This is a genomic window from Cognatiyoonia sp. IB215182, from assembly GCF_033963905.1.
In the GTDB taxonomy this organism is placed as follows: domain Bacteria; phylum Pseudomonadota; class Alphaproteobacteria; order Rhodobacterales; family Rhodobacteraceae; genus Yoonia.
On the sequence record NZ_JAXBMB010000013.1, the window covers coordinates 1 to 55177 of the forward strand.

Annotated in this window: 57 protein-coding genes (1 of these 57 cut by a window edge); 41 read left to right on the forward strand and 16 right to left on the reverse strand. The window is 59.7% G+C overall.

The window, feature by feature from the left end; genetic code table 11:
* Positions 1-125: 125 nt before the first annotated feature.
* The gene (locus SLH47_RS21455; protein ID WP_320242507.1) at positions 126-632 is read right to left on the reverse strand and encodes a hydrolase; all 507 of its coding nucleotides are present in this window, start codon (positions 630-632) and stop codon (positions 126-128) included.
* A 106-nt stretch (positions 633-738) separates the two neighbouring features.
* Here SLH47_RS21455 and acsA point away from each other — a divergent pair, with 106 nt between their 5' ends.
* The 7 genes from acsA to SLH47_RS21490 all read left to right on the forward strand — a co-directional run bounded on the left by acsA (position 739) and on the right by SLH47_RS21490 (position 8914).
* Complete coding sequence (gene acsA, locus SLH47_RS21460) at positions 739-2547, forward strand: acetate--CoA ligase (RefSeq protein ID WP_320242509.1); 1809 nt, start codon at positions 739-741, stop codon at positions 2545-2547.
* Positions 2544-4547, forward strand: coding sequence for a pyruvate dehydrogenase (acetyl-transferring) E1 component subunit alpha (gene pdhA, locus SLH47_RS21465; RefSeq protein ID WP_320242511.1), 2004 nt, complete (start codon positions 2544-2546; stop codon positions 4545-4547). Before acsA ends, pdhA begins: the two co-directional genes overlap by 4 nt.
* Positions 4544-5743, forward strand: a complete 1200-nt coding sequence (locus tag SLH47_RS21470; protein ID WP_320242513.1) for a dihydrolipoamide acetyltransferase family protein — start codon at positions 4544-4546, stop codon at positions 5741-5743. The genes pdhA and SLH47_RS21470 overlap by 4 nt, the downstream gene beginning before the upstream one ends.
* The gene (locus tag SLH47_RS21475; RefSeq protein WP_320242515.1) at positions 5740-6000 is read left to right on the forward strand and encodes an acyl carrier protein; all 261 of its coding nucleotides are present in this window, start codon (positions 5740-5742) and stop codon (positions 5998-6000) included. The genes SLH47_RS21470 and SLH47_RS21475 overlap by 4 nt, the downstream gene beginning before the upstream one ends.
* 69 nt (positions 6001-6069) lie before the next feature.
* Complete coding sequence (locus SLH47_RS21480) at positions 6070-6597, forward strand: universal stress protein (RefSeq protein WP_320242517.1); 528 nt, start codon at positions 6070-6072, stop codon at positions 6595-6597.
* A complete protein-coding gene (locus SLH47_RS21485; RefSeq protein WP_320242519.1) occupies positions 6594-7634 on the forward strand; it encodes an ABC transporter ATP-binding protein in 1041 nt (346 codons plus the stop codon). Before SLH47_RS21480 ends, SLH47_RS21485 begins: the two co-directional genes overlap by 4 nt.
* A 140-nt stretch (positions 7635-7774) precedes the next feature.
* Entirely contained in the window at positions 7775-8914 is a 1140-nt protein-coding gene (locus tag SLH47_RS21490; protein ID WP_320242520.1) for a site-2 protease family protein, read from the forward strand.
* A gap of 2 nt (positions 8915-8916) precedes the next feature.
* Here the strand turns inward: SLH47_RS21490 and SLH47_RS21495 are convergent, their stop codons facing one another.
* Positions 8917-10077, reverse strand: a complete 1161-nt coding sequence (locus SLH47_RS21495; protein ID WP_320242521.1) for a cation:proton antiporter — start codon at positions 10075-10077, stop codon at positions 8917-8919.
* Between the two features lie 5 nt (positions 10078-10082).
* Positions 10083-10229, reverse strand: coding sequence for a hypothetical protein (locus SLH47_RS21500; protein ID WP_320242522.1), 147 nt, complete (start codon positions 10227-10229; stop codon positions 10083-10085).
* Positions 10230-10414: 185 nt separating this feature from the next.
* Here SLH47_RS21500 and SLH47_RS21505 point away from each other — a divergent pair, with 185 nt between their 5' ends.
* Genes SLH47_RS21505 through SLH47_RS21520 form a run of 4 tightly spaced genes read left to right on the forward strand, consistent with a single transcriptional unit; the run spans position 10415 to position 14082 of the window.
* Positions 10415-11494, forward strand: coding sequence for an MlaE family lipid ABC transporter permease subunit (locus SLH47_RS21505; RefSeq protein WP_413785667.1), 1080 nt, complete (start codon positions 10415-10417; stop codon positions 11492-11494).
* Entirely contained in the window at positions 11494-12270 is a 777-nt protein-coding gene (locus SLH47_RS21510) for an ABC transporter ATP-binding protein (protein ID WP_320242674.1), read from the forward strand. The genes SLH47_RS21505 and SLH47_RS21510 overlap by 1 nt, the downstream gene beginning before the upstream one ends.
* Positions 12270-13469: an MlaD family protein gene (locus SLH47_RS21515; RefSeq protein ID WP_320242525.1), complete on the forward strand. Its 1200-nt coding sequence runs from the start codon at positions 12270-12272 to the stop codon at positions 13467-13469. The genes SLH47_RS21510 and SLH47_RS21515 overlap by 1 nt, the downstream gene beginning before the upstream one ends.
* A gap of 4 nt (positions 13470-13473) precedes the next feature.
* Positions 13474-14082, forward strand: a complete 609-nt coding sequence (locus tag SLH47_RS21520; protein ID WP_320242527.1) for an ABC-type transport auxiliary lipoprotein family protein — start codon at positions 13474-13476, stop codon at positions 14080-14082.
* Here the strand turns inward: SLH47_RS21520 and SLH47_RS21525 are convergent.
* Positions 14079-14432: a DUF1801 domain-containing protein gene (locus tag SLH47_RS21525; protein ID WP_320242529.1), complete on the reverse strand. Its 354-nt coding sequence runs from the start codon at positions 14430-14432 to the stop codon at positions 14079-14081. The two genes, SLH47_RS21520 and SLH47_RS21525, sit on opposite strands and share 4 nt — an antisense overlap.
* Before the next feature lie 28 nt (positions 14433-14460).
* Positions 14461-14889, reverse strand: a complete 429-nt coding sequence (locus tag SLH47_RS21530; protein WP_320242531.1) for a DUF2267 domain-containing protein — start codon at positions 14887-14889, stop codon at positions 14461-14463.
* A gap of 133 nt (positions 14890-15022) precedes the next feature.
* Between SLH47_RS21530 and SLH47_RS21535 the strand changes: the two genes are divergently transcribed.
* Complete coding sequence (locus tag SLH47_RS21535; RefSeq protein WP_320242533.1) at positions 15023-15382, forward strand: hypothetical protein; 360 nt, start codon at positions 15023-15025, stop codon at positions 15380-15382.
* Position 15383: 1 nt separating this feature from the next.
* Positions 15384-16340 (forward strand): 1-phosphofructokinase family hexose kinase, encoded by a 957-nt coding sequence (locus tag SLH47_RS21540; RefSeq protein ID WP_320242535.1) that lies wholly within the window; start codon positions 15384-15386, stop codon positions 16338-16340.
* Positions 16341-16385: 45 nt separating this feature from the next.
* On the opposite strand, the gene SLH47_RS21545 is transcribed toward SLH47_RS21540, so the two are convergent.
* A complete protein-coding gene (locus SLH47_RS21545; RefSeq protein WP_320242537.1) occupies positions 16386-16661 on the reverse strand; it encodes a 2TM domain-containing protein in 276 nt (91 codons plus the stop codon).
* Between the two features lie 85 nt (positions 16662-16746).
* Positions 16747-19119 carry a phosphoenolpyruvate synthase gene (gene ppsA, locus SLH47_RS21550; protein ID WP_320242539.1) on the reverse strand — a complete coding sequence of 791 codons (2373 nt, stop codon included), beginning with the start codon at positions 19117-19119 and terminating at the stop codon, positions 16747-16749.
* A 129-nt stretch (positions 19120-19248) separates the two neighbouring features.
* Between ppsA and SLH47_RS21555 the strand changes: the two genes are divergently transcribed.
* The 3 genes from SLH47_RS21555 to SLH47_RS21565 all read left to right on the forward strand — a co-directional run bounded on the left by SLH47_RS21555 (position 19249) and on the right by SLH47_RS21565 (position 22619).
* Positions 19249-19569 carry a TraR/DksA family transcriptional regulator gene (locus SLH47_RS21555; RefSeq protein WP_320242542.1) on the forward strand — a complete coding sequence of 107 codons (321 nt, stop codon included), beginning with the start codon at positions 19249-19251 and terminating at the stop codon, positions 19567-19569.
* A gap of 63 nt (positions 19570-19632) precedes the next feature.
* Positions 19633-20847, forward strand: coding sequence for a cyclopropane-fatty-acyl-phospholipid synthase family protein (locus SLH47_RS21560; RefSeq protein WP_320242544.1), 1215 nt, complete (start codon positions 19633-19635; stop codon positions 20845-20847).
* Positions 20844-22619, forward strand: coding sequence for an SLC13 family permease (locus SLH47_RS21565; RefSeq protein WP_320242545.1), 1776 nt, complete (start codon positions 20844-20846; stop codon positions 22617-22619). The genes SLH47_RS21560 and SLH47_RS21565 overlap by 4 nt, the downstream gene beginning before the upstream one ends.
* On the opposite strand, the gene SLH47_RS21570 is transcribed toward SLH47_RS21565, so the two are convergent.
* Complete coding sequence (locus SLH47_RS21570) at positions 22557-24143, reverse strand: AAA family ATPase (protein ID WP_320242546.1); 1587 nt, start codon at positions 24141-24143, stop codon at positions 22557-22559. The genes SLH47_RS21565 and SLH47_RS21570 overlap by 63 nt on opposite strands.
* 138 nt (positions 24144-24281) lie before the next feature.
* Here SLH47_RS21570 and SLH47_RS21575 point away from each other — a divergent pair, with 138 nt between their 5' ends.
* From SLH47_RS21575 to SLH47_RS21625, 12 genes are read left to right on the forward strand one after another with little or no spacing between them, the layout of a single operon-like run.
* Positions 24282-26126, forward strand: a complete 1845-nt coding sequence (locus tag SLH47_RS21575; RefSeq protein ID WP_320242547.1) for an NAD(P)H-dependent oxidoreductase subunit E — start codon at positions 24282-24284, stop codon at positions 26124-26126.
* Positions 26123-26836: a 2Fe-2S iron-sulfur cluster-binding protein gene (locus SLH47_RS21580; RefSeq protein WP_320242549.1), complete on the forward strand. Its 714-nt coding sequence runs from the start codon at positions 26123-26125 to the stop codon at positions 26834-26836. Before SLH47_RS21575 ends, SLH47_RS21580 begins: the two co-directional genes overlap by 4 nt.
* Positions 26829-27398: an NADP oxidoreductase gene (locus tag SLH47_RS21585; protein WP_320242551.1), complete on the forward strand. Its 570-nt coding sequence runs from the start codon at positions 26829-26831 to the stop codon at positions 27396-27398. The genes SLH47_RS21580 and SLH47_RS21585 overlap by 8 nt, the downstream gene beginning before the upstream one ends.
* Before the next feature lie 11 nt (positions 27399-27409).
* Complete coding sequence (locus SLH47_RS21590) at positions 27410-28852, forward strand: Ni/Fe hydrogenase subunit alpha (protein WP_320242552.1); 1443 nt, start codon at positions 27410-27412, stop codon at positions 28850-28852.
* Positions 28849-29298, forward strand: coding sequence for a hydrogenase maturation protease (locus SLH47_RS21595; protein WP_320242553.1), 450 nt, complete (start codon positions 28849-28851; stop codon positions 29296-29298). Before SLH47_RS21590 ends, SLH47_RS21595 begins: the two co-directional genes overlap by 4 nt.
* Complete coding sequence (hypA, locus tag SLH47_RS21600; protein ID WP_320242559.1) at positions 29291-29632, forward strand: hydrogenase maturation nickel metallochaperone HypA; 342 nt, start codon at positions 29291-29293, stop codon at positions 29630-29632. Before SLH47_RS21595 ends, hypA begins: the two co-directional genes overlap by 8 nt.
* Positions 29632-30369 carry a hydrogenase nickel incorporation protein HypB gene (gene hypB / locus SLH47_RS21605; RefSeq protein WP_320242560.1) on the forward strand — a complete coding sequence of 246 codons (738 nt, stop codon included), beginning with the start codon at positions 29632-29634 and terminating at the stop codon, positions 30367-30369. The genes hypA and hypB overlap by 1 nt, the downstream gene beginning before the upstream one ends.
* The gene (locus SLH47_RS21610) at positions 30369-30620 is read left to right on the forward strand and encodes a HypC/HybG/HupF family hydrogenase formation chaperone (RefSeq protein WP_320242562.1); all 252 of its coding nucleotides are present in this window, start codon (positions 30369-30371) and stop codon (positions 30618-30620) included. Before hypB ends, SLH47_RS21610 begins: the two co-directional genes overlap by 1 nt.
* Entirely contained in the window at positions 30620-31756 is a 1137-nt protein-coding gene (gene hypD, locus SLH47_RS21615; protein ID WP_320242563.1) for a hydrogenase formation protein HypD, read from the forward strand. Before SLH47_RS21610 ends, hypD begins: the two co-directional genes overlap by 1 nt.
* Positions 31753-32763 carry a hydrogenase expression/formation protein HypE gene (gene hypE / locus SLH47_RS21620; protein ID WP_320242564.1) on the forward strand — a complete coding sequence of 337 codons (1011 nt, stop codon included), beginning with the start codon at positions 31753-31755 and terminating at the stop codon, positions 32761-32763. The genes hypD and hypE overlap by 4 nt, the downstream gene beginning before the upstream one ends.
* Positions 32763-32933, forward strand: coding sequence for an acylphosphatase (locus tag SLH47_RS26420; protein ID WP_413785666.1), 171 nt, complete (start codon positions 32763-32765; stop codon positions 32931-32933). The genes hypE and SLH47_RS26420 overlap by 1 nt, the downstream gene beginning before the upstream one ends.
* Entirely contained in the window at positions 32855-33229 is a 375-nt protein-coding gene (locus SLH47_RS21625; RefSeq protein WP_320242566.1) for a Sua5/YciO/YrdC/YwlC family protein, read from the forward strand. The genes SLH47_RS26420 and SLH47_RS21625 overlap by 79 nt, the downstream gene beginning before the upstream one ends.
* Positions 33230-33248: 19 nt before the next feature.
* Here SLH47_RS21625 and SLH47_RS21630 read toward each other — a convergent pair whose 3' ends face one another.
* From SLH47_RS21630 to SLH47_RS21640, 3 genes are read right to left on the reverse strand one after another with little or no spacing between them, the layout of a single operon-like run.
* Positions 33249-34460 (reverse strand): ABC transporter permease, encoded by a 1212-nt coding sequence (locus SLH47_RS21630; protein ID WP_320242568.1) that lies wholly within the window; start codon positions 34458-34460, stop codon positions 33249-33251.
* 3 nt (positions 34461-34463) lie between these two features.
* Complete coding sequence (locus tag SLH47_RS21635; protein WP_320242570.1) at positions 34464-35183, reverse strand: ABC transporter ATP-binding protein; 720 nt, start codon at positions 35181-35183, stop codon at positions 34464-34466.
* A complete protein-coding gene (locus SLH47_RS21640) occupies positions 35176-36465 on the reverse strand; it encodes an efflux RND transporter periplasmic adaptor subunit (RefSeq protein WP_320242572.1) in 1290 nt (429 codons plus the stop codon). Before SLH47_RS21640 ends, SLH47_RS21635 begins: the two co-directional genes overlap by 8 nt.
* A gap of 86 nt (positions 36466-36551) precedes the next feature.
* Here SLH47_RS21640 and SLH47_RS21645 point away from each other — a divergent pair, with 86 nt between their 5' ends.
* From SLH47_RS21645 to SLH47_RS21665, 5 genes are read left to right on the forward strand one after another with little or no spacing between them, the layout of a single operon-like run.
* A complete protein-coding gene (locus tag SLH47_RS21645; protein WP_320242573.1) occupies positions 36552-37574 on the forward strand; it encodes a BMP family ABC transporter substrate-binding protein in 1023 nt (340 codons plus the stop codon).
* 21 nt (positions 37575-37595) lie between these two features.
* Positions 37596-39113, forward strand: coding sequence for an ABC transporter ATP-binding protein (locus tag SLH47_RS21650; protein ID WP_320242574.1), 1518 nt, complete (start codon positions 37596-37598; stop codon positions 39111-39113).
* Positions 39110-40231, forward strand: coding sequence for an ABC transporter permease (locus tag SLH47_RS21655; RefSeq protein ID WP_320242576.1), 1122 nt, complete (start codon positions 39110-39112; stop codon positions 40229-40231). Before SLH47_RS21650 ends, SLH47_RS21655 begins: the two co-directional genes overlap by 4 nt.
* A complete protein-coding gene (locus tag SLH47_RS21660) occupies positions 40228-41472 on the forward strand; it encodes an ABC transporter permease (RefSeq protein ID WP_320242578.1) in 1245 nt (414 codons plus the stop codon). Before SLH47_RS21655 ends, SLH47_RS21660 begins: the two co-directional genes overlap by 4 nt.
* Before the next feature lie 17 nt (positions 41473-41489).
* Positions 41490-42011 carry a hypothetical protein gene (locus SLH47_RS21665; protein ID WP_320242580.1) on the forward strand — a complete coding sequence of 174 codons (522 nt, stop codon included), beginning with the start codon at positions 41490-41492 and terminating at the stop codon, positions 42009-42011.
* Between the two features lie 28 nt (positions 42012-42039).
* On the opposite strand, the gene SLH47_RS21670 is transcribed toward SLH47_RS21665, so the two are convergent.
* On the reverse strand, positions 42040-42402 hold the full coding sequence (locus SLH47_RS21670; RefSeq protein ID WP_320242582.1) for a phasin family protein: 363 nt from the start codon (positions 42400-42402) through the stop codon (positions 42040-42042).
* A gap of 108 nt (positions 42403-42510) precedes the next feature.
* Here SLH47_RS21670 and SLH47_RS21675 point away from each other — a divergent pair, with 108 nt between their 5' ends.
* Entirely contained in the window at positions 42511-45084 is a 2574-nt protein-coding gene (locus SLH47_RS21675) for a cation-transporting P-type ATPase (protein WP_320242584.1), read from the forward strand.
* Positions 45074-45787 carry a VIT1/CCC1 transporter family protein gene (locus SLH47_RS21680; protein ID WP_320242586.1) on the forward strand — a complete coding sequence of 238 codons (714 nt, stop codon included), beginning with the start codon at positions 45074-45076 and terminating at the stop codon, positions 45785-45787. Before SLH47_RS21675 ends, SLH47_RS21680 begins: the two co-directional genes overlap by 11 nt.
* Here the strand turns inward: SLH47_RS21680 and SLH47_RS21685 are convergent, their stop codons facing one another.
* Complete coding sequence (locus tag SLH47_RS21685) at positions 45788-46225, reverse strand: host attachment protein (RefSeq protein WP_320242588.1); 438 nt, start codon at positions 46223-46225, stop codon at positions 45788-45790.
* A gap of 118 nt (positions 46226-46343) precedes the next feature.
* On the opposite strand from SLH47_RS21685, the gene SLH47_RS21690 reads away from it, so the two are divergent.
* Positions 46344-47873, forward strand: coding sequence for a PAS domain S-box protein (locus tag SLH47_RS21690; protein ID WP_320242590.1), 1530 nt, complete (start codon positions 46344-46346; stop codon positions 47871-47873).
* On the opposite strand, the gene SLH47_RS21695 is transcribed toward SLH47_RS21690, so the two are convergent.
* Positions 47825-48598: a response regulator transcription factor gene (locus tag SLH47_RS21695; protein WP_320242592.1), complete on the reverse strand. Its 774-nt coding sequence runs from the start codon at positions 48596-48598 to the stop codon at positions 47825-47827. The genes SLH47_RS21690 and SLH47_RS21695 overlap by 49 nt on opposite strands.
* A 165-nt stretch (positions 48599-48763) precedes the next feature.
* On the opposite strand from SLH47_RS21695, the gene SLH47_RS21700 reads away from it, so the two are divergent.
* The gene (locus tag SLH47_RS21700; protein ID WP_320242594.1) at positions 48764-49438 is read left to right on the forward strand and encodes a helix-turn-helix domain-containing protein; all 675 of its coding nucleotides are present in this window, start codon (positions 48764-48766) and stop codon (positions 49436-49438) included.
* Positions 49439-49502: 64 nt separating this feature from the next.
* Here the strand turns inward: SLH47_RS21700 and SLH47_RS21705 are convergent, their stop codons facing one another.
* Positions 49503-50690 carry a hypothetical protein gene (locus tag SLH47_RS21705; protein WP_320242596.1) on the reverse strand — a complete coding sequence of 396 codons (1188 nt, stop codon included), beginning with the start codon at positions 50688-50690 and terminating at the stop codon, positions 49503-49505.
* Positions 50691-50843: 153 nt separating this feature from the next.
* Between SLH47_RS21705 and SLH47_RS21710 the strand changes: the two genes are divergently transcribed.
* The 4 genes from SLH47_RS21710 (at position 50844) to SLH47_RS21725 (ending at position 55064) form a co-directional block, all read left to right on the forward strand.
* On the forward strand, positions 50844-51329 hold the full coding sequence (locus tag SLH47_RS21710; RefSeq protein ID WP_320242598.1) for an Hsp20/alpha crystallin family protein: 486 nt from the start codon (positions 50844-50846) through the stop codon (positions 51327-51329).
* A gap of 54 nt (positions 51330-51383) precedes the next feature.
* Positions 51384-52223: a universal stress protein gene (locus tag SLH47_RS21715; protein WP_320242600.1), complete on the forward strand. Its 840-nt coding sequence runs from the start codon at positions 51384-51386 to the stop codon at positions 52221-52223.
* Between the two features lie 217 nt (positions 52224-52440).
* Entirely contained in the window at positions 52441-54237 is a 1797-nt protein-coding gene (locus tag SLH47_RS21720) for a PHA/PHB synthase family protein (RefSeq protein WP_320242601.1), read from the forward strand.
* The gene (locus SLH47_RS21725) at positions 54234-55064 is read left to right on the forward strand and encodes a DUF6544 family protein (RefSeq protein ID WP_320242602.1); all 831 of its coding nucleotides are present in this window, start codon (positions 54234-54236) and stop codon (positions 55062-55064) included. The genes SLH47_RS21720 and SLH47_RS21725 overlap by 4 nt, the downstream gene beginning before the upstream one ends.
* Positions 55065-55076: 12 nt before the next feature.
* Here the strand turns inward: SLH47_RS21725 and SLH47_RS21730 are convergent, their stop codons facing one another.
* Positions 55077-55177: the 3' portion of a universal stress protein gene (locus SLH47_RS21730; RefSeq protein WP_320242603.1), read on the reverse strand. It continues 334 nt past the right edge of the window; only the last 101 of its 435 coding nucleotides appear in the window; its start codon lies beyond the right edge, outside the window; its stop codon occupies positions 55077-55079.

Genomic DNA, 55177 nt, shown 5'->3' on the forward strand with positions numbered 1-55177 from the left:
GTTTTGCGAGGAGAGTGACACTTCTGCTTTGCTCATGGGTGACATTATCGCTTTGCAGCTACACCTGCATAGCCGAATATCTTTATTATGCTAAATGTTCTAATGCTATTCCGCGCTTGCGATAATCAGATCTCAACGACGCCCACCATATAGTTTTCACCATAGGTTTTCGCGCATTTCGGGCAGGTCGTGTAGAAGAAATACACTGACTTCGCGGTCTTCCCCAACGCCTTTGCCGCGATTTCCATGTCGTGGGCGAAGTCCTTGGCACGCCGGTACGGGCCCTCAAACACTCGGGTGATGAAATCGCCAGAAAGCGTGGTCATTTCTTCACCTGGCACATCCTTATCGACGGCAAAGAAATGTTCGGCCTCCCAGGCAGAGACATCGCGGCTCAATACGATTTCTCGGCTTGGATCGACAGCATCCACCTCCTCAATATGGCCCTGCACCCGGGTAAAGACCTGTCCCATGTTCCACGGAATATGCATGGCGGCCCGGGTTGTGGCGCGAAGGAACTTTTTATCCTCGAAATGCAGGTGCTGGTTGTCCCAGCCCACCGGATTGAACCGGGGGCAGCAGCCGGTTGGATTGTCGCTGAGATCATTTGGCGGGAATGCGTTGGGGTCCATCGGTGGGGTCCTTTTCGGAAGGCTTGCATGTTGCAGCCGATCTTCGGCGATCCTGTTGCTACGGTGATTGACATTGCTCAATTGGGCCACGGCGCGGCGTGGCAGGATGCACGTAAGGCACGTCGCGATCCTGCAGGGAGGTGCACGGGACGCGACGCTGCATTTTGTGGAGGAGCGGATGACCAAGGCAGCAATCATCAAGCCTCAGGTCCAGGCCAACATGCCTGACTACGATGCGATGCGGGAAAGCTTTGACTGGAGCGCGGCGCAAGCCCAGCTGGATGGGTTGCCCGACGGGCATCTGAACATTGCGCATGAAGCAATTGATCGCCATGTGGCCGCAGGGCATGGCGACCAGATTGCTTTGGGCTGGATCGCCAAGTCGGGCGCGCGAACCGATTACAGCTATGCGGACCTGCAGACGCAGGCCAACCGCTTTGCCAATGTGCTACGCGCCCGCGGGTTAGAGCCTGGTGACAAGGTCTACGGTCTGCTGGGCCGCGTGCCGGAGCTCTACATCGCGGCCCTTGGCACGTTAAAGGCCGGTTGCGTTTTCTGCCCGCTTTTCTCTGCCTTTGGTCCCGAACCGATTCAGGCGCGCATGCAGATCGGTGGGGCCAATGCGCTGGTGACAGCCACCCGACTTTATAAACGCAAGGTTGCGAGCATTCGCGACAGTATCGACACGCTGAAAGAGGTGTTCACAATTGATGGCGCACTTGATGCGACAACGCATCTTGGCCCCCTCATGGATGCCGCAGATGATGCATTTGAGACCGCCCAAACGGGCCCCGAAGACCCTGCCCTGCTGCATTTTACCTCTGGCACGACGGGCAAGCCCAAGGGCGTCGTGCATGTGCATCAAGCTGTTGTTGCACATGACACAACGGGGCGGCTCGCGCTTGATCTGCGGCCGGGCGATATCTACTGGTGCACGGCTGATCCCGGATGGGTGACCGGCACGTCTTACGGCATTGTCGCGCCCTTGACGAACCGCGCCACGATGATTGTGGACGAGGCAGAGTTTGACGTGGCCCGGTGGTACGACATCCTGGCGGCTGAAAAGGTCAATGTCTGGTATACCGCCCCCACCGCCATTCGCATGCTGATGAAGGCGGGTGCGGATGCGATTGGCGACCGCGTCTTTCGGGATCTGCGCTTTATGGCCAGCGTGGGTGAGCCCTTAAACCCCGAAGCCGTGATCTGGGGCAATGAGACCTTTGGCATGCCGTTTCACGATAATTGGTGGCAGACCGAAACCGGCGGCATCATGATTGCGAATTATGCCGCCATGGATGTGAAACCCGGTGCGATGGGCAAACCCCTGCCCGGTATCACAGCGGGCATTGTTGACGTATCGGGTGACACCGTGACCGAACAGATGGCGCCCATGACCATCGGGGAACTGGCCTTGCGCCCCGGCTGGCCGTCGATGATGCGCGGCTATCTGCATGAAGAAGCGCGCTATCAGAAATGCTTCAAGGGTGGGTGGTATCTGAGCGGTGATCTGGCGATGCGCGACGAAGATGGATACTTTTGGTTCGTGGGCCGTGCCGATGATCTGATCAAAAGCGCGGGACATCTGATCGGCCCGTTTGAGGTCGAAAGCGCGCTGATGGAGCACGACGCGGTGGCAGAGGTCGGTGTGATCGGCCTGCCAGATGAGACGGCGGGCCAGATCGTCAAAGCCTATGTCGCCCTGAAACCTGGTTTCGATGCGTCAGAGGATTTGCGCCTTGACCTGATGGGCCATGCTCGCAAACGCCTTGGCCCCGCCGTCGCGCCCAAGGAAATCGCCTTTCGTCAAAACCTGCCCAAAACCCGCAGCGGCAAGATCATGCGCCGCCTACTGAAGGCGCGTGAACTGGGGCTGCCCGAAGGCGATATCTCGACGCTTGAAAGTGATGAACAATGACAGTCACCCGCACCAAACCCCGCCTTGATACTGCCCATGTCCGCGATCTGCTGCATATGATGATGCGCATTCGCATGTTTGAAGAGACATGCGCCGAAAGCTACACGCAGCAGAAGATCCGCGGCTTTCTGCACCTTTATGACGGGGAAGAGGCAATCGCCGCCGGGATCATCCCCCTTCTAGAGGAAAAGGACAGGCTGGTGGCCACCTATCGGGAGCATGGTCATGCGCTGGCCCGTGGCGTGCCGATGGGTGCGGTGCTGGCAGAGATGTACGGCAAGACAAACGGTTGTGCCGGAGGGCGCGGCGGGTCGATGCATCTTTTCGATGCCAAGACCCATTTCTATGGCGGCAATGCGATTGTGGGAGGCGGGCTGCCGTTGGCCGTTGGCCTCGCACTGGCGGACAGGATGCAGGAGACCGGTGCAACCACCGCCTGTTTCTTTGGCGAAGGTGCGGTGGCCGAGGGCGAGTTTCATGAAAGTCTGAACCTTGCGGCGCTCTGGGGTCTGCCGGTGCTTTTTGTATGCGAAAACAATGGCTACGCCATGGGCACACGGCTCGATCTGACCGAAGCTGAAGTGGATATCGCGGCCAAAGCCCGCAGTTATGCGATCACCGCCGAGGTGGTCGATGGTATGGATGTGGTCGCCGTGGAAGCCGCCGCGCGCCGCGCCTTGCAATCCATTGCCGAGACCGGCAAGCCACATTTTCTTGAATGCCGCACCTATCGTTTTCGCGCGCATTCGATGTTTGATGCACAGCTTTACCGGCCCAAGGATGAAGTGGCCGAATGGCGCGAAAAAGGGCCCATCGTCCGGTTTCAGAACTGGGCCATGCAAAGCGGGCTATTGCATGAAAACGACGTCGCCGTGCTGCGATCCGAGATTGCGACCGAGATCGCGGAAGCCAAAGCCTTTGCCGAAGCAGGCGCTGATGAGCCGCTGGAGACGCTCTCCCAATACGTCATGTCGCCCGAGCGCCCTGCCCCACCTGAAATCCCTGCCCCCGGCAAGATGGTGGAAACCACTTACCGGGAAGCGGTCAAAGCCGCGATCACGGACGCGATGCAGCGCGATGAGCGTGTCTTCCTCATGGGTGAGGATGTGGGTCATTACGGTGGCTGCTATGCCGTCAGCAAGGGCCTACTTGATCAATTCGGCCCGGCACGCATTCGCGACACGCCGCTTTCGGAATCAGGCTTTACGGGGGCCGGAATTGGTGCGGCCATCGCGGGCATGCGTCCGATTGTCGAGGTCATGACGGTCAATTTCTCGCTCCTGGCGCTTGATCAGATCATGAATACAGCCGCCACGCTCAGGCATATGTCGAACAATCAGTTCGGCGTGCCGGTTGTAATCCGGATGGCCACGGGTGCTGGCAAACAATTGGCCGCGCAGCATTCGCATTCGCTTGAAGGGTGGTATGCGCATATTCCGGGTCTGCGGGTATTGGCGCCAGCCACGCTGGAAGACGCGCGCGGTATGCTCTGGACCGCTTTGCAGGACCCCGACCCGGTGCTGATCTTCGAGAATGTGATGCTTTACAATCGATCCGGCACCCTGGCCGAAAATGCCGGACCGGTTGATATTGATCGCGCGGTTATCCGGCGCGAAGGGACAGATATCACGCTCATCACCTATGGCGGCTCTCTCTTCAAGACGCTGGATGCGGCAGCGGCATTGGCCAAGGACGACATCGCGGCAGAGGTGATCGACCTGCGCAGTCTGCGCCCGCTTGACATGGATACGATCAAGGCATCGGTGGCGCGCACCCACCGGGCGATGGTCGTTGATGAAGGATGGCGCACTGGCAGTCTTGCCGCTGAAATCGGGATGCAACTGGCCGAGGATTGCTTTTACGACCTTGACGCGCCGCTTGCGCGGGTCTGCAGTGCTGAAGTTCCGATCCCTTATGCCGCGCATCTTGAACAGGCCGCCATTCCGCAGGTTTCAACCATCGTGGGCGCAGTCAAACGGGTTATGGAGCAAAAGCCATGACACAGTTTCTGATGCCGTCGCTTGGTGCAGATATGGAGGACGGGACATTGGTTGAACAATTGGTCGGCCCGGGTGATCCGGTGCATCGCGGCGATATCATTGCGGCCGTCGAAACTCAGAAGGGCGCCATCGAAATCGAAGTGTTTGAGGAAGGTGTACTGGACCAGTGGCTCGTCCCGCTCGGCACAAAGGTTCCGGTCGGAACGCCCATTGCCGAGATCCGCAGCGCGGGTGAGCCGGAAAAGCCTGACATGCCGCAACCCGCCGATCCCGCACCTGCACCGCCACCGCAAGAGGCCCCACAACCGGCCGACCCGGACATGCCGCCGCCAATGCCAGAGGACCCCGGGCCAACACCTGCGCCACCAGCAGCGCCGCCCCCTGAGCTGGCCAGCGGTGCCCGTCAGCGGGTCAGCCCCGCCGCGCGCCGCCGTGCCGCCCGCAGCGGCTTCGATCTGACGAGGCTGGGGGCGGACAGGATTATCTCGCTGGCCGATATCCCGGATGATGTAGTTGCGCCGTCCGCCGAACCGCTTTCGGCGATGCGGCAGGCGATTGCGGCGGCGATGACCCGATCCAAGCGTGAAATCCCGCATTATTACCTGTCCGATAGCGTCGATCTGACCCGCGCCGAGGATTTCATTGCCACCTACAACGCTGATAAAGCCCCCGACGCCCGGCTGGCACTGAGCGTCCTTTATGTTCGGGCGCTGGCGAAGGCGGCGCAGAAACACCCCGATTTCAACGGTCATTTCGAGGATGGCCGCTTTAACCCTGGTCAGGCAGTGCATGTTGGCATGGCGATCAATCTGCGTGGCGGCGGGTTGGTGGCGCCAGCGTTGCATGATGCAACTGATGGTGAGATTGCGCAGCTCATGGACCGCCTGCGCGATCTCGTCCAGCGCGTCCGCGAGGGCCGTTTCCGGGCGCGCGAGTTGTCCGATCCGACCGTCACGCTCAGCAGTCTGGGTGATCGTGGCGTTTCAGGGATCACAGGTGTGATCTTTCCGCCGCAGGTCGCCATCGTCGGTATCGGCTCGCCCAGCCTGCAGCCCGCCGTCGTAGGAGACTCTGTGCAGCCACGCCGCCTTGCCCAGATCACCCTGGCCGCTGATCATCGCGTCAGCGACGGGCACAATGGTGCCAAGTTCCTGCGCGCCATCATCAAGAACCTGCAACATCCGGAGCAGCTATGACAGATGATCCCATCCACCACCTTTTGGTCAAACATCTTGGGCAAATCGCCCCGGACATTCCTTTTGATGAGGTCGATCCCCAGGCGGACTTGCGCGACGAATTCGATATCGATTCAATGGATTTCATGACCCTGATCACGGCGTTGGGTAAGGCACTGTCATTGCCGATGCCCGAAGCGGATTATGACCAGATGCGCAGTTTTGATGATCTGGCCGATTATCTGCGCAGCCAGACCGCAAGGGGCTCTGTCGATTGATCCGGATCAATCGTGCCTGCGAGGTCACTGATAGCCTTGTCATAACTCATTCAATGACAGGAGCATCTGATGATCAAAAAGATACTGGCGGCTTATGACGGATCGGATAACGCGCAACGCGCGCTTGATCTCGCGGTGGAGCTTTGCGCGAAATGCGACGCGTCGCTGGTTGTCGTGCATGTCCTGATGCATGGCCGCCCGGCTGCGGAACTGGTGCGCATGGCCCATGCCGAACACATGGTGCAAGAGGCGCACAAGGCCATTTCACCCGGTGTCACCTTCGCTTCGGGCCGGGCCTATGATCTTTTTTCAGCAAGCGCTGATGCAGCCGGGACACTGCGTGTCATATCATCGGTTGGTGATCAATTGGTGGCCCACGCCAAGAACCATGCCGAGGAATTGGGGCTTGAAGCGGTGCAAACAGTGGTGCGCAGCGGTGATTATGCTGACGAGATCCTGGCAGTCGCGAATGATCAGATGGTCGACATGATTGTGATGGGATCGCGCGGCTTGGGACTGGTGCGGGGCGCTGTGGTGGGCAGCGTGTCCCAAAAGGTGATGCACCATGCCGAACAGGCTGTGCTGGCCGTGAAATGACCGGCGCGGAAGCCAATGCATCGCAAATCGCTTTGCGCCTGACCGACATCCAGAAATCATATGGCGATAATCATGTCCTGCGTGATGTGAACCTAACCGTCGCCAAGGGAGAGTTCATCGTCATCGTGGGCCCGTCAGGTTGTGGGAAGACCACGCTTTTGCGCGTCATCGCCGGGCTCGAAATGCCTGATGCGGGCGAAATCGTCCTGTTTGATGAGATCGTGAACGAAATGTCGCCTGCACAGCGCGGCGTGGCGATGGTGTTCCAATCCTATGCGCTTTATCCGCATCTGACGGTTTACAAGAACCTTGAATTCGCGTTGGATCTTGCGGGCCTCTCGCGAGAGGAGATCCGCAACCGGATCACCGAAACGGCCCGCGCCCTGTCGCTGACCGACTATCTTGGTCGTAAACCATCTGAATTATCTGGTGGACAGCGCCAGCGTGTGGCTTTGGGACGCGCGCTGGTCCGGCAACCGCGGATGTTTCTGTTTGATGAACCACTCTCAAACCTTGATGCGGGTCTGCGCATGAACACGCGGATCGAAATCGCCGATCTGCATCGCACCCTTCATACACCAATCCTTTACGTCACCCATGACCAGACCGAGGCGATGACACTTGCCGACCGGATCGTGGTGATGCGACAGGGCCGGATCGAGCAGGTCGGCGCACCTCTTGAGCTTTACAACAAGCCCAACAACCGCTTTGTGGCAGGCTTTATCGGGTCGCCCGCAATGAATTTTATCGACCGCGATCTGCTGCCCAGTGCCGAGGCGGCATGCGTTGGAGTGCGGCCCGAACACCTGTTCATCGCAGACGATGGACCGTTGTCAGGCAAGGTTCTGCATCACGAACGGCTTGGCACCGATACGCATGTCATCGTTGATGTCGGTGCGCCGGAGCATCTGACGGTCCGGTTGGTCGGCCAGCAGGAGTTTACGCGCGGTGACCCAATCACCCTTGATTTCGCCGTGGAAAAAGCCGTGTTTTTCGATGCGACGGGCAAGCGGATCGTAGAACCTGATGCGGCCTGACATGGCCTGATCCCAAACGCCGATGGCGCGCCAAGAATCCTCTGCCAGCGCGTCGGTGATCGGCGTCAATCCGATTTGATCTTCCTCAATCCCAGGGCATCGACCGCTTGTTAGACTCACAGCAGCGAGAGGCGGACGCGATGATTTCGAATGCGACACGTTTGTTCGATCTGGATGGGTTCGAAATCAGATTGGACCCAAGCTGGTTCCTGATTGCAGGGCTGGTCACCTGGACGCTAGCCAGCGAGTATTTCCCCATGACCTTGCCCGGTCTGACGGGGGCGGCCTACTTGGTGCTGGCCATCGTCGCGATGCTGGGTTTTTTCGGCTCATTGCTCTTGCACGAACTGGCGCATTCATTTGTTGCGCGGCATTTTGGCGTCCGTATCCGGGCGATCACGCTTTTTCTGTTTGGTGGTGTTGCTGAACTGGAAAGCGAACCGCCCACGGCGAAGGCCGAGTTCTGGATCGCCATTGCCGGACCGGTGCTGAGCGTTGTCTTGGGTGTGTCGCTGCTTTTCTGTGCCGGCGTGCTGCGGCTGGTCGCAGCGCCTGCCGCGTTTGTCATGGTGCTGAGCTATCTGGCGACGATCAACCTGATCATCGCGGGCTTCAACATGGTGCCAGCCTTTCCGATGGATGGTGGTCGCATCCTGCGGGCCGCACTGTGGCATCGTCACGGTGACCTGTTGCGGGCCACAAGGGTCGCCTCGCGCGCGGGCGAGGTTTTTGGTTATGTGCTTGTCGCGTTAGGCCTGCTCTTGGTCTTTCAGGCAGGCTTTGTAGGGGGCTTCTGGTACATCCTGATCGGCGTGTTCGTTCTGGCCGCAGCACGATCCGCCTATCAGTCGCAGCTGATGCAAAGCCGATTTGCCGGGCATGTGGTGGCAGATGTCATGATCCGAGAGCCGATCATCGTCTCACCCGACCTGACGTTGTCGGAATTTGTCAATCAGGTCTTGCTGAAACACCGGATCAGTTTCGCACCTGTCGTGGCAGACGGGGTGCTGATTGGCCAGATCGACAAGCGGATGCTCGCAGCCATTGATCGCGACAATTGGAACAACACACTGGTGGGTGACATCTTTGTCGGGCTTGAGGATGCCGCTGTGATCCCGCCTGACCTGCCTTTGCAAGCGCTGATGACCCGGATCGCACAGACGGGTAACCGCAAGTTTTTGGTCGTCAAGGACCACGCGCTTGTCGGCGTTGTGACACTGGCAAGCCTGATCGGTTATCTGCATGGTGGGGAGACCGCTGAAAAGACGCGCGCATGGTAGCGTCAGGGCCTGTCCTGCATGCGCCGGACGGCTAGAAGCGTCGCGGCCGGACCCAAGATCTCAAACACGACCGTCGTGCCAATTGTGAGAGCAATGATTTCGTTCGCCCAAAGCGGAAAGCGTTGTGCGGCGATCAATGCCATGCCGATTGCGACACCCGCCTGCGGCAAAAGCGCGATCCCGTACCACACCCCCTCCGTCATAGGCAGGCCAACCAAGCGGCCACCAATGACACTGCCCAGGATGCGTGCGAGGCTGCGCAGAACTACAAACGCTAGTCCTATGAAGCCCAGCGTCATCGCCGCGCCAACCTCAAGCGCACTGCCCGCCAGGATGAAAAACAGAACGATAAAGGGCCAGCGGATATGGGCGATTTCGTGAAACGCGCGGCGATGATGCGAAGCAAGGTTTACGATAACGGCACCGACCACCATGCCGGTGATCAGAAATGAAACTTCCAACCACATTGACATGCCCGCTGACAAGAAAACGAGGCTCAGCGCCTCGATCTGCAGTGGTTCGCCATCGCGCAACCGCCCCGTCAGCAATGCCGCCGGTCCACCGATAACGAGACCCAAAGCGATAGCGCCGCCCACCTCCCAGAAGGCATGCGCCAGATCTGACGGATTGTCCTGCCCGTTCAATTGTGCCGCGATCACCAGGATCAGGCTGAACCCCAGCAAGCCCCAGACATCGTCAATGGCCACGATGCCACGCACGGTCTGGGTAAAGCCGTTCTCAATGCCGGATTGGTCGATTGCATCGGTCGTGGCCGCCGGGGCCGTTGCAGTGGCAATTGCCGCCAAGATCAGGGCAAGCCCCACCGGGACGCCCAAAGCAGCAAGACCAGCACTGACAAGTACCAACGTTCCCAGCACAATCGCCAGTGACAGGGCAAGGATCGCCCGGCCATGTTGGCGCAGATCGTCGCGATGCAATGCGCTGCCCAGCAAGAATGCAACCATGGTCAGGGCGATGACGGACAGGCCGTCATACCAACCCTGCAACTCTATCGGGATGATGTCGAAACCGGACGCCCCGGCCGCCAGCCCAATCAGCAAAAGCAGGGTCACCCGGGGCAACCCTGTTCTGCGCGACACGAGGTCCGCCACCAGACCGCCTAGAAACAGCGCCCCAAGAGCGATCAGCGATATGGGTTGCAAGTCACCTAGCCAACATTGGGCACGGTGCAATTCGCCGCATCAAGCGTAAGCACCGGATCATCGGGGCCGCATTCTTCACCGCTGATAGGATAGCGGTCGGTCTCAGCGCAGCCAGCGATCAGGAACAGCGCAGCAATTAGCCCAAGTCTCATATCAAACCTCTCTTCTTTGGCAGTCTGTGTGTGCCGCCACCCTAGCCGCCGGCACTGCGGTCAGATTGATGTTTGTCAAAGCCGTGATATTGACCTTGATCAAACAGCGCGCATACGCGGGCACGTAAGACATTGATATGACAGAGCAGACTGCATCCCAGCACGGCCAGATGATTGCGCCACAGATGACCCTGACCGACGGGGTCTTCGTGCTGCAGGGTGATCTGTTGATCGGAACGGTTGGTGCCCTTGGCGCGCCACAGGGAACGGGCCAGGTCATTGACCTGAGCAAGGTCGCCCGGTTCGACACGGCGGGCGCGTGGGTCGTCATCAGGCTGGAACAACAGATGCAAGCGGCCGGGATCACCCCGCAGATTGTCGGCGCCAAGCCGATGCAGGCCGATTTGCTCGCCACTTTGCGCGACTGTCTGCCGGGGCCAGAGATGGCCCAGAAATCATCATGGTCCGTGGCGACTTGGCTGGATCATTTTGGCCGCCGCACCGTTGCCGCAGTTCAGGACGTGCTCGCCATGGTTGGGTTTCTGGGACAGGTGGTGGTGATCATCGCCGGGCTCATACTCAGGCCCGGGCGTATTCGCTGGACCGCGATTGCACACCACATGCAGCAGGTCGGGCTGAACGCCGTGCCCATCGTGTCACTGATGGCCTTCCTGATCGGTGTTGTGCTGGCGTTTCAGGGGGCCGCGCAGCTGCGCCAGTTCGGGGCAGAAGTGTTCGTGGTGGACCTGATTGCTATCTCGATACTGCGTGAGCTGGGCATATTGCTGACGGCGATTATCGTGGCGGGTCGATCCGGGTCGGCCTTCACTGCCGCCATCGGCTCAATGAAAATGCGCGAAGAGATCGATGCGATGCGCACCTTGGGCCTTGATCCGGTCGAGGTGCTGGTCGCCCCGCGTGTGATCGCGCTGATCCTGATGCTGCCTGTTCTTGGGATCATTGCGAATTTTGCCGGGCTGTTCGGCGGGGCAATCATGTCGTGGATCGAACTCGGGGTCTCGCCCGGTGTGTTCCAGGCGCGGCTCGTCAGCAATACCGATGTCTGGCACTTTGGCGTTGGATTGATCAAGGCGCCGTTCTTTGCGCTGATCATCGGATTGGTGGGGTGCTTTCAGGGCATGCAAGTCAAGGGCGACGTGGAATCTCTGGGGCGCCTGACCTCGACCTCTGTCGTTCAGGCGATCTTTCTGGTGATCGCGGCGGATGCGGTCTTTTCCGTCTTCTTTGCCATGGTGGGGGTCTGATAGTGACCGAGCCCATCATCAGTGTGCGCGGTCTTGTGACCGGCTTTGGCAAGCAGATTGTGCATAACGGCCTCGACCTGGACGTTGAACGCGGCGAGATTATCGGCATCGTCGGCGGATCCGGAACCGGAAAATCCGTGTTGCTGCGGGCCGTTGTCGGGCTGCTCAAGCCGCGTGCGGGGCAGATCAGCGTCTTTGGTGAAAGCGTGCGCGACACAAGCGTCGCGGATTACCGGCGTCTGCGCCGCCGCTGGGGGGTCATGTTTCAGGGTGGTGCGCTCTTTTCATCGCTCAACGTGCAGCAAAATGTCGAGGCGCCAATGCGGGAACAGTTGGACCTGCCGCATGAACTGCGCGCGTCGCTGGCCGCAATCAAGGTACGTATGGTGGGTCTGCCAGAGGATGCGCTGACCAAGATGCCGTCAGAGCTGTCTGGCGGTATGCGCAAGCGGGCCGGATTTGCGCGCGCAATCGCGCTTGACCCTGAAATCGTGTTTCTGGACGAACCAACGGCAGGCTTGGATCCAATCGGGGCAGCCGCGTTTGACACGCTGATCGCCCAATTGCGCAAGGCATTGGGGCTGACGGTGTTTCTGGTGACCCACGATCTTGACAGTTTGCACGCGATCTGTGACCGCGTAGCTGTCCTGGCCGAGGGGCGTGTGCTTGTGACAGGGACGATGGCGGAAATGCAGAATGTCGATCACCCGTGGGTGCAGGACTACTTCAAGGGTCCGCGCGCGCGGGCAGCCCTTGTGCAAAAGGAAATGAACTGATGGAAACCCGCGCCCATTTCATCATTATCGGGTTGTTCACGATCCTTGGCATCCTGGGTGGTCTTGGCTTCTTTTTGTGGTTGGGGAGTGTCCAGATTGACCGCCAATATGCGCAATACGGCGTGCTTTTCGACAATGTGTCAGGCCTGGATGAGTCCGCGGATGTCCTGTTCAACGGCGTTGCTGTGGGCAGTGTGACCGACATTCGTATCTGGGAAAGGGACCCCAGCAGAGCCTATGTGGCGCTAGAAATTGACGCAACCACACCCATCGCCGTCGACACGATCGCACAACTTGAATCGCAAGGTGTCACGGGGGTGGCCTATATCGCCTTGGCAGGCGGCGCGCCCGGTGCCGCACTTTTGACGCCCGAGCCGGATGGCCCGCCCATCATCCCGTCGCGCCAATCGTCGTTCCAGTCGCTGGTCAACAGCGCGCCAGAGCTGATCGACGGCGCTTTCAACATCATAAGGCAGCTTGAAACCCTGACCGGACCAGAGAACCAGGACAACGTGCGCCGCATTCTTGAAAACGTGGAGGATGCGACCGCGGGGCTGGATCAAGCGCTCACCGATTTCTCTGACATCTCGGCGACACTCCGCGCTGCCACCGATGATGTCACGCGCTTTGTCGACGGCTTTGATGGCGTCGGTGATGCCGCGAAATCAACGTTGGAGGCCGCGGATACCAGTTTTGCGACAGTCACCGAGACTTTTGAAAACGCAAACAGCGTCCTCGACGAATTGGCTCCGGCTATCGCGCAGGCCAATGCCGCAATTGATACGATCAACACGTTTCTGGTCGAAGACTTTGCGCCGCTTGCCGAAAACCTGCGGACGACGCTTGCGAATGCTGACGCCGCTTTGGCAAGCGCGGATCGCGCATTTGCCAGCGCAGATGATCTGATGGCGACGGATATCGGTCCGGCGCTCGCAGATGCGCGGGCTGCGCTGACGGATCTGGCCGCAAGCGTCGATGCCGTGACCGCCGATGTGCCGGGGATAATGGACGATCTGCGCAATGGTGTTTCCGAAGCACGTGCCGCCATCGCCGCAGCAGCCCCGGGCATGCGCGACTTCGGTCAATTGGGGGCAGAGGCGCGTGTGGCGGTCGCCGCGCTGAACGATCTTATTCGCCGCATCGCGCAGGACCCGTCGGGTTTTCTGCTGGATGACCGTGTTCCTGAGTACCGGAGGTAAGCCGATGCACCTGTCCCGCCGTAACTTCGCGCTTGGTGCCCTTGTGCTCCCCGGTTGCTCCACGCTTGATCTGTTGGCCCCGTCCGGTCCCGTGCGTGAGATTTACCAGTTGCAGCCCGTCTCACTTGATCCCCAAGGCGGGCGCACATCGCGCAGCCTTATTGTCCTGATGCCTGCCGCACCGGCCGCCCTGTCCACCGACCGTATCCTGATCAGTGCGGATCCCTTGACCGTGCAGTATCTGCCGGATGCAGCGTGGTCTGACTCCGTTCCACAGATGCTGCAATCCGTTCTGATCCGCTCGCTCGCTTCGGCGCAGCGGATCGGTTTTGTCGGTCTGCAAGGCGCGGGGCCTGTGCCGGATACGGTGCTACTGACACGGATTGATGCCTTTGGCGTCGCCGTGCTGCCGCAGGGTGGGTTCGAGGCCCGCGTTGCATTAGAACTGACGGTACTGCGCGACCGTGATCAGCGCGTGCTGGGGACCCGCGTTTTCACAGATGCCATACCATTGACTGATGATCGTGCCGACACGATTGCACGAGGATTTCAGACCTTGATGGACCGCATTCTGCCCGAGGCTGCAACATGGGTGCTGGCCCGCGCGGCCTAAGCCGCCAGATCGGCGCATTGGGCAATAAAACCGCGCAGCAGGGTGTGGTCAATCGGATTGCCCGGACGGATTTCGATATGCTTGCTGGGCTTGCCGGACCCAATCAATACCGCGTCCGGGTCGGATAAAGCATCAAAGCGCAGAAAGCCGAAATTGACATGATCTGATGACCCGAAAAGATACAGGACTGGCACGTTATGCCTGTTGAGAAAGACCGGAACGCCATAGCGCATCTTTTCGGACGCTCCTCGAAGTTCGGCGTGAATGAAGGTGCGCAATTCTGTCAGTAACGCCGCAATCGGGGCATCGTGATCGGCAATGTATTCATCGTGATTTTCGTATTTGGGCATCTTCTCTGGCCCTTTGCTACACTCCGGTTCAGGGCGCAGGCCACATGTCGCGCAGTTCCTGCGGCAGGCAGGCCCGCACATCCTCAACCTCACCACGCGAAATACGGGCGTTTATGACGTTGAACACCGCCTTGATGTCACTTTCACCACGGTAGTCCAGAACCTCGCCTACCTGCGCCTCGACGGCCGCAATGAAATCAGCCGCGTGACGTTCGCGCACGGGCGTCTTTTTGGGTTGCCAGCCTTCGTAAAACGTCCCGCGCAGGATCAGCGGCAGCTGTGCGGAGAATTGTGCCATCTCATTGACCGGCAGATGATCACGGATGTTGACGAGAACCGTGCGCAACAGGCGCAGAACCTCGCGTTCATTGCTCCACCCGGTGCGACCGGCCAGATCATTGACCCATTCATGGGCTTCATGTGTGGTACGTTCAAAAACATGGATCATACGTGTCATGACGGTATCCTTTGCTGTTTTGATCGTTTCATGACTACGCCACCTCGGCGGTAAAGGATTGATGAAGATCAATCCGCGGGAGATACTGGCCTGATACCCAAGATGCAGGCCGACGCATCAAGGAGGAGATGACATGAAAGACCCGGAGTTGGATATCCTGATCAAGGAACTGGAAACCGAACGGGATATGAGCGTCGCCGACTTTGACGGGGTCATCAACGCTTTGGCGTTCCTGCTGCCTCAAGTGAGTTTGCCGCCCGCTGACACAATCGGTTCTGCAGATCATGCGATGCTGATCGCCGACGAGGCCTATCCGAACTGGTCGGTGCATATTCGCGGTCGTGCAAACGACCGTGACGGGCATTGGCATTGCACCTTGCGTGAAACCGATACCCGAGACAGTGACGCGGTTATCGGGACCGCGCGTGCCCCGGTTCTGGGCCATGCCATTCTGGCGGCCGTACTGCGTCTGACCATGATGCAGAAGAAATAGCGTGGCCAAACAGGCGGACATCCTGACAATCACGCTGAACCCTGCGGTGGATCTGGCGACCCATGTCGCGGCAGTAGAGGCCGGGCCAAAGCTGCGCTGCACCACGCCCCGGATGGATCCAGGCGGTGGCGGCGTCAACGTGGCGCGCGCTATCTGCAAGCTGGGTGGATCGGCCACCGCGCTGATCGCATGTGGCGGTGCGATGGGTGATCAACTCCTCAACCTTCTTGCGGCAGAGGATGTTCCGACCCTGCCCGTCCGCGTCAGCGGAGAGACCCGGCAAAGCTTTGCGGTCACCGATGATCGCGATGGTGCCCAATATCGGTTCAGCGTGCCGGGACATCCATTGACACCCACCGATGCCAAGCTGCTGGCGACGACTATCGCAGAGGCGGCGCCGCAGAACGGGTTTGTGGTGATCAGTGGCAGTATGGCACCGGGCCTGCCCGACGACTTTCTGGCTCAGATTGTCGCTGCCGCCGCCGGATCGGGCGCGCAAGTGATCATTGATACCTACGGTCCCCCACTGACGCGGTTGATGGCCGAACCACCAGAGGCGCTGGCACTGCTGCGCCTTGATCAACGTGAAGCGGCAGAGGCGGCGGGCTATCCAATGACGACCGTTGCGGACAACGAACGATTTGCCGCCGATCTGGTCAACCGCGGCGTGACCCGCATGGTTGTTACAGGGCGCGGGGCCGAAGGCTCTGTCCTTGTATCCGCCGATCAACGCCTGTTTTGCCGCCCGCCGACCGTCGCCATTCAAAGCGCCATCGGCGCGGGCGACGCATTCCTGGGCGCGATGGTGCTGTCGCTGGCACGGCGCGAGGCGCCAGAAACCGCCTTGCAATGGGGCACCGCCACCGCCAGTGCAACCGTCAGCACCGAAGGCACGGCGCTTTGTGATCTGCAAGCGGCCACCGAACGGTTCGACAAGTGCCAGATGCAGGTGCTCTGACGGCGTCTGATCGCACAGCACACTTACCGCGTCCGCAATACGCGTTCAGCGTTTCGCCTGCTGCCTTCTCATCTCATCTTCGATCCGCGCTTCAGTCACACCGAATTGGTTGGGAACGATGAAGACGAAAAGGGCATGAGTGGCCACCGCAACCCCCCATCCGATCAATGGCCAGTGAAACCAGATGCTTTGTGCAGAGGTCACAAGATCGATCAAGACAAGAAAGGTGATGACGGCAGCATAGACCGCGATATGGGTGTAGAAACCCATCTTCGCTTCCACGCGGCTTTTGGCGGCTTCGTAGGCTTGGGAATTGTCCATTTGTGCCCTCCGTTTGGCTGACCGGTGATGACAAACCTAAATGCCTCGGCCCGTTGTGGGTTGAGGAAAGTCAACGCGGCACCGTCTATTCCGCCTTGGCCACATTGCGTAACACGCTGACGAAACTGTCCGGTGTGACGGAAATACTGTCGATGCCAAGACTGACCAGCGTTTGCGCGTAAGCGGGGTCATTGCTGGGCGCCTGACCACAGAAACCGACCTTGCGGCCCGCCTTGTGCGCCGCCTTGATCACGTTTTCGATCATCCAGAGCACCGCCGGATCATCCTCGCGAAAAAGACCGGCAAGCGCGTCTGAATCCCGGTCAATCCCAAGCGTCAGCTGGGTCAGGTCATTCGATCCAATCGAAAACCCGTCAAAGCGTTCGGCGAATTCGGTGGCCCGCACGACATTCGTGGGGATCTCGCACATCACATAGACCTGCAGCCCGTCCTTGCCGCGTTCCAGCCCGTTTTCTTTCATCACCGCCAGAACATTGTCCGCCTCCTCTGGCGTGCGGCAGAAGGGGATCATCATGATCACGTTGTCAAAGCCCATCTGTCCACGCAGCCGTGCAATCGCCTGACACTCCAGCGCAAACCCATCTCGGTAGTGATCGGAGTAGTAGCGCGACGCACCCCGGAACCCGATCATGGGGTTTTCTTCATCCGGCTCAAAATCGCGCCCACCCAGAAGGTCCGCATATTCGTTGGTTTTGAAATCACTCATCCGCACGATAACCGGCTTGGGATAACAAAAGGCAGCAATCCGCGAGAGGCCGCGCGCAAGGTGGTCGACGAAGTAGTCGGGCTTGTGATCATAGCCTGCCGTCAGCGCCTCGATCCTGTCGCGCGTGTCCTCGTCACTGATCTTTTCGAAGTTGAGCAGTGCCATCGGATGTACCTGGACTGCGTTGTTGATCACAAACTCCATCCGGGCCAGGCCCACGCCATCAACCGGCAGCCGCCACCAACGCAAGGCAGCAGACGGGTTGGCAAGGTTCAGCATAATCCTGGTTTTGACCTGCGGCAGATCATCCAACGTTTCCTCTTGCACCTTGATCTCCGAAATCCCTTCGGTGATCACGCCCTCTTCGCCCCCGGCGCAGGACACAGTGACGTCCTGCCCGTCATGCAGCAGATGCGTGGCGTGTCCGCAGCCAACAACGGCAGGCAACCCCAGTTCGCGGCTGACAATCGCCGCATGCGATGTGCGCCCCCCGTGATCGGTGACAATGGCCGCAGCCCGCTTCATGATCGGGACCCAGTCGGGGTCGGTGGTCGAGGTAACCAGCACCGATCCATCAACAAAGCGGTCGATATCAGCCGCCCGTTCGATCATGCAGACACGGCCCGCGACAGCGGCGTTGCCCACGCTCAACCCGGTGACGAGCGTCTCACCCGGGTCGGTGACGGTGTAAGATTTCAGGGCACCCACATCGGCGCGTGATTGGACCGTTTCGGGCCGGGCCTGCACGATGTATAGCGTGCCGGTCTTGCCGTCGCGCGCCCATTCCATGTCCATGGCACAGCCGTAGTGTTCTTCGATCACCTTTGCCTGTCGCGCGAGCGTCAGGATTTCCGCATCGCTCAAAACAAATGCCGCACGCTCGGCCTTTGACGTTGGCACGTTGCGCGGGGTGCCGTCGCGATCATGGATCATCTTGATCTCTTTCGCGCCGAGGTTCTTCTCCAGAATTGGCGACTTGCCCTCATCTGCGAGGAAAGGCTTGAAAACCTCATATTCATCGGGGTCCACGGCCCCCTGGACCACGTTTTCACCCAAGCCCCATGCGGCATTGATCAACACGGCGTCGGGAAAGCCGGATTCAGTGTCGATGGAAAACATCACCCCGGACCCACCGGTATCGGCGCGTACCATTTGCTGCACGCCTACCGACAGCGCGACCTGCATGTGCGAAAACCCCTGAATCTGGCGGTAGGAAATCGCCCGGTCCGTGAAAAGCGAGGCATAACACCGGCGGCAAGCATCCATCACTGCGCTTTCGCCTATCACGTTGAGAAAGGTTTCCTGCTGCCCGGCGAAACTGGCATCGGGCAAATCCTCGGCCGTCGCGCTTGAGCGGACGGCGACAGGGATATCGGGCTCACCTGCCGCCTCTGACAGGGCCTGATACTCGGCGATAATGGCAGCGCGCGTATCCTCGGGCCAGGCCCCGGCCAGGATCATGTCGCGGATCAACTGGCCCGTCTTTTGAAGTGTGGTCCGTCCATCGGCCAACGCATCAAGTGCAGCGGCGATGCGGTCGTTGAGATCATTGGCCAAAAGGTAGTCGCGAAACGCGTCGGCCGTCGTGGCAAATCCCGGCGGCACCAAAATGCCCTTTGGCGTCAATGCATGTATCATCTCTCCCAATGACGCATTTTTGCCGCCAACGGTTTCCACGTCGCCGCGGCGTAGTTGGGCGAAGTTCATCACAAGGGTTTTGGCGTCGTTCATCATGCGTCTCCTCTGGCATTGGTTGGCTGCAGTGTGCCGCCCGCGCGCAGAGGAGGACTGATCTAGATCAATGCCGCGCGCGCCATCTGCGCCAGACTTGACGATGGGCAAAACGACCGGAGACCGATGATGGATATTGCAAAGCATCGACAGCAGATCACGGATCGCATTGCGGAGTTGACCAGTCGGATACAGAGAATTTCCGACGATCTGGAGCAACTCCTGCCCGCTGATCTGGAGGATCAGGCGATTGATCTGGAGGATGATGAGGTGCTGGAACGGCTTGGCCGCGCAAACGAGACTGAGCTTCGCTTCTTGCACTATGCGCTCAAACGGATTGAAGATGGCAGCTATGGTATTTGTGCCAGATGTGGCGAGGATATTTCAGATGCGCGGCTGGCAGCAGTGCCGCATACGATGGTTTGCAAGACCTGCGCAGCCGAGGGTTAACGGTACTTTTGTGCTTGTGGCGCGGGCCGCACCGCCATCAGGCACGCCAAAGAGGACGAAGGGATGTGGCACAGTGCACTTGATCTGATGCTGCGTCGCCTGCTGCAACACGGTCAGTTGCGGCTGAGTCTTCCGGACGGTGTGACGCGGACCTATGGCGACGGTCACGGTGCGGCTTTGCATGTTCAACTGAAGGACAATGCGACGGTTCGGCACCTTGTACTTCGACCGGACCTGGCCGTGGGTGAGGCGTATATGAACGGAACCCTCGTGATTGAAGAGGGTAGCCTGCAGGGCCTGCTGGGCATGATTGTTGCCAATCGCGATGACGCGCCGCAGATCTGGTGGCAACGTGCCCTGCCTCGCCTGCGCACAGCTGTGCGCCGGTTCTCACAGAACAATGCGGCACTGCGGGCACGCAGGAATGTGGCGCATCACTATGATCTGTCAGATGCACTTTATGATCTGTTTCTTGATCCGGACCGTCAGTATTCTTGTGGTTACTTTCGCGACCCGACCGACACACTCGCGCAGGCACAGATCAATAAAAAGACCCATATCGCCTGCAAGTTGCGGCTGACACCGGGCATGCGGGTTCTGGATATCGGTTGCGGTTGGGGCGGGATGGCACGCACACTCGCGCGCGACTATGGTGCTGAGGTGCTTGGTATTACTCTTTCAGAACAGCAACATGCCTATGCGCAGGCCGAAGCCACTCGTGCCGGACTGGATGACCGGGTGACATACCGCTTGTGCGACTACCGCGATGTCACCGGGGAGTTCGATCGTATCGTGTCGGTCGGCATGTTTGAACATGTGGGCCTGCCGCATTACCGCACTTACTTCGATGCGATCCAGGACAGGCTGAAACCCGACGGTATCGCCTTGATTCACACGATCGGCTGGATGGCCCGGCCTGATGCGACAAATCCCTGGATTGCCAAATACATCTTTCCAGGCGGCTACATTCCAACTTTGTCAGAGGTGGCCAGCGCAATTGAGCGATCAGGGCTCTGGGTCGCGGATCTTGAATGCTTGCGTTTGCACTATGCAGAGACCCTGCAGCACTGGATCACACAGTTTGAACAGAACGTCGACAAGGTGCAGGCCCTCTATGACGCACGTTTCGTGCGAATGTGGCGGTTCTACTTGGCCGCCTGCGAGGTGACATTTCGCTATGGTCGGCAATTGGTCTTTCAGTTCCAGCTCTCGCGCCAGATCGATGCGGTGCCATTGACGCGCGACTATCTTTACCAGTCGGGCGATATGCCAACATGACGGCACAAATCGCCTTTGTGCTACTGCTGTTGGTGACTGCGTTGATCGTCCTCGCGAAAGAAGTTTTGCCGGTTGAACAGGTCGCGCTTTTGCTGGTGGCTGCCTTAGCGGCGAGCGGCGTGCTAAGCGCAAAGGCCGCGTTTGAGGGCTTTGCGAGCGAAACCGTGGTCATGCTGGCTTGCGTCATGGTGCTGTCCCGGCGACTGACGGATTCCGGCCTACTTGCAAGAGTGGCGGCAGCGCTGCGCCGTCAGGCGGGCACAAGCGCGCGGGGGATGCTGGCCGCGCTGATGGCTGTTTCTGCCGCGATGTCCAGCGTGATCACAAACACAAGCACCACTGCGGTCCTGATCCCGGTAGTTCTCGAAACGGCGCGCCGGATCAAGGTACATCCGGGCCGTTTTTTGATGCCGGTTGCGTTTGCGTCGATGATGGGTGGTTCGGCGACGTTGATTGGCACATCAACAAACCTCGCGGCAAGTGGCGTGCTGTCGCGTCTGGGGCTGCCGCCTTTCGGGGTCTTTGAGTTCCTGTGGGTCAGCCTCGTGGTGAGCATCACAGGGATTGCCGCGCTTACACTGCTTGCACCATTTTTGTTGCCCCGCGCACCGCAGGGGACGGAGGATGAGCATGGAGTGGAACGATCCTTTATGACTACCTTTATCGTTACGGATGAATCCGCCAGCATCGGCCGTTCCGTAGCAGAGCTGGCGCTTGAGACTTATGGGATCACAGTGCTGGCCGTGGGGCGACAAGGCGGGCGCGTCTCTGCCCATCCACGCCGCAAGCTGCGCCCGGGAGATCGGATTATCCTCAGCGGCCAGCGCGATGCCCTGGTCAAGATCGCAAAGGATCCGGTGCTTGAACTGACCCATGAAACGCCGTCAGAGCAACCGTCATCGGAGGGGCAGATCCTCGCCGAAGTCATCCTCATGCCGGGGGCACGTTGGCTGGGCCAAACGCTTGGCGCGGTGCGGTCCACACTTGCGCCGGATGTCCGGATCATCGCCCTGTCCCGCAGCGGGCAAACGGCCCCGGCGCTGATCAGCCGGATGCAGTTACGCACGGGCGATATCCTGCTCCTTGAAGGGTCGCGCGACCGTATCGCGTCATTGGATGACGATCCGGACCTGTCAATGTTGATGCCACCAGAGCCTGCGCCGCCCTCCCGGCGCGAGGGCATTTATACATTGCTGGCGCTCATATTTGCGGTCGTCGCCGGTGCCACCGGCCTTTTGCCGTTTTCAGTAGCGCTTCTGCTCGCGGTCTTGGGCCTCGTGTCGTTTGGCCGGTTTTCCTTGCAGGATGTGTTCGGCATGATCAGCTGGCGCATCCTGATCCTGATCGGGGGCATGTCGAGCTTTGGCCTGGCGATGCAGGTTTCTGGTGCCGCCGCATGGCTGGCGGCGGCCATGGTGGCCGGTATCGGCGGCCTTGGCCCCTTGGCTGTGCTTTTTGGTCTCGGTGTTCTGACCGTTCTGTTGACCCAGCCCATGTCGAACGCCGCCGCGGCATTGACATTACTGCCAGTGGCCATCGCGGTCGCGGATCAGTTAGGTGCAGATGCGCGCCCATTCGTAGTCATGGTCACCCTGTCAGCCTCGCTGTCATTTCTGGCGCCTTTTGAGCCTGCTTTGCTGCTTGTCTACGGTCCGGGCCAATACAAGCTGCTTGACTTTGTCCGGGCCGGAGCGCCGCTGACGTTAATGTCACTCGGCATCCTGCTGATCATGATTCCCTTGATCTGGCCTTTCGAGATTGTTCAGCCCTAGGCTTTGCCTGATCGCCATCAGCAGATCGGACACTCTTTTCCCGGCATCCAGCCTGAGCCAATCAATCTCACCCAGCTGCAGGGCGTCCTGTTGGCGGGCAATGGCCGCATCAGCGTCCGATGCATCGGGGCCGCGCGCGCCTACTCTTTCGACACGCAAAGGCGTTGCTGCATCCAGCCAGAGGCCGTGAAACGGACAGCCCACAGCACCGGCAAACGCCGCGACAGCATCACGTTCCGCAGGTTTGGCATATACAGCATCCAGTATCACCGAATGCCCGGCGGCAAGTGTCCGCCGCGCTTTCGCGATCATGATGTCGTATATTTTTTCACTGACTTCAGGGCGATAGGCCGATGCGGGAAGCTTTTCGATTATCGGCACACCGAAGTGAGCCTTACGCTCCAGATCACTGCGCAGATGGACCGCGCCGGGAAAGGCGCCGATATCAGGGGCAAGGGCACGGGCAACGGTGGTTTTGCCACTACCGGAAAGCCCGCCTATCGCGACCAATCGCGGCGGCGCCGGTGTCAGAAACGCATTTGCCTGATCGAGAAACAGGCGCGCGTCGGCCACCAGATCGGCCGGATAATCCTGTACCGCCGCCGTCTGAACATCGACCATCGCCCGAATGCCCGCCCGGATCGCGAGATAAAGCGGCAAAGCAGCCAGACCTGCATAGTGTTCCTCCGCGCCGCTATTGAACAGATAGGCGTTCAAAACGCCATTCGCTTGCGCATTCAGGTGCTGGTGCGACAGATCCATCAACAAAAAGGCCAGGTCATAAAGCACATCACACGTGCCCAACCTTTCATCGAATTCCAGCGCATCAAACGGCGTCGGCACGCCTTGCCACATGATGATGTTCCGCAAATGCAGGTCCCCATGGCAGCGGCGGACGAACCCCAATTCTGATCGCCGCCGCAAAAGCGCATCCGCGCGATCAAGCGCTGCACGCGACCCTTGCAGAAAGGCCTTGATCCGCTCAGGACCAAGCTGCGCATGCATGTCGCTCATGACCCGGTCGAGTTCTGCGATGATTTCGGCAATAAGCGCGCGGCCATCTTCGGGGCGTCTTTCGGCACTGGCATGATACCGGGCGATGGCCTCTCCCAAAGCTTCAGAGAGCTGCGTGTCGATTTCCCCGGCCTTCGCCATGGATGAAAGCTCGGCTGATTTGGGGAAACGCGTCATCCGCAAAACCCACTCAACAATCTCACCGTCGCCGCCAAATGCGATGCCACCGTCAGGTTGACGCGTTAAGGCAGCCACATCGTGGTAGAGCCCCGGTGCCGCATCCGCGTTCAGTGCCATTTCGCGGCGCAACATATCCTCACGCAAGGCAAGGGTAGAAAAATCCAGGTAATCATACTTGACCGCGCGCTTGATCTTCAGCGCCTCGGTGCCATGCAGAAAGACCAGCGCACAATGGGTCTGGATCACCTCCGAAGCTTTGGCAGGTCCGGCGCTGTCGTGCGCGCGCAGGAATGCAATCGCCTCTGTCTGATCTGTCTGGTCTGTCGCCATGTCGGTTACGCCTCGCGCATGCCGCATGATCACACCGACAATCTGGCACCGCGCATTGATACATATCAAACCGGCGCACACCGCTTTGCAGTATCCATGTGGTTACGACCATCGGTAACCCAGGGATGCGGTGGAGATATGCCACAAAGCGAGGCAACACCCGCGCAGCAAGATCACGTTGCCCAGATCTGCGCGCAATATCAGAACGATCCGCACCGCATGCTGGACATCCTGCGTGACGTGCAGGACCAGTTCCGCTGCATTTCGCGTCAGACCATGAAGACCGTCGCCGCCAAAACCGGTTTGACAGAGGTCGCCGTTGAAGGCGTTGCAAGCTTCTATGCTTTCCTGTCGCTTGAGCCGAAAGGTCGGGTCACGATCCGCCTGTGTGATGACATCGTGGACCGGTTTGCCGGCCTACCGGATGTTGCGGCCACCTTTGAAAAGGAACTGGGGATCACCATTGGCCAGACATCGGCAGATGGTGCCTTCTCGCTCGAATACACGCCTTGTATCGGCATGTGCGATCAGGCCCCGGCGGCGATGATCAATGATGTGGTTCTGACCACGCTCACACCCGAAAAGGTGCGTGAGATCGCGAAGAAATTGAAAGAGGGCAAGCGCCCCGAAGATCTCATTTCACACCGGTTCGATGACTTGACGCCCCATGAACGGGCGCGGCGTATGGTCAAGAATAACATCAAACATGCCGGGGCCGTTCTGCTGGGGCCGGCTCCTGATGATGCAGGGCTAAAGAAGGCGCTTGAACAGACCCCTTCGCAGATCATCGACCAGATCGAAGCGAGTGGTTTGCGCGGTTGCGGCGGTGCGGGGTTCACGACCGGGCGGAAATGGCGGTTTGCGGCGCAGGCCGAAGCGGACCGCAAGTTCATCATCTGCAATGCGGATGAGGGTGAGCCGGGCACGTTCAAGGACAGGGTGCTGCTGACCGAACGCCCGCATCTGTTGATCGAAGGCATGACCATAGCGGCGGGGGCTGTGGGTGCGAAGGAGGGTATCCTCTATCTGCGCGGCGAGTACGTGTATCTGCGCGAATTGATTGAAGAGGTTCTGGCGGAACGGCGCACCAAGGGCCTTCTCGGCAAGGACATTCTTGGCGCCGACGGTTTCGATTTTGACATCCGGCTGCAGATGGGCGCTGGCGCCTATATCTGCGGCGAAGAGGGCGCGCTGATCAGCTCTTGCGAGGGACTGCCGGGTGAGCCTAAGACGCGCCCCCCGTTCCCCGTCACCTGCGGCTATCTGGGCTTTCCGACCGTGGTGAACAATGTCGAAACCTTCTGTCACGCCGCGCGCATTCTGGATTGCGGCGCCAAGTGGTTTTTCGACATGGGGACTGCGGGCAGCCATGGGACAAAGCTCTTCAGCGTTTCTGGCGACTGCATAAATCCTGGCATCTATGAACTGCCTTACGGGCTTTCCGTCCGCGAATTGCTGGAGATGGCGGGGGGAGAGGACGCCGCCGCGGTGCTCGTCGGTGGCCCAAGCGGCACGATGATCGCCCGGGATACATTTGACCGGAAGCTGACATTTGACGATTTGGCCACTGGCGGTGCCATCGTCGTCTTTTCGCCCGAACGCAACATCCTCGAAATCGTGGAATACTACATGTCGTTTTTCGTGCATGAAAGCTGCGGCTACTGCACGCCCTGCCGGGTCGGCAATGTCTTCCTTCAAAAGGCGGTGGCGAAGTTCCGGCAGGGCCTCGCCAATCCCGCCGACATCGCCTACCTCAAGGACCTGTCAGCGACGATCATCGAAACCAGCCGTTGCGGGCTGGGCATGACCTCGCCCAACCCGATCCTGTCGACGCTGGAAAACTTCCCGCTCGTTTATTCGGCCATGGTCAAACCGCCGAAGGACCGTATCCGCGCGACTTTCGACATCCAGTCGGCCATCAGCGACGCGCGCGTCCTCGCCAAACGCCGATCCTCGATCTATGACAAGGATTTCAGCAAATGAGCGGCTTCACCTTTCAGATCGATGGCGTCGAAATAACCGCCAAGCCGGGCCAGACCATTATGGAGGCGGCGGACGAAGCGGGCGTCTATATCCCCCGCCTCTGCGACCACGAAGGTTTGCGTCATCAGGGCGGGTGCCGGGTCTGCACGGTCAAGGCGGGCGGGCGCAGCGTCGCCGCCTGTACTGAACCTGCCAGCGATGGGCTGACCGTCGAAAACGAAACACCTCACATCAACAAACTGCGCCGTGATCTGGTGGGGATGCTGTTCAATGAGGGCAACCACCTGTGCCCCATTTGTGAGGCCAGTGGCAATTGCGAGCTACAGGCCATGGCTTACCGCCTCGGCATGACCGAACCGACGAAGTTCCCCTATCTCGAACCCTGCCGCCCCGTCGATGCCTCGCATCCCGATATCGCACTGGACAACAACCGCTGCATCTCATGCGGGCGCTGCGTGCGCGCGTCGCAGGATGTCGATGGCAAGGGTATCTTTGGCTATGTCGGGCGCGGCATTCACCGCCATATCGCCGCGAACGGCCCGGATCTGAAACATACCGATGCGGAAGTCACCGACTTTGCCATATCCGCCGAGGTGTGCCCGGTCGGCTGTATCATCCGCAAACGCGAAGGCTTTGCCCGACCGATTGGCGAACGCGATTACGACGACCACCTGATCGGCCACAGCATTGAGAAGAAGCGCGATGAGTGACCTGCCCAAAGCCCGCATCGCCACCGCCTCGCTTGCCGGCTGTTTCGGCTGCCACATGGCGCTGCTGGATATCGACGAACGGCTGATCGAGCTGATGAAGCTGGTGGAATTCGACCGCTCCCCCCTCACCGACATCAAACGCTTCACCCGCCGCTGCGATATTGGGATTATCGAAGGGGGCTGCTGCAACGAGGAAAACGTGCATGTCCTGCAGGATTTCCGCCGCAATTGTGATATCCTTGTCGGCATCGGGCAATGCGCGATCATGGGCGGGCTGCCTGCCATGCGCAACGCTATCATGCACTCGGATGAACCGCTGCGCGAATGCCTGGAAGAGGCTTATATCAAAGGCCCCTTCACACAAAACAAGACACAGATCATCCCGAATGATCCCGCCCTGCCGCTGTTGCTCGATAAGGTTTACCCGTGTTCCGAAGTGGTCGAGATCGATTACCAGATCCCCGGATGCGCCCCGACGGGCGACGTCATCTACGAGGCATTGGCAGGGCTGCTGAGTGGCAAGTTTCAGGGGTTCGAACGCGAACACATCCGCTTTGACTAAGGGGGCCATGGATGGCTGAACCACGCCTGATCGAAATCTCACCCGTCACCCGCGTCGAAGGGCACGGTAAGGTGACGATCCACCTCGACAAGGATGGGCTGGTGGATGAAGCGCGGCTGCATATCGTGGAGTTCCGCGGGTTCGAACGCTTCATCCACGGGCGTCTTCTGTGGGAGGTGCCGGTGATCGTACAGCGCCTGTGTGGGATCTGCCCGGTCAGCCACCATCTGGCCGCCGCCAAGGCGATGGATGTGATCTGCGGCGTCGATCAACTGCCACCCACCGCCGAGAAGATGCGTCGCCTGATGCATTATGGGCAGGTCATGCAAAGCCATGTTTTGCACTTCTTCCACCTCGCAGCACCCGATCTTCTGTTCGGTTTCGATGCCCCGGCTGACCGGCGCAACATCTTCGAGGTGCTGCGCGAAAAGCCGGAACTCGGCCGCCGCGCGATCATGATGCGCAAATTCGGGCAGGACATTATCGAGGAAACGGCGGGCAAGAAAATCCACGGAACCGCCGCCATCCCCGGCGGGATCAATCGCAACCTGCCAATTGAGACGCGCGATGACTTCCTGAAGACGGTTGCTGAAATGCGGGATTGGGCGCAGGACGCGCTAGCGCTGGCGCGGGATTACACGCTGGAACACGCCGAACTGGTCGGCAATTTCGCGGCCTTCCCGTCAAAATACATGTCGCTGGTGCGCGAAGGTGACGGCGCCTTGGACCTCTACCACGGCAACCTGCGCATGATTGATGCCGAAGGGCAACCTATCTTTGATCAACTGCCCTATGACAAGTATCACGAGGTACTGGTCGAGGATGTGCGTTCCTGGTCCTACATGAAATTTCCGTTCGTCAAGGAAATCGGCCCCGAAACCGGCTGGTACCGAGTTGGCCCGCTCGCCCGGATGAACACCGTCAGCCTGATTGACACACCGCTCGCCAACGCGGCCCGGGATGAATTGATGGCGGCGAATGGTGCCGTCAAAACCCATGCGATCCTCGCCAATCACTGGGCGCGCATGATTGAGGTATTGCATTGCGTCGAGAAAATCGAGGAACTGCTGAATGACCCCGACCTGCAAGGCACGGACCTGAAGGCCTCCGGCGACCGGCGCGAGGAAGGCATTGGCGTGATCGAGGCGCCGCGCGGCAACCTGATTCATCACTACAAGGTCGATGAGAACGATCAGGTGACCTATTGCAACTTGATCGTGTCCACGACCCACAACAACGAAGGCATGAACCGCGCGGTCAAGGACGTGGCGGTCAAACATATCTCCGGCCAGCCGGAAATCACCGAAGGCATGCTGAACCATGTGGAGGTCGCGATCCGCGCCTATGACCCGTGCCTGTCCTGCGCGACCCACGCGCTGGGGCAGATGCCGCTGGAGGTGGAGTTGCTGGATGCCGCCGGTGAAACTCTCGACAAACGGGTACGGGCCACTTGATCCGCCTGATCGGATACGGCAACCCCGGTCGGGGGGATGATGGGCTGGGGCCAGCCTTTGCGGCGCGTATGAATGATGTGCCAGGGCTGTCAGTGTCGACGGATTATCAGTTGACGGTCGATCATGCGCTACTGATTGCCGAGGCCGAAAAGGTCGTGTTTGTCGACGCGCTCTTGTACTCCGAAAAACCGTTTGAGTTTGGGCCTATCACCCCATCGACAGCGCATAGTGTCACCAGCCACAGCCTCAGCCCCGCTGCCGTTCTGGCCCTTTCACGCACGCTCTTCGGCGCGTCGCCACAAGCATTTGTTCTTGGGATCACTGGTCATGAATTCGGTGAGGTGAAAGAGGGGTTGAGCGCGCAGGCAGAGGAAAACCTGCGGCAAGCGCTGGCCTTCTTCGACAAATGGCTAAAGCAATCCGTGAAGGGATATGCCCATGCATGAAATGTCGCTATGCGAAAACATCCGCGATATCATTCAGGAACAAGCCAGCGCAGATGGCTTCACCCGCGTGAATCGCGTCTGGCTCGAGGTCGGGCCGCTGTCCTGCGTGGAGCCAGAGGCGCTGCGGTTTGGCTTCGACGTTGTCATGCGCGGCTCGGTTGCGGAAGGAGCTGCACTGGAAATCGCGACGCCAGCGGCAGAGGCGCGATGCCTCGCTTGCGGACAATCGGCCACTGTCCAGCACCTCTACGACCCTTGCCCCAATTGCGGCACGGTAAAGATGCAGGTGACCCAAGGCGACGAATTGAAGATCAGCAAACTGGAGGTCGTGTGATGTGCGGCACATGCGGATGCGGTGAGGGACAGGTCCAGATCGACGGCAAACACCACCATGGCGATGCGCGTGAGATCACGCTCGAACGCGATCTGATGGCTAAAAATGATGACTATGCTGCTGCCAACCGGGCGCACTTTCGGGACCGGGGTATCCTCGCACTGAACCTCGTCTCAAGCCCCGGCGCAGGCAAAACGTCTTTGCTGGTCAAGACAATCGAGATGCTGGGGCCGGGCCGATGCGCGGTGATCGAGGGGGATCAGCAAACGTCCAACGACGCCGACCGCATCCGCGCGACCGGGGCGTCGGCCGTACAGATCAACACCGGCAAAGGCTGTCATCTGGATGCGCATATGGTGGGGCACGCGGTGGATGATCTGGCACCGAACGCCGGGTCCGTCCTGTTTATCGAAAATGTCGGCAACCTTGTCTGTCCGGCGGGCTTTGATCTTGGCGAGGCGCACAAAGTCGTGGTGCTGTCCGTCACCGAAGGCGAAGACAAGCCGTTGAAATATCCTGACATGTTCGCCGCCGCCGATCTGGCGTTGGTCAACAAGGCAGACCTTTTGCCGCATCTGGATGTGGATATGGACCTGATCATCGCGAATGCCCGCCGGATCAATCCAAAGCTGGGCATCATCCAGATTTCGGCGCGGACGGGCAAAGGGATGCAGGACTGGGTGGGCTGGATCAGGAGCGCAAGGGTCGCCATGCGCCTCGCGACAGCGGCGGAATAATGTGCCTCGCGATCCCAGCCAAAATGCTCAGCATCGAACCCGACGATATGGCCGTCGTGGCTGTTGAAAACGTGCGCAAGCGCATCTCAACCGCACTATTGGAGACCGTGGCACCGGGCGACTACGTACTGGTGCATGTGGGCTACGCCCTGCATTTGCTCAGCGAAGAAGAAGCAGGCAATACGCTCTCGTTGATGGCCGAAGCGGGCGTTCTGCAAGAGGAACTCGCCGAAATGGCGGGGGACTCCTGATGCGCTATATCAGCGAATTCCGGGATCGCGCGCTGGCTGAAAACCTTGCGAGGCGCATCGCGGAGGAGGCCGATCCGGTGCGCGACTATCATTTGATGGAATTCTGCGGCGGGCATACCCATGCGATCTTTCGCTATGGGGTGCAGGACCTGATGCCGCCCAACGTGCAATTCGTACACGGCCCCGGTTGCCCAGTTTGCGTCCTGCCTGTGCGACGGCTGGATGATGCGGTTGAGCTGGCTGAAAAGCACGATGTGATCCTGTGCACCTATGGCGACATGATGCGCGTGCCCGGCACCGGGCGGCGGTCGCTGATCCGGGCGAAGGCGGATGGGGCCGATATCCGCATGGTCTATTCCACGCTTGATGCCCTGAAAATCTCACGAGATAACCCCGACCGACAGGTCGTGTTCTTCGCGATTGGGTTTGAGACTACAACGCCACCCGCGGCTGTGGCGATCAAGATGGCGCAAGCCGAAAGGCTCAGCAACTTCACCGTCTTCTGCAACCACGTGCTGACCCCCGCAGCCATAGGCCATATCCTCGATTCCGAGGATTTCGCACCGGGTGGCCCGGCACGGATCGATGGTTTCCTAGGGCCCTCACATGTGAGCACCGTGATAGGTTCAAAACCATACGAGGCCGCGGCACAGAAATACCAAACGCCCGTCGTCATCGCGGGGTTCGAACCGCTCGACGTCATGCAATCCGTCCTTATGCTGATCCGACAGATCAATGAAGGCCGCTCGGTGGTCGAGAACGAATACACCCGCGTTGTCACCCGCGAGGGCAACCGCAAGGCGCAGGCGCTGGTGGCCGAAGTGCTGGAACTGCGCGACAGTTTCGAATGGCGGGGTCTGGGGGATGTACCTCGCAGCGCCTTGCAGATTTGCGACAATTACGCGGAGTTCGACGCAGAAAAGCGCTTCACCGTTTCAGAAAAGCAATCGCGCGAGGTCAAATCCTGCGAATGCCCCGCCGTCCTGCGTGGGGTCAAGAAACCCACCGATTGCAAGCTCTTCGGCACGGTCTGTACGCCGGATAATCCGATGGGGGCTTGCATGGTCTCATCCGAAGGGGCCTGTGCCGCCTATTGGAGCTATGGCCGTCAGCGGCAATCGGAAACCGCCGCATGACAACCGGCAATATCGACATGACCCATGGCGGCGGCGGGCGTGCGATGGTCGACCTCATTAGCGACATCTTTCAGCGCCACCTGTCGAATCCGATCCTTGATCGCGGCGACGATGCGGGACTGGTGAGCGTTCCGGGTCATCGCCTGGTCATGTCCACCGACGGTCATGTCATCTCACCCCTCTTCTTCCCCGGTGGTGATATCGGTGCGCTATCCGTCCACGGAACGATCAATGATCTGGCGATGATGGGGGCCAAACCGCTTTATCTGACGGCCGGTTTCATCCTCGAAGAAGGATTTTCCATCGCTGATCTGCACCGCATTGTGCAGTCCATGGCAAAGGCCACGAATGCAGCAGGTGTGCAGGTCATTGCCGGCGACACGAAGGTCGTTGAACGCCGCAAGAGCGATGGTGTTTTCATCACAACAACGGGGCTTGGAGCCGTGCCTGATGGTCTGGATTTGTCGGTAGTAAATGTGCAGCCCGGTCAATCGATCCTCGTCTCTGGCACCATGGGTGATCACGGCGTCGCTGTCCTGTCAAAACGCGAAAACCTGTCATTTGAGACCGAGATCAAGTCGGATGCGGCAGCCATGCACGGGTTGGTGGCTGACATGGTGGCAGCCGTTCCGAAGATTGCCATGCTGCGAGACCCAACGCGCGGCGGTCTTGCGGCAACGCTGAACGAGATTGCGGCGAGCGCCCGTGTCGGCATGCAGCTGGATGAGACGCACATCCCTGTCGCCCCCGATGTGGCCGCAGCTTGTGAGCTGCTGGGTCTTGATCCGCTCAATACCGCGAATGAGGGCAAACTGATCGCGATCTGCCCACATGATCAGGCCGAGACGCTCTTGACGACAATGCGCGCCCATCCGCTGGGCAAGCAGGCAGCGATCATCGGCAACACGACCGACCATCCCGCTCATCTGGTGCAGATGCGCACGATTATGGGTGGCAACCGTATCATTGATTGGCTGGCGGGCGAACAATTGCCACGCATCTGCTGATGGACCTGGTGGGGCGCAGCATCACCGTCACTGGGCGGGTGCAGGGCGTCGGTTTTCGCCCGTATGTCTGGCGGCTGGCAAGGGATGCCGTTTGCGCGGCCAGATCATTACGATCAAAGGCTTGGGCGGATTTCATCAGGTCTGTAATGCCGGTGATGCAACAGCGGTAGCGATGCTACGACGGCGCAAACGCCGCCCGGCTAAACCCTTTGCTCTGATCACGGTGCGATTTCATCGCGGATTGGCGCAGGGATTGATCGAGGCGGCGGATGATGCAGCTTCTCAGGCGGTGGCACGGCGCATTGTCCTCTCCGGAGGCGTGATGCAGAACCGGCTAATGCAAACATCCATCACCGCTGGTTTGCGTGCAAAGGGGCACAGCGTTTTGTGCCATCGCAAAATCCCTGCCAATGATGGCGGCCTATCGCTGGGCCAAGCGGTGATCGCCGCGTATCGGTCCATGTGATGCCATCCTCGCGAGACCCCTACTCGCGCCGCAAGGCGTCAATCGGGTTCAGTCGCGCGGCGCGTCTGGCCGGGAAGAATCCGAAAATCACGCCGACGGCGGCGGAAAAACCAAAGGCCATCAGCACGATCTGAGGATCAGGGCGGAACGGGATTGCCAAGAGGTTCGCACCCAGCAGTCCCATCCCCAGCCCGACGATGATCCCGATCAGGCCACCAAAAAGCGACAGGATAATCGCCTCGACCAGAAACTGCAGCAAAACCTGCCGGGCCTGCGCGCCGATGGCGAGCCGTATCCCGATTTCGCGCGTACGCTCGGTGACCGAGACCAGCATGATGTTCATAATCCCGATACCACCGACCAAAAGGCTGACGGCGGCCACGGCCGACAGAAGACCCGTCAGAATGCCGGTAATCCCCGACAACATGCTGGCCAACTGCTTCATATCCATGACGGTGAAATCGTCCTCTTCGTCGCGACCAATCCGGCGGATGTCGCGCATCACGGCCTCAATATCTGTCGTTGCGCGTTCTGTATCGACCCCGTCGCGCACCGAGACGATGAAAAGGGACACGTCCGTGTTCCCGGCGATGCGCCGTTGGAATGTGCGGATGGGCATGATCACGAAATCATCCTGGTCACTGCCAAAGGTCGAGGCACCCTTCGATTTCAACAGCCCGATCACCTCGCAGGACAATGTGCGAATGCGGATCTCTTCCCCAATCGGGGTGGCGTTTCCGAAAAGGTCGTCGCGGACCGTTTCACCAATCACGCAGACCGGCTTGCCCGATTGCAACTCCGTGATGTCAAACAGGCGCCCCTGCGCGACCTGCCACTGGGCGGCGGTGAAGTACCGGTTATCCGTCCCCACGATATCAGTGCGGCGGTTTTCATTGCCAAAAACGGCACGCGCGCGGCCCATACTGAGGGGGGCAGAGACGTCGATGACGCCCAACTGCTCTTCCAAAAGGTCATTCATCCGGATTGAAAAAAGCGGGACCGCGGTGCCAACAGGACCGCCTTCCATCGCATCCTGCCCGGGCATTACCATCAGCATGTTGGTACCCAGCTTTTCGACATCCGCCGTCACCTGTTCGGTAGAGCCCTGCCCCACCGTAACCATCGCGATGACGGCGCCCACGCCGATCACAATGCCAAGCACCGTCAAAAACGACCGCAATGCATTGCGAAAAATGGCCTGAACAGCAAGGCGAATGGTTTCCCACAACATGTCTCAAGCCGCCTTTGATGTCGGGGTGTCACGTTCAATACGCCCATCGACCATCCAGATCAGGCGTTGGGCAAACGCGGCCATATCGGCCTCGTGCGTGACCATGACGATGGTCAGACCTTCGTCGGCATTCAGCTTTTGCAGCACATCCATGATCTCACCCGAAAGCTTGGTGTCGAGGTTCCCGGTCGGCTCATCAGCGAGGATCACTTGGGGATTGCCAGCCAGGGCGCGTGCGATGGCAACCCGTTGCTGCTGCCCACCCGAAAGCTCTGACGGATCATGATGCGCGCGATGGTCGAGCCCGACCTTCGCCAGGGCCTCGGTCGCGGCAGCATGGCGTTCGGCCCGCCCATGACCTTTATAGATCAACGGCAATTCCACATTGTGCAATGCGCTCGTCCGCGGCAGCAGATTGTAGCCCTGAAAGATGAAGCCCAGATAGTGGCGTCGCAGCAATGCGCGCTGATCCTGCGTCAGATGCGCAACCTCAACGCCATTGAAATGATACGTACCGCTGGTCGGAACATCCAGGCAGCCGATCACGTTCATCGCCGTTGATTTGCCAGAGCCGCTGGGGCCCATGATGGCCACGAACTCCCCGCGCCGGATATCAAGATCAATCGCGTCGAGCGCTTTGACCTGCGCCTCGCCCGTACCGTAAAGGCGACTGATGCCGCGCAGCCGGATCAGGGCGTCTGATGTCTCGGCCCCCTCAGCCATCGATCTGGTCCACGATGACAAGATCGCCAGCAGACAATTCCCCTTCAAGGATCTGCGTCATCCGCCCGTCAGTATCACCAGCCCTGATGCTGATTTCCACCGGCGTGTCACCGCGCATCACCCACAGCGTGCGGTCATCTCCACGGTTGCGGTTATCACCCCCGTCGGGGATCAGCATCCCCAAAAGCCCGCTGCGATCTTCCTGCTCAACCGGGGCGGCGGGCGGGGCATAGCGCAGGGCGGCATTGGGCACGATCAGGGCCTCGGTGATTTCAGCGACAGTGATATCAGCGGTCGCCGTCATGCCCGGACGCAGCAGCATTTCGGAGTTATCGACGCTCAGGATCGCCTTGTAAGTCACCACACCATCCACCGTCAGCGGTGCAAACCGGATCTCGGATATCTCTGCCGGAAATGTCAGCTCATCATAGGCGTCAACGGTGAAGATGGCCGGGTTGCCGACAACGGTGCGGCCAATATCAGCCTCATCGATATCAACCTGCAGCTCCATCTTGGTCAGATCTTCGGCCACGGTGAACAGGATCGGGGCCGATAATGTGGCGGCCACGATCTGGCCTGCATCAACCGCGCGGTCCAGCACGATCCCGTCAATGGGCGAACAGATGCAGGTCTTTTCCAACTCCGCATAGTGCAAATCAAGATCGGCTTCGGCCAGCGCCCGGTCCGCCATGGCCGATTGCAGCGCGGATTGTGCCCGCACATAGGCGGCGCGGTCAGCGATAATCGTCTGGTAGGGCGTCACGCCACGCTCTTCCAGGCTGCGCGTGGTCTCATATCTTTCGCGCGTCTCTGCCCAGGTTGCTTGCGCCATCGCCACACGCGCAATCGCACTGTCCAGCGACGCGCGGCTGACGGCCAGCTGTGCCTCAAGCTTGGTTGTGTCCAGTTCGGCCAGGACGGTTCCCTCGGTCACGGTGTCGTTGAAGTCCACATTGACCGTGACGAGTGTGCCGGAAAGCTCGCTTGAGATTTCCACCATATTGGTCGGCTCGACCGTGCCGGTGGCTGTGACGATGACGCGCAAGTCTCCGATGGTCGCTGGCGCTGTGACGAACTGCATATCTCTCGCATCGTCCGCGGATGACATCCAAAACATCGCTGCACCCACAAAGACCGCGCCACCAATGAGGTACTTGGCCCAACGAGGGACGGCCCCCCGCTGTTTGCCGATCCCCAGTTTTTCTTCAACATCCTGCGGTGTGTCAGACATACTGCCATCCTCATACCCGGTCTCTGCCACCAGATTATGCGGTTGCAGCATGCGGGGGATTGATTTTCGTCAATTGGGATTCCTCTGCCGGGACTAGCCTTCCTGCAGCGAACACATGCGGTGGAGGAGGAAGCATCATGTTCACACATCCATTGTCACAGCTGACCGCAACATTGGCCTTCGTACTGGCCACATCGACGGGGGCCGCGGCCTTTACCGCCTGTCAGGTCACCGATACCGGCGGGATCGACGACAACAGCTTTAACCAGACCGCCTGGAAGGGTGTGCAGGACGCCATTGCCGATCTTGGGATCGAGGGACGTTTTCTCGAAAGCCAGGCCGAGACCGATTACGAGGCCAACATCAACTCGCTCATCGGCGGACAATGCGATGTGATCATCACGGTCGGGTTCCTCTTGGGCGACGCAACGAAGACCGCGGCAGAGGCAAATCCCGATCAGAGGTTCTCCATCGTGGATTTCGCCTATGATCCGCCATTGGCCAACGTGCTGGGGCAGGTCTACGCCACGGATGAGGCTGCTTTTCTCGCCGGATATCTGGCAGCAGGCATGTCAAAGACTGGCATCCTGGGCACGTTTGGGGGGATCAATATCCCGCCGGTGACGATCTTCATGGACGGTTTTGTGAACGGCGCGAACTACTACAATGAACGCAACGGCACCGATGTAGCCGTGCTGGGCTGGGATACGACCACGCGCGAAGGGCTTTTTACCAACAACTTTGAATCACTTGATGACGGGCGCGCCTTTGCGCAAAACCTTTATGACGAAGGCGCCGATATCGTTCTTCCCGTGGCCGGACCCGTCGGGCTGGGATCGGCAGCACTTGCGGACGAAGTTGGCACCGATCAGCTCATGATCATTGGTGTTGACGCCGATCTTTACCTCACCGACCCAGAAAAAGGGCATGTCTACCTGACCTCGATCACCAAGCGGATGGATTCAACCGTTAGACAAGTGATTGAGATGGCCATGAACGATCAGTTTGAAGGTGGTCTGATCGTTGGTGCACTCGAAAACGGCGGCGTTGATCTTGCCCCCTTTCACGACCTTGAAGGCGCCGTGCCTGACACGCTGAAGGCTGATCTGGCTGACTTGCGCGCCAGTATCATCGACGGATCGGTCGACGTCAGCCCATAGTGGCAGGGCCGGAGCATTCCAATGGATATCACCCTGCGCGGCATCACCAAACGGTTCGGCCCCGTCACGGCGAATGAGGACGTCAGTCTGACGATCCGCGCAGGCGAGGTTCTGGGCCTGCTGGGTGAAAACGGGGCCGGAAAATCGACATTGATGAACGTTCTGTGCGGGCTTTACAGCCCCACGGCTGGCGAAATCCTGATCGACGGGCAGCCAGTTGTTTTCGACGGACCCGGTGATGCTATCCGCGCCGGGATTGGCATGGTTCATCAGCATTTCATGCTGATCCCGGTATTCACGGTGGCCGAAAACGTAGTGCTGGGCGTCGAACCGACCGGGCGCCTTGATCATCTGGACCTGAACGCCGCCCGCGCACAGGTGCAGGCGATCAACGACCGCTACGGCCTGCAGGTGGATCCGGATGCCCGGATCGAAACCCTGCCTGTTGGCGTGCAACAGCGGGTCGAAATCATCAAGGTCCTGTTCCGCGAGGCAGACGTGCTGATCCTTGATGAACCCACAGCCGTCCTGACCCCACAGGAAGTCGACGACTTTTTCGCGATCGTGAAATCCCTGCGTGATGCAGGCAAGGCGCTCGTTTTCATTACCCATAAGCTGAATGAAATCCTGGAGATCGCTGATAGGATCAGCGTCATCCGGCGCGGCCGGATCGTGGGTGAAGGGCTGCCGCGTGACCTGACCCGCCCTGCCCTGGCCGAGATGATGGTGGGGCGACCGGTCAGCTTTGAGGTTGAAAAGGCCCCCTTTGCCCCCGGCCCGGTCCGCCTTGAAACCCATGACCTGACAGTCCTGCGCGACAGCGGCGATGTGGCGGTTGATGGGCTCAACCTCGCGGTCCGGAATGGCGAAATTGTCGGCATCGCGGGTGTGCAGGGCAATGGGCAATCAGCGCTGATCGAGGCGCTCGCCGGGGTCAGACCCTGCGAGAGCGGCCGCGTCACCTTTGACGGAGAGGATATCACGCATCTGTCTGCACGCGCCCGCCACAGCCTTGGCATCGCGCATATCCCGGAAGACAGACAAGCCGCTGGTTTGATTGGCAATTTCACGGTCGCCGAGAACATGGTTCTCGACAGCTATTACGACCCGCGCTTTGCCAAGGGGCCGCAGGTCGAATGGTCCAAAGTACATCAGACGGCCGCCCGCTGGGTGCAGGAATTCGACATCCGCACCCCGTCCGTCTTTGCAAAGGCGGGGCATTTGTCGGGCGGCAACCAGCAAAAACTCATCGCAGCCCGCGAATTGGCACGCGACACCAAATGCGTGATCGCAGGGCAACCGACGCGTGGCCTGGATGTGGGCTCAATCGAGTACATCCACAAACGTCTGATCGCGGCGCGCGACGAAGGTGATGCGGTGCTGCTCGTATCGGCAGAGCTTGATGAAATCCTCGCACTCGCCGACCGCATTCTGGTGATGTTCAAGGGCCGGATCGTCGCGGAATACAGCGCCGATGTCGCCGACAAGGCCCAGATCGGGCTTGCCATGGCCGGCGCCCTGGCAGAGGGCGCATCATGACCGACGCGACCATGCAAAACCTGCTGCAGGGAAAGGCGCTTGGCCGGACCGAGATTGAGGATCTGGTGATCGTTCCGGTTTTCGCCGTGATCACGGCGCTGATCCTGGGGACCGTCACCATGCTAGCCACCAATATTGATCTCGCCACCATCGGACGCTCTTACGTAGCACTTCTGCAAGGCTCTGTCGGTTCGCTGAATGCTGTGTCTGAGACCCTCACGGCGGCGGCCCCATTGATCCTTGCCGGGCTTGGGCTGGCATTGGGCTTTCGCGCCGGGCTCTTTAACATCGGGGCCGAGGGGCAGATCGTCATGGGCGGGCTTGCCGCGGTCATCACAGGCTTCAGCTTCGCCTATCTCCCCGCTATCGTTCTGTTGCCCCTGTCGCTTTTCGCCGGAGCGCTCGCGGGTGGACTCTATGCCTCAATCGCGGGATATTTGCGGGCCGCCACAGGCGCGCATGAGGTGATTTCCACCATCATGCTGAACCTGATTTCCTACCGGCTGCTCGACTACTTTCTCAGCCTGCCATACGTGCAGCAAGAAGGTCGTGCCGACCCGATCTCAAAATCTGTTCCCGATGCGGCAGAGCTGCCGCGGCTTTTGACGGCGCTCGATCCAAATCTGCGGGTCCATGCGGGTGTCTTTCTGGTGCTGATCATGGTCGGGCTGGTCTATTGGCTCTTGTTCCGCAGCAAGCTGGGGTTTGAATTCCGCGCCAGTGGCGAAAACCCCAAAGCCGCGCGCTTTGCCGGCATGCGGTCGGGCATCATCATCGTGGCCGCAATGGCAACAGCTGGCGCACTCGCCGGGCTTGCCGGGGCCAATCAGGTGCTGGGCGTTCTCGGGCGAGCCACGCCCGGATTTTCAGCGGGGCTGGGCTTTGACGCTATCGCGGTGGCCCTTTTGGGCCGCTCACATCCGGTTGGCGTTGTATTCGCGGGCCTTTTGTTCGGCGCGCTTGAGGCTGGCGGAAGGCAGATGCAGGTCGATGCAGGCGTGTCGATCGACCTTATCGGGATCATTCAGGCGCTGATCATCGTCTTTATCGCGGCACCACTTCTCGTGCGCGCGCTGTTTCCATGGGGCTTTCGCCGCAAGAAGGGGGAGACGTCATGATCACCGCCGCAAGCCCTCTGGGCCACAGCCGACAAAGCATGGTGACGGGCATCATTCTGGTGGGATTGGCGATTGTCGTGGTGCTTTTGTTCGCACCCGACGCATCCGGTGAGGCCACCTTCCGTCTGTCGCGCCCCCGCGACCGGTGGGAGATCGCGCCGCTTGTGGTTCCCTCTGGCCCGGTCATCTATGTCATCGCAACCCTTCTCGCGTTCCTAGGCGTGCGGCAATTCCTGCGCGGCGGCGCGCGATGGGCGTTGGTGTCATTGGGCGTGGGGCTCGCCTTTTTTGTCGTGGCCTTTCTGGTTTGGGCCACGGCGGGCAAGGCCTTTTCCCTGACGGGCATGTTGCAGGCCACGATGGTCCGGGCGGTCCCCATCGCATTGGGCGCACTGGCCGGGGTGCTGTCAGAGCGGGTCGCGGTTGTGAATATCGCAATCGAAGGCATGTTGCTGGCAGGTGCCTTTACCGGCGCGCTTGTCGGATCGCTCGCGGGCGGGATCGGCGGGCTGGCCGCTGCGGTGGCCGTCGGCGGGCTTTTCGGGTTCATTCTTGCGGCATTGGTCGTCACCTACCGGATGGACCAGATCATCGCGGGCGTGGTGATCAACCTTTTCGTGCTAGGGCTGACATCCTATGTCAGTAGCCAGGTTTTTGCCGAATATAGGCACCTTAACAACGCCCCCGTCTTTCGGTCGATCAAGATCCCGATCCTTGGCGACATCCCTGTGATCGGGCCAATGCTGTTCAATCAGAATGTGTTTGTCTACGGCGCGCTGGTTATGGTCGCGGTCTCGACCTACTACCTGTTTTACACACGCCACGGGCTGCGCGCCCGCGCCGTGGGCGAACATCCACGCGCCGCCGATACGCTGGGGATCAACGTCTACCGCACACGCTACATCAACGTGACGCTGGCGGGCATGGTCGCTGGCTTTGGTGGGGCGTGGTTCACGCTAGGCTCTGTTGGCCGCTTTGATGAGGGGATGACCGGCGGGCGCGGTTTCATCGGGCTCGCGGCAATGATCTTTGGACGTTGGCATCCTGTTGGGGCGCTGGCGGCAGCACTCGTCTTCGGTTTTGCCGACTCGCTTCAGCAAAAGCTGGCATTGCTGCAAACCCCGATCCCGTCCGAGTTTCTGGCCATGGCGCCCTACATCGTCACGATCATCGTTGTGGCGGGGCTGGTCGGGCGCGCACGTGCCCCTGCCGCAGACGGCAAACCTTATGTGAAGGAATGACAGCTTCGGAGGAAGGCATGCTTCAGAAAGTCCCCAAAATCGCCATCATCTGCTATTCCAAGACGGGGCATTCGCGCAACTTGGCCGAGCGGCTGGCATTGATGCTTGATATCGATGTTTTTGATCTGCACACGAAGCGCTACGGCATGCCGTTCTTTGGTTTTCTGCGCGCCGGTTTCGATAGCGTGCAGGGTAAGCTGCCACCCTTGCAGCACCCATTGCCCGATATCGCAGGATATGACGCTGCGATCATTTGTGGTCCTGTCTGGACGTCATATCCGGCCACGCCGCTGATCAACTACATGCAAGAAGAAACACGGCTACCAGCCGCGCTTGGCCTGGTACTGACCCATAGCGACCCCAAGCGCCCCGACGACGCCTTTGCAAAGGCTGAACAAATCGTCGGTCGGCCTTTTGTCGCCGTCGAAGCGGTTCTGGACAAAGAGGTATTCCTGCCAGACGTTGAAGGGCGCCTTGCCGCTTTCGCAGAAGACATGCGCCTCGCATCGCAAGGCGCGTTAAACATGTCGGGTTGGTGAGACACCAGAACTGGGACCGCCGCCCTGACTAAACCGGCGAGTTGTCGATGTCCTTCCCGCGAGACGGGAACATATCAAGGCTCATCTTGACCAGCTTTCCGGTCTCGACAGTATACTGCTCATAAGCCTTCTCCAGAAAATCCAACTGAATGCGCTGCGCCTCTTCGGCGGATTTGCAATGCAGCAGCGCGTGCTGGGTCCTCACATCCTCACGGATGCGTTCGGCCACGAAACTGACGACCTCGCTGTTCATATCCGCCATCGCCTCAAGCCATTGAGTCCCGATCCAGCGCATGGGGCCGAGCCCCGCATCCTCAAACTGGCGCAGAAACGCCTGGCCCATCGCAAGCGGGTCGCTGCTGCTGGACTTGTCCTTACTTGATTTCGTCATCTTCGCACGCCTCCATCTGAATATGATGCGTCATCCTAGCGCGGTCCCATTCACGATCATTGATTTCCATCAACGCAGGTGACGCCGTGATCGTGGACATCTTGGTCCATGACACATGATCTGACAGTCGGCCTGACCTCGCAAAGCGTCAAGGCCCTGCACGACAGCCACGGCTGGAACGAGTTACCGCAAGGCGCCGGGCCATCACCGCTGCGCATCCTGCTGCGCCAGTTCACCAATGTCCTTGTCATTATCCTGATCATTGCAGCGGCCATCGCGTTTCTAGCCGGTGAACGGATCGACACGATTGCGATTGTCATCGTGATCATGCTGAACGGGGCGCTTGGCTTTGTGCAGGAATGGCGCGCGGAAAACGCGCTGCAGGCGCTGCGCAACATGATGTCACCGCAGGCGACGGTAATGCGCGACGGGGTGCAGATGATGATCCCAGCACGCGATCTGGTGCCGGGTGACATCATCATCGTTGCCGCGGGCGACCGTGTTCCTGCGGATGCTGTCGTTGTCGAACAAACTTCTCTGCAAGCCGATGAAAGCGCGCTGACCGGTGAATCGGTTCCCGTTGCAAAGGATGGGGACGATACTGCGCTTTACATGGGCACCAATGTGGTCGAAGGGCGCGGTCTGGGCCGCGTTTCCGCCATCGGCACCGAGACCCGCTTTGGCCAGATTGCGGTGCTGACAGGATCGGCCGAACAGCGCCAGACGCATCTGCAACGGCAATTGGGCCAACTTGCGCGACAACTAGGTGTTGTGGCCTTGCTGATCGCCGCCGGGATCATGGGATTGGGCGTCTGGAACGGGCAGCCCGCAACCGACATGTTCATGACCGGCATCTCGCTGGCCGTGGCCATGGTGCCTGAAGGGTTGCCAGCCGTTGTCACGATCACGATCGCATTGGGTGCCGCGGCACTCGTGCGCCAGAATGCCCTGACGCGCCGGTTGCAGGCCGTCGAAACGCTGGGTGCAGCTTCGGTGATCTGTACCGACAAAACCGGCACGCTGACCGAAAACAAGATGACGGCCACTGAAATCTGGACGCCCGAAGGCACCTATGCGGTGACGGGCACCGGTTATGATCCGTCTGGCCATATCGCCTTGAACGATGAAAAGCGGCGGGCCTCCAACGACCCTGTGCTCGCGCGGCTGCTTGAGGTCTGTGCGGGTTGTTCCCATGCCAGCCTGCGGCGCCAAGCTGATGAATGGACGATGATCGGCAGCCCGACCGAGGGCGCGTTGTTGACCCTGGCCTACAAGGGTTGGGCCGACCTGCCGGACCCGGCCGATGTGCTTGCAGAGCTGCCCTTCAACAGCGACCGCAAACGGATGAGCATCCTGCGTCGAACGGCGAGCGGCCCACGCGTGCTGACCAAGGGCGCGCCAGAACGATTGCGCGATCTTTGCACGCAAGTGATGGCCCCTGACGGCCCAGAGCCCATGACAGACACATGGCGCGATGTGATCGAGGCCGCCTATACCGACATGGCTGCCAACGGGCACCGCGTTATCGCGCTCGCCGCTGCCGACAACCCGGATGAGGTTCTGCGGGAGGAGGACCTGGTGTTTCTCGGCCTTGTCGGCATCATCGACCCTCCCCGGCCAGAGGTGCCAGATGCGGTCGCCCTGGCTCATGCGGCGGGCACACGCATCGTGATGATCACCGGCGACAGCCCGGTGACAGCGCAAGCCATTGCGAAGGGCATCGGGCTTCACCCGCAATCCGTCATGACCCATGACACCTTGACTGACATGTCGGACATCGATCTTTCAGCGGCACTCGACAATGATACACTGATCGCCCGCGCCGAGCCTGCCGACAAGATGCGCATCGTGGCGCTGCTGCAAGCCAAGGGGCAGATCGTCGCGATGACGGGCGACGGCGTGAACGACGCGCCAGCACTGGAACAGGCCGATATCGGTATCGCCATGGGGATCCGGGGCACAGATGTCGCCAAAGATGCCTCTGATCTGGTGCTGCTTGACGACAATTTTGCCACGATCATCGCCGCCATCCGCGAAGGGCGGCGGCAATTCGACAATCTGCGCAAGTTTGTCCGCTATCTGTTGTCCTCCAATGCGGGCGAGGTTGTGGCCCTTGTCTGCAACATCATCATTGGCGGGCCGCTGATCTTTCTGGCCACGCAGATCTTGTGGATGAACCTGATCACGGACGGTTTGACCGCCGTCGCCCTGGGCCTTGAGAAATCAGAAAAGGGACAAATGCAGGACCCGCCCCGCCCGATGAACGCGCCGATCCTCGGCTGGTCCGGTGTCGCGCTTGTCGCCATCTTTGGGCTTTATACCGGGCTGTCGAGCCTCTGGATTTTCTGGAGCCTTCTGCCACAGGACGAAACGCTGGCGAGGACAGCGGCATTTACCGCCATGGTGGTTTTCGAGAAATTCAGCGTCTTTGCATTCCGATCCTTACGCGCGCCTTGCAGCAGCGTCGGCTGGGCCAGCAATCCGTTCTTGTTGCTGGCACTCTTTGTCACGCTGGGGGCACAGGTGGTGGCAGTCTACTGGCCCCCGCTGCAAACGCTTTTGCACACAACCGGGCTTAGCCTTGCCGAATGGCAGATGATCGGGCTTCTCACACTGCCGCTGATCATTGTGCCCGAAGTTGCAAAGATGATCATGTTCAGGAGGCAGGAAAATGGAAAGTGAACACGGCCATTCCGCTGAAGAGATTGCCGCCCGACTGGACGCGGACACAGACAGCACCCGGCTGCGCGACGCCATTTTTGGCGGCATCGACGGGACCGTGACGACATTTGCCATTGTCGCAGGCGTGCAAGGGGCCGGGCTTGCGCCCGGGATCGTCGTGGCGCTGGGGCTGGCCAATGTCCTGGCTGACGGGTTTTCCATGGCCGCCGGGAACTACGCAGGGACAAAGGCCATTGCCGATGATCGCCGCAGGCTCTGGGCGGTCGAGGAGCGTCATATACGCGCCAATCGGCAAGGCGAGCTTGATGAACTTGACCAGATCCTTGCCCGTCAGGGGTTGCGCGGCCAGGTGCGGCAGGATGCGGGCAAGATGATCAGCGAAGATCAGGATCAATGGATCAAGATCATGCTGTCCGAGGAATACGGGCTGCCCGCCACCGATCCGCGGCCTGTCAGGGCCGCACTGATCATCTTTACCGCCTTTGTCGCTGCGGGTCTTTTGCCGCTCATGCCTTATCTTGTGGGTCTGGGCGCGGCCTTTGGCTGGTCCATCGGTGTCTCGGCAGTGACGTTTTTTGGCATCGGCGCCATCAAAGCCCGCTGGTCTTTGACCGCGTGGTGGAAATCAGGGGTCGAGACGCTGTTGATCGGGGGGACGGCCGCCGCGCTCGCCTTTGCGGTTGGGCGGCTGTTTCATCCATAGTCAAACGACCAGCACGTCGGCCAGGTGATCAGGCAGCGCATCCAAAGGCAGTTGGGTCAGATCCTTTGAGATTTCTGCATGCAGGACGGCACGCAATGGTGGTGTCAGCGCCTGCCGCAGCGCACCCAGCATTGCCGCTGGTGCGATCAGGATCAGACGATGATACTCGTCCTGTGACAGCGCATCAGCAAGATATCGGGCGATATCCTGGGCAAATCCTTGCATGGCCTGCGCCTTCAGATCCGGGTCGGAAATGCCGCCGCGATTGGGTCCCGCTGGTGCATGGGTCACACCCGGCTCATCCGATAACGCCGTCACCGGCCTTGGCTCCAGGTCCGGCGTGCTGTGGCCATAGATGCCTTTGCCCTGCCCCTCATTCACGGCAATGCGCACTTGCCCCGCATCCGCCAATACAATCCATGTCTTGATCGGTTTCATCCTCGGACCCTCGCTGATTTGCCGAGAACTTAGCGGTGGCCAAAGGGTGTGCGGTTGATCTTTCTCAATCATTCGCATCATCCTGAAACGAGCCGATGGACACGAGGATGCGACAATCATGGATCAGGAACTTGACGCTGTTTTGCTGATGGCCCTGCTGGACGCTATTCCCGATGCGGTGCTTGTCGGCGATGCCGCGGGCAATATCACCCGGGCGAACAAGGCAACCGGCGCCCTGTTCGGCTACCGCGCGCAAGATCTGGCCGGTGCGCGCATTAACATGCTGATGCCCGAGGCGATGGCCGCGCGTCATGACGACATCATGGCCAGTTACCTCAAAACCGGGAAATCAAGCATCATTGGCACTGGTCGCTCGGTTGAGGGCAAGCGCAAGGATGGGTCGGTTTTTCCCCTGCACCTTTCCTTGGGCCACGCCAAACACAAGGGACAATCGCATTTTGTCGCCATTATGCATGACCTCAGCCGCCGGGTTGCGGCGGAAGAGGCGCTGGCCCGGTCATCGCGACTGGATGCAATCGGGCAGATGACAGGCGGCATCAGCCATGATTTCAGCAATATCCTGACGGTGATCATCGGCAATCTGGAATTGCTGGAATGCCGCATCAAAGACCCCGATGCGCATGCCATGATCAGCGACGCGCTCGATGCCGCACAGCTCGGTGCCGAACTGACAGCGGGGCTCAGCGCTTTTGGTCGCAAGACCGGATCACAGCAGGATGCGATCAGCGTCAACGATGCCTGCGAGGCGGCGCTAAACCTGATCAGGCGATCCTTTGACGCGAAGTATGAAATTCACGAAGAGCTTGCGACGCCCCTGCCAGCGGTTCTGGCCAATACCACGCAACTGCAGTCGGCACTTATCAACATTGCGCTGAACGCGCGTGATGCGATGCCCGATGGTGGCAAACTGGTTATTCGCACCGAAGAGATGATCATTGATGACAGCTACATCGCCCAGGAACTGGATGTCGCACAGGGTGAATATGTCCGTATCTCAGTCACGGATACTGGCGAGGGCATGGGTCCTGACACGCAGCAACGCGTGTTTGAACCCTTCTTTACGACCAAACCCGTGGGGCACGGGACCGGGCTGGGGCTGGCAATGGTCTATGGGTTCGTGCGGCAATGCGGCGGGCACGTCGCGGTCTACAGCGAGATCGGATTGGGCACGACGATTGCGATGTATTTCCCGATCTTGAACGACGCAGTAGCGGACAGAAAAATCCCCGCCCTGACCCTGCCTCATGTGGGTGCCCCGCGCGGCAAGACGGTGCTTGTGGTTGAAGACAACCCCAACCTGCGCAAGCTGACCCGTGCAAGGCTGCTGGAACTTGGCTATCAGGTGCGCGAGGCCGAACGCGGGGATGCGGCGGCGGAAATGCTGCAAAGCGAACGGGACATCGACGTTGTCTTTACCGATCTTGTCATGCCGGGCGAGTTGGATGGCATCGCCCTTGCCCGTCATATCGTGGCGACCTATCCGCACATTCGGATTCTTCTGACCTCGGGCTATGCGGAAGACCTGCTTGGCAGTGGGAACGAAGACGTTACGCATAAAATCCTGCGCAAACCCTATCGTCAGTCTGATCTGGCCAAGGCGCTTTCGGCCTTGTTTGACAAGGGCTGATCCTTGCAGACCTGCACATCGCAGGTAAACGAATACCCGATCCCCCGGATCGTCGAAATCAGGCGCGGGGCAGCCGGGTTCCGCTCGATCTTCTTACGCAGGCGGGCAATCTGGTTGTCGATCGTCCGATCCAGCGGTGTGTAGCTGTGGCTGCCGATCAAATCCATGAGCTGATCGCGCGATAACACCCGCTTGGGACGTTTCAGGAACACTTCCAGCAGCTTGAATTCCCCGCTGGTCAACTCAATCAGCGCGCCATCCCTGTCGAACAGTTTCATCTCATCAATGACCGCGACCAGATCATCGAACCGCCATGCAGTGGTGCCATTGGCAAATGTCGGTTTGGGTGGGCCATCATTGCGGGCGCGGCGCAGGACCGACTTGATGCGGGCCACGACCTCGCGCAGATGAAACGGTTTGATGATGTAGTCGTCAGCCCCGATCTCAAGCCCCACCACCCGGTCGATCACATCATCCTTCCCGGTGACCATGATGATCGGGACTTTGGACTGGTTGCGCACCGTGCGCGCGACGTCAAATCCATCGTCATCGCCAAGGTCAAGATCCAGCGTTATCAAATCAATTGGATGTGCGGAAACTGCGGCCAGCGTTTCTGCCTTGTTGCCCGCTTCCAGCACTGTCGCGCCCTCACCTTCCAGGCAGCGCCGCAAAACCGTGCGTATCTTGGGATCGTCATCGACGATCAGAATTTGTGTGTTCTTCATTGAGTATTTCGCCCCGAAGTCTCGAGGTATTTAGGAACGCACGCCACCCACGCATAGCCTATCAGGCCCGCCGTTACAAATTGATACAATCGGATACGGTTCCAAAGACGCGCCAGATACAACGCACGCACAGTTTCTTGTCATCAATGTTGAAAGGAAGCTGCCATGTACGTGACGACCCCTCAGCCTGATACTGCCATCCTCGACACCGTTCCGGCCAAGCCCGATATCGCGCATCACCGCACGATGGTCATCAAGCCGGGCAAGCACCTGTTTCACGAAGGTGATCCGGCTGATCATGTTTATGAGGTTGCCAGTGGCGTGCTGCGTCTGACGCGTATCATGGAGGACGGACGCAGGCAGGTTATCGCCTTCGGCTATCCCGGTGACACGGTGGGCTTTCCCAGCGACGGAACCTATCACACCGATTGCGATGCGCTGGTGCCCAGCACACTCGTCGTGCATCGTCGCGCGCATCTTGAGAGCGCCAATGGTGATCCCGTCTTGCATCAGCGATTGCTCAACGCGGCCTTGCGGGAAATCAGCGCCATGCAGGACCATTTCATGATGCTCGGGCGCAAATCCTCGATCGAAAAGCTGGCATCGTTCCTGATGGTTCTGACTGCAAGGGTCGGTCAGGAGCTGGGCGATTATGACGAGGTGACCCTGCCGATGACGCGGGCCGACATCGCTGATTTTCTGGGCCTGACGACTGAGACTGTCAGCCGGACGTTCACCCAGTTACGCAAATCACAGATCATTGCGACCGATCATGCGAACACCGTCATCGTGCTTAAACCGCTGGCGCTGGCCGCAATTGCCGAAGGCGTGCAGGACTAATCCTCTTTCCATTCAAGAAGGGCCGGGGCAGGCAAATGACCGCTGCTCCGGCCCTTCTATTTTATCAGACGTCATCGCTGGGGGTGATCAGATCAGCCTCAAGCGCCGGATCAGGGTCCGGGATCCAGATTGACAAAAGCCCTGCGGTCATCGCGCCAACTCCGAAAAGAACCAGCGTGTAATTCACAACCCAGCCGACAAATGGGATGAAGTTCAGCACCGCAACCGCGCAGATCGCAAGGCCCACAAGGACCAGCTTTACCATTATCGTCGGGTCATCGGTGCCATCGAATGCAACAAAGACACGCCGCGCGATTGCATAGGCCGCCAAAAGATAGCCCAAGGTCCACACAACCAGGATCGCGAAGATCGCAAAGGGGACAAAGGGGATACCCACAATGGTCAGGGCCGTTACCGGCACCATGCCAAACAGTGCAGACAACCCGATCACGCCCAAAAGGAATGTTTGCAAAGGCTGCCGCGTTACCCGGCGCCGCATCTTCTCCACCCGGTCGTCTGCGAAAGTGAAAAAAATTGCCGCCAGAACCAGAAGGAAGATCGCCGAGATCAGAAAGGCCGAAAACATCGACAGCCAGACCGGCAACATCGGCATCTCTGCCCCGCCCCAGTTTTCGTTCCATTCCTGCATGATGCGGTGCTGGTCAAACGGTTCCCGCGTGATCCGTACGGCTGGGATGACGCTGTCTGGTACGCTGATTTCATCCGGCGCCGACAGGATCAAAGTGCCGTCAATGCGGGCATCCGCGCCAAACGTGACGCTTTCGCCCACAATCCAGGCATCGCCTTCAACTGGTGCGTTCAGGTGCACCGTACCGCCAAAGGCGCTGATCGCCCCTGACACCGGCCCCTCGATTGTCACATTACGGCCGAAAAAGCGCAGATTGCCCGAAATCTCTGCCGTCGAGGTACTGCGCACGCTGTACCCTGCTGCGGTCACATCCTCACCCACCGGGGCGGTGATGGTCACCGAACTCCCGGCGGCATAGAGATCCTGCCCAGTTTCGGTGTTGATATTGATATCAAACCCGGCGGCGTGGATATCGCCGCTGGCACTGCCTGATGTCGTGATCACGCTGCCGGCGGCAAAAACATCGCCAGTCGCACTCAGCGTCTGTGTCACGGCTTCGCCCGCCGCATAGGTATCGCCGCCATGTTCGCGGTTCAGGTTCTGGGCCCAGACCGGCCCGGTCAGCATCAGGCCGACCACCGCTATCTGCAGAATGTGTCGCATTGGATTGTCCCTTGCTCGGTCAATTTGCGTGACCGTCCTAAGACAGAAGCGCGCCGGCGGATTGAGCAATGTCAAAGGGCCGCTGTCATGCATCGGCTACAAATCAGGCAGGTGTCGCATTGCCGTGGCACAGACAAAAGATGGAGATTTGATATGCAAAGCAACCTCCCCCCCGCCGCATCCAAGGCCCCCGAACCGCAACCATTCTTTGAGCAGCTGCAAAAAGAGATGGAACAATTGTTCGACCGGTTCCGTGGCTATCCAACCGTCGCCAGCGCGCTACCCCGCCTGGGCCTTGGCGAGGGGCTGCATCCGGCCATCGATATGGCCGAAACCGAAGACGCGGTCGAAATCACCGCTGACGTGCCCGGCGTTGCCGCTGACGATCTGGATGTGTCGGTGCATGGTGACATGCTGATCATCAAGGGCGAGAAATCCGACGAACGCACCCAAGAGGACAAGAACTATCACCTGCACGAACGCAGCTATGGTAGTTTCCGCCGTCAGATCCGGCTGGGTTTCACGCCTGCCGATGATGCGATTGACGGGCATTTCGCCGACGGCGTGCTGCGGGTGAAAATCCCCAAACCGGCCGAGGCCAAAACCCCAAATCGCAAGATTGACATCAAGGCGAAGTGAAACGTCCTGTGCCCGGTCTTACCCGGGCACGCGCAACAGAAGGGATAATGGACCATGCCCCTACGCACCATTCTCGTCTGCCTGACGGGCAGCAAATCTGCCGGGAACCTCCTCAACGCCGCCTCAGTGCTGGCAAGGCGCGACAATGCGCATGTCATTGGGCTTTATGTCACGGAATCGCTGGTCGTTTATCCAGGTATCGCCGTGCACGTTCCGGAAGCCAGCTATCAAAGCTTTCTCGCCAGCCAGCGCGCGCATGCGAAAGAGGTCAAACAGGTTTTCGACGCGCATGCCGATGCACAGGATCACCCTTCGGAATGGCGTCAGATCAGCAGTGAAGGTGGTTTTCTGGCCGACACCATCATCGCGTCGGCCCGCAATGCTGATCTTGTTGTGCTGGCGCAAGAGGATGAGGCCGAAGACCGCCCTGCGATCAGCAACCTGCAGGAACGCGTGATCCGTGAATGCGGACGGCCGGTCCTGATGATCCCAGATGACATGACGCCGGAAAAACTCGGCGAAAACATAGTCCTCGGGTGGAGCGAAACGCGTGAAGCGACCCGTGCGATGCATGATCTGGTCAGTGTGGCCAGCCCTGATGCGCAGGTTCGGCTGTTGCGCGTGGGCAAGGCCCCCAGCAACACGCTGGCCGATCACGCAGCCAATGACGTGGCCACCACGCTGGCTCGGCACGGGCTGAAGGTCGAATTGGCGCACCGCGAAAAGGATGGTGACAAGGTCGCGGACGTCTTGATGCAAGAGGCGTTCGAGACAGGAGCCGATATGCTGGCCACGGGGGCATTTGGCCATTCCCGCGCCTATGACTTTGTCATTGGCGCCGCTACACGCCGTCTGCTGGCCAATGCGAAACTGCCAGTGATGTTTGCCAAATAGCGGATGCGCGGCTGCATTGATCCTGGTCAATGTGCTTTTCGGCAGGACTTGCAGAATACAGGCAATCCGCGAACCCTGCTGATGGGGATTCCCTTGCCTTATCCAATGGAGCGTGACTGCCGATGACAACGCTTGTCACAGACGATCCACCCGGTTTTGCTGTCGCCTTGGACTTACGAGTGGTGACCACGGCCCACTGCCGTGGGTTGGCGGCATCATGACGCAAACCCAGACCGCTCATCCCGTCCCCGCCGTCATCCCGCGCAATGCTTTGGCCCGACATGATGTTCCCAGCGTGCATTCGCACCGGAACCTTGACCGCGCGATCCGCGCCGCCGTGGCCAAGGTCACAGGCGGCATCTCGCCCCATGCGGTGACAGAGACCTGGTTTGACTGGGCGCTGCACCTGTCGCGCGCACCGGGGCGGCAACTGGAGCTGATCGAACGTGCCCAGACCAATGCAGCTAGGGTCGCTGCCTTCGCGATGGGCGCATGGTCGCGCGACCATGACCCGGCAGCAGCCCCCTTTGCCCCGAAAACCTACGACCATCGCTTTGCCGACCCGGCCTGGGATAATCCGCCATTCAACCTGTTCAAACAGGGGTTTCTGGCGGTCCAGGATTGGTGGGATCACGCAACCGACGATATCCGCGGCCTGCAAAAGCAGGATACCGACCGGGCCAAGTTCCAGATCCGCCAAATGCTTGATCTTGTCTCGCCCTCAAACTTCCCGCTGACCAACCCCGAGATCATCGCCGCGACAATGGCCGAGAACGGTCAAAACCTGGTCGCAGGCAGCGCCCATTTCACGAGCGATCTGATCCAGACGATCACGCAGCAACACAAACCCGCGCCAGAGGGCTTTCAGATCGGCAAAGATCTCGCTTGCACGCCGGGCAAGGTGGTCTTTCGCAACGATCTGTTCGAACTCATCCAATACAGCCCTCAGACCGCAACCACATATCCCGAACCGATCCTTTTCGTTCCAGCCTGGATCATGAAGTATTATGTTCTGGACCTGTCCCCCCATAATTCGATGGTAAAATACCTTGTGGATCAGGGCTTTACCGTCTTCATGATCTCGTGGTGCAATCCAACCGCCGATCAGGCCGATCTGTCGCTTGAGGATTACCGCAAGCGTGGTGTGCTGGCAGCCCTTGACGTGATCAACGCCATCATGCCCGATCGGCGCGTGCATGCGAACGGCTATTGCCTTGGCGGAACGCTTCTGTCGATTGCCGCAGCCACCATGGCGCGCGATGGGGATCATCGGTTGGCCTCGGTCACATTGATGGCCGCACAGGTCGATTTCGACCAGGCCGGAGAGCTTTTGCTGTTTGTCGATGAAAGCCAGGTCGCATTCGTCGAGGACATGATGTGGGAACAGGGTTATCTGGACCGCCCGCAGATGACACGCACCTTTGCGTCAATCCGGGCCGAGGATCTGATCTATACCCGTGCGGTCAACCGCTACTTTTTGGGCAAGGAAGACCTGCCAAGCGATCTTTTGGTCTGGAATGGTGACACCACGCGCATGCCCGCCCGCATGCATTCGGAATATCTGCGCGGTCTGTTTCTGGAGAACCGGCTGACATCGGGCCGCTTCGCGGTTGAAGGGCGCGTGATCGCGCTGAAGGACATCGACCTTCCGCTATTCGTCATCGCAACCGAAACCGACCATATCGCGCCGTGGCGGTCGGTCTACAAGACCCGGCTTTTCACCGATTGCGACCTGACCTTTGTGCTGACAAATGGTGGGCATAATGGCGGAATTCTGAGCGAGCCAGGGCACAAGGGCCGGCATTTCCGCATGTCTGATCGCCCTCGCGGTGCCCATTACATGGGACCGGATGACTGGGTCGCTGAACATGAAGAGGCGGACGGGTCATGGTGGCCTGCCTATGCCGACTGGCTGCGCCAGCAGAGCGGTCGCCGGCGCAAACCGCCTGCGATGGGTACCCAGGATCACGGTGCGCTGGCGGATGCGCCGGGTGCCTATATCCATCAGACATGAACGTGATCACAGCGCTTCTGGCGGCTTTGGCGCTGGCCATCGCGGCGCTTGGCCTTTGGCGCTGGTCCGACACGCGGGCCGACGCGGCAGAACGCACCCGCTTGCTGACGTTTCAGCCCGAAACCCCTGCTCTCTTTGATCCGGCAATGGCCGCCGAACTGCCTGAACCCGCGCGGCGCTACTTCACCTATATGATCGCGCCGGGCACCCCGCTTTACACGGTAGTCGAGGTCGATATGCACGGGCAGTTCGGTATGGGCACAAAGGATGCGCCCAACTACGTGCCGATGACAGCGACGCAAACCCTTGCCACGCCGCATGGGTTTATCTGGCAAATGCGCGCGCGCGGTGGCGGCATGTGGCTTTCAGGCTCTGACAGCGGGGCATGGACCCGTTTTTGGCTTTACGATCTGGCGCCCGTGGCACGTGCGGGCGGCGGTGCCGATCACCGCATGTCCGCCTTTGGCCGTTATGCGATTGAGGCGGTGTTCTGGTCGCCCGCCGCACTGTTGCCCGGACCGGGGATAGCGTGGGAGGCGCTTGATAACAACCGAGCACAGGTGACGATCACCCATGACGACCTCGAAGAGGTGATCACGCTGACTGTGGATGCCAACGGGCAGCCGACATCGGTGTCATTCATGCGTTGGAGCAATGAGAACGCTGAAAAGACCTTTCGCCGCCAGCCCTTTGGCGGCACGCTTTCCGATTTCCAGACCTTCGGGGGTTATACCCTGCCGACCCATGTTGAGGCCGGCAATCATTTCGGGACGGATGCCTATTACCCGTTCTTCATCGCGGATGTCTCAGCAGTGCGTTTTCCCTGACCGGGGGGCGGCTTACTTGACCGTCAGATGTGCGCAGGGTGCGTCACGCGCGATCTTTTGTGACGTACTGCCCAAAAGCAGGCTTTGCAGGCCGCCGATCCCCCGCCGCCCGG

Excerpts from the sequence above, each read along its gene's own strand:
- SLH47_RS21455 (WP_320242507.1), bottom strand. The coding sequence starts at position 632 with ATGGACCCCAACGCATTCCCGCCAAATGATCTCAGCGACAATCCAACC.
- acsA (WP_320242509.1), top strand. The coding sequence starts at position 739 with ATGCACGTAAGGCACGTCGCGATCCTGCAGGGAGGTGCACGGGACGCG.
- pdhA (WP_320242511.1), top strand. The coding sequence starts at position 2,544 with ATGACAGTCACCCGCACCAAACCCCGCCTTGATACTGCCCATGTCCGC.
- SLH47_RS21470 (WP_320242513.1), top strand. The coding sequence starts at position 4,544 with ATGACACAGTTTCTGATGCCGTCGCTTGGTGCAGATATGGAGGACGGG.
- SLH47_RS21475 (WP_320242515.1), top strand. The coding sequence starts at position 5,740 with ATGACAGATGATCCCATCCACCACCTTTTGGTCAAACATCTTGGGCAA.
- SLH47_RS21480 (WP_320242517.1), top strand. The coding sequence starts at position 6,070 with ATGATCAAAAAGATACTGGCGGCTTATGACGGATCGGATAACGCGCAA.
- SLH47_RS21485 (WP_320242519.1), top strand. The coding sequence starts at position 6,594 with ATGACCGGCGCGGAAGCCAATGCATCGCAAATCGCTTTGCGCCTGACC.
- SLH47_RS21490 (WP_320242520.1), top strand. The coding sequence starts at position 7,775 with ATGATTTCGAATGCGACACGTTTGTTCGATCTGGATGGGTTCGAAATC.
- SLH47_RS21500 (WP_320242522.1), bottom strand. The coding sequence starts at position 10,229 with ATGAGACTTGGGCTAATTGCTGCGCTGTTCCTGATCGCTGGCTGCGCT.
- SLH47_RS21505 (WP_413785667.1), top strand. The coding sequence starts at position 10,415 with ATGACCCTGACCGACGGGGTCTTCGTGCTGCAGGGTGATCTGTTGATC.
- SLH47_RS21515 (WP_320242525.1), top strand. The coding sequence starts at position 12,270 with ATGGAAACCCGCGCCCATTTCATCATTATCGGGTTGTTCACGATCCTT.
- SLH47_RS21520 (WP_320242527.1), top strand. The coding sequence starts at position 13,474 with ATGCACCTGTCCCGCCGTAACTTCGCGCTTGGTGCCCTTGTGCTCCCC.
- SLH47_RS21525 (WP_320242529.1), bottom strand. The coding sequence starts at position 14,432 with ATGCCCAAATACGAAAATCACGATGAATACATTGCCGATCACGATGCC.
- SLH47_RS21530 (WP_320242531.1), bottom strand. The coding sequence starts at position 14,889 with ATGACACGTATGATCCATGTTTTTGAACGTACCACACATGAAGCCCAT.
- SLH47_RS21535 (WP_320242533.1), top strand. The coding sequence starts at position 15,023 with ATGAAAGACCCGGAGTTGGATATCCTGATCAAGGAACTGGAAACCGAA.
- SLH47_RS21545 (WP_320242537.1), bottom strand. The coding sequence starts at position 16,661 with ATGGACAATTCCCAAGCCTACGAAGCCGCCAAAAGCCGCGTGGAAGCG.
- ppsA (WP_320242539.1), bottom strand. The coding sequence starts at position 19,119 with ATGAACGACGCCAAAACCCTTGTGATGAACTTCGCCCAACTACGCCGC.
- SLH47_RS21555 (WP_320242542.1), top strand. The coding sequence starts at position 19,249 with ATGGATATTGCAAAGCATCGACAGCAGATCACGGATCGCATTGCGGAG.
- SLH47_RS21560 (WP_320242544.1), top strand. The coding sequence starts at position 19,633 with ATGTGGCACAGTGCACTTGATCTGATGCTGCGTCGCCTGCTGCAACAC.
- SLH47_RS21565 (WP_320242545.1), top strand. The coding sequence starts at position 20,844 with ATGACGGCACAAATCGCCTTTGTGCTACTGCTGTTGGTGACTGCGTTG.
- SLH47_RS21570 (WP_320242546.1), bottom strand. The coding sequence starts at position 24,143 with ATGGCGACAGACCAGACAGATCAGACAGAGGCGATTGCATTCCTGCGC.
- SLH47_RS21575 (WP_320242547.1), top strand. The coding sequence starts at position 24,282 with ATGCCACAAAGCGAGGCAACACCCGCGCAGCAAGATCACGTTGCCCAG.
- SLH47_RS21580 (WP_320242549.1), top strand. The coding sequence starts at position 26,123 with ATGAGCGGCTTCACCTTTCAGATCGATGGCGTCGAAATAACCGCCAAG.
- SLH47_RS21585 (WP_320242551.1), top strand. The coding sequence starts at position 26,829 with ATGAGTGACCTGCCCAAAGCCCGCATCGCCACCGCCTCGCTTGCCGGC.
- SLH47_RS21590 (WP_320242552.1), top strand. The coding sequence starts at position 27,410 with ATGGCTGAACCACGCCTGATCGAAATCTCACCCGTCACCCGCGTCGAA.
- hypA (WP_320242559.1), top strand. The coding sequence starts at position 29,291 with ATGCATGAAATGTCGCTATGCGAAAACATCCGCGATATCATTCAGGAA.
- hypB (WP_320242560.1), top strand. The coding sequence starts at position 29,632 with ATGTGCGGCACATGCGGATGCGGTGAGGGACAGGTCCAGATCGACGGC.
- SLH47_RS21610 (WP_320242562.1), top strand. The coding sequence starts at position 30,369 with ATGTGCCTCGCGATCCCAGCCAAAATGCTCAGCATCGAACCCGACGAT.
- hypD (WP_320242563.1), top strand. The coding sequence starts at position 30,620 with ATGCGCTATATCAGCGAATTCCGGGATCGCGCGCTGGCTGAAAACCTT.
- hypE (WP_320242564.1), top strand. The coding sequence starts at position 31,753 with ATGACAACCGGCAATATCGACATGACCCATGGCGGCGGCGGGCGTGCG.
- SLH47_RS26420 (WP_413785666.1), top strand. The coding sequence starts at position 32,763 with ATGGACCTGGTGGGGCGCAGCATCACCGTCACTGGGCGGGTGCAGGGC.
- SLH47_RS21630 (WP_320242568.1), bottom strand. The coding sequence starts at position 34,460 with ATGTTGTGGGAAACCATTCGCCTTGCTGTTCAGGCCATTTTTCGCAAT.
- SLH47_RS21635 (WP_320242570.1), bottom strand. The coding sequence starts at position 35,183 with ATGGCTGAGGGGGCCGAGACATCAGACGCCCTGATCCGGCTGCGCGGC.
- SLH47_RS21640 (WP_320242572.1), bottom strand. The coding sequence starts at position 36,465 with ATGCTGCAACCGCATAATCTGGTGGCAGAGACCGGGTATGAGGATGGC.
- SLH47_RS21645 (WP_320242573.1), top strand. The coding sequence starts at position 36,552 with ATGTTCACACATCCATTGTCACAGCTGACCGCAACATTGGCCTTCGTA.
- SLH47_RS21650 (WP_320242574.1), top strand. The coding sequence starts at position 37,596 with ATGGATATCACCCTGCGCGGCATCACCAAACGGTTCGGCCCCGTCACG.
- SLH47_RS21655 (WP_320242576.1), top strand. The coding sequence starts at position 39,110 with ATGACCGACGCGACCATGCAAAACCTGCTGCAGGGAAAGGCGCTTGGC.
- SLH47_RS21660 (WP_320242578.1), top strand. The coding sequence starts at position 40,228 with ATGATCACCGCCGCAAGCCCTCTGGGCCACAGCCGACAAAGCATGGTG.
- SLH47_RS21665 (WP_320242580.1), top strand. The coding sequence starts at position 41,490 with ATGCTTCAGAAAGTCCCCAAAATCGCCATCATCTGCTATTCCAAGACG.
- SLH47_RS21670 (WP_320242582.1), bottom strand. The coding sequence starts at position 42,402 with ATGACGAAATCAAGTAAGGACAAGTCCAGCAGCAGCGACCCGCTTGCG.
- SLH47_RS21675 (WP_320242584.1), top strand. The coding sequence starts at position 42,511 with ATGACACATGATCTGACAGTCGGCCTGACCTCGCAAAGCGTCAAGGCC.
- SLH47_RS21680 (WP_320242586.1), top strand. The coding sequence starts at position 45,074 with ATGGAAAGTGAACACGGCCATTCCGCTGAAGAGATTGCCGCCCGACTG.
- SLH47_RS21685 (WP_320242588.1), bottom strand. The coding sequence starts at position 46,225 with ATGAAACCGATCAAGACATGGATTGTATTGGCGGATGCGGGGCAAGTG.
- SLH47_RS21690 (WP_320242590.1), top strand. The coding sequence starts at position 46,344 with ATGGATCAGGAACTTGACGCTGTTTTGCTGATGGCCCTGCTGGACGCT.
- SLH47_RS21695 (WP_320242592.1), bottom strand. The coding sequence starts at position 48,598 with ATGAAGAACACACAAATTCTGATCGTCGATGACGATCCCAAGATACGC.
- SLH47_RS21700 (WP_320242594.1), top strand. The coding sequence starts at position 48,764 with ATGTACGTGACGACCCCTCAGCCTGATACTGCCATCCTCGACACCGTT.
- SLH47_RS21705 (WP_320242596.1), bottom strand. The coding sequence starts at position 50,690 with ATGCGACACATTCTGCAGATAGCGGTGGTCGGCCTGATGCTGACCGGG.
- SLH47_RS21710 (WP_320242598.1), top strand. The coding sequence starts at position 50,844 with ATGCAAAGCAACCTCCCCCCCGCCGCATCCAAGGCCCCCGAACCGCAA.
- SLH47_RS21715 (WP_320242600.1), top strand. The coding sequence starts at position 51,384 with ATGCCCCTACGCACCATTCTCGTCTGCCTGACGGGCAGCAAATCTGCC.
- SLH47_RS21720 (WP_320242601.1), top strand. The coding sequence starts at position 52,441 with ATGACGCAAACCCAGACCGCTCATCCCGTCCCCGCCGTCATCCCGCGC.
- SLH47_RS21725 (WP_320242602.1), top strand. The coding sequence starts at position 54,234 with ATGAACGTGATCACAGCGCTTCTGGCGGCTTTGGCGCTGGCCATCGCG.